Source organism: Hymenobacter terrigena (assembly GCF_054776515.1).
The window spans coordinates 576,717-632,697 of sequence record NZ_BAAHBU010000002.1 but is presented as its reverse complement, the minus strand read 5'-3'; the positions used below and the strand labels follow the sequence as shown (position 1 = coordinate 632,697).

The following is a 55,981-nucleotide window of genomic DNA, read 5'->3' as shown; positions in this document are numbered from 1 at the left end:
TGAAGCCCGTGGGGCCGTAAATCACGGTGTAGGTGCTGCCCGTGGCGGTAGAGGCGGCCCAACTCACGGTCGCGGTGTTGTTGGTGAGGGTGCCGGCCGTGAGGCCCGTGGGGGCCGGGCAGTTGGGCACGGGCGTGGCGCAGATGGTGAAGTTGCCGAGCGTGCCGCTGGTGCTATACTCGTTCACGCGCACGTAGTAGGTGGTGCTGGGCGTGAGGCCGGTCAGGTCCAGGTTGGGAGCGGCCGTGTTGCTGGCCGTGCCCGCGCAGCTGAGGTAGGTGAGCGGCCCGGCGCAGGCCGTGCCCGAGTAGCCGCGCACCACGCTGGCCGCGCCGCCCGTCACCGAGATGCGCACCGCCGTGCTGGTGGGCCCGGTGGCGGCCGTCGTGAACTTAAACCACACGTCGTGCGGGGCCGTAATCGAGCCGCAGCCCGCGCCCTGGCCGCCGGTGGCGTATACCGTGCTGGCCGTTTGGGTGGCGCCCAGGGTCGTGGTGGCCAGGGCCACACAGGTGTTGTTCACCGTCAGGGTGGTCGCGCCGCAGGGGTCATCGTTCACAATCTGGGTCGTGAACGAGCCCGGGCCGGCTAGGCCGGAGTTGGTGGTCGAAGAGCAGTTCTGCGTTACATAAAACTGGTACGTCGTGCCGGGCGTGAGGCCCGTAATGGCGTAGGGCGGGGCCGTGAGGCCCGTTACCGTGGTGTAGGAGTTGCCAGTAGAAGCAGGTTGAGTGGGGTCGAAGCCGGTGGGGCCGTAGAGCACGGTGTAGGTGCCGGTGCCGCCCGTCAGCCACGAGAGGCTGGCCGTCGTGGTCGTGGTAGTGCCCGTCAGGCTGGCCGGCGTGAGGCAGCCGGTGGCCGATTCGAGGATGATATTATCCAATCCAATGTCTGTTGAGCCGTAATCGGCGCGGGCGCGGAAGCGAATCACTGCCGTAGCCGACGTGCTGCTGATGGGCAGCACCTGCGTTGCAAACGTGGCGCTGAGCTTATAGCCATCCAGGCGGCTGAAAGTGGCGCCACCATCGTTCGAGAGCTGCACAATCAGCGAGTCGCTGCCCGAAGTATTCACAAAGTCGAAGCTCAGGCGCTTGGCCCCGGCGGGACTCAGATTCACGTACAAATCCAGCGTGCCGATGGTGCCCGAAGTAGCGTACGACGAGTGAAAGCGCGCCGAATGCAACCCCTGGCTGCTCACCGGCGTGTAAGCTCCGTAGGTGACGCTGGTCCAGGCGGCGGCGGCCCCGTCGTCCTCGCGCCGCCACGAGCCGTTGCCCGTGGCCGGGCTGTTGCGCCAGCTGGCCGAAGGCGCGTCGCGGGTGTTGCACACATCAATCCAGGTGGTTTCGAAGCTCTGCACCACCGGCAGGGTGGCGTAGGTAGGCGGCGAGGCCGTCACGGTCACGGCCGTGGAGGTGGCCGTCTGGGTCGTGCTGGTGCAGGTGAGGCGGGCGCGGTACTGCGTGGTCACCGTTTGGCCGGTGGCCGTGTAGGTGCTGCTGGTGGCCCCGGCAATGTCGGTCCACGTGGTGCCGCCGTTGGTAGAAGCCTGCCACTGGTAGGCGATGCCCGCATCGGCGCTGCTGCCCGTGAGGGACAGGGCCACGGGTGTCGAGGCGCACACGCTAGTCACGCTGGCCACAGCCGTGCCCGCCGTCGGGGCCGCCGTGCACAAGGCGTTAGCGCTAATGGCCATCACGTTGAGCACGCCGGTGGCCGATGTTTTGGCGAAGCCGATGCTCTGAATCTGTTTGGTGTAATTGGCAGCCGCCAGCGCCAGTCGGATTTGGTAGAGGCGCGGGTCGGTGGTGCTGTTTTCGATGGCGTTGTTGTCGTAGTTCACCCGACTGATGCCCTGAATGGCAAACCCGGAGCCCCCAAACCAGTCGGCCACAGTCTGCCCGGTGAATACCTGCGTGGTCTGGTCGGTGAAGGTCACCGTCACGGTCACCGTGCTGGCCCCGTTGCCCGACGAAGCCAGGAAGTAAATTTCGCCGGCCGACTGCGGCGTGGCCAGCGTGAGCGTCCCCGACCCCGTACTGGCAATGCGCAGCGAATTATTGGCCGAGTAAGACGCCAGTTGAAACGACAGCCCGGACGTAGCCACGCTGTTAATCAACCCCGTGGCGGGCAACGATGAGGTGGGCGTGGCCCCCGTCGGGCTCACGTAATTAGGCGCCAGAAAGGCAAAGCGAGAGTTCACCGCGCCACCGTCCATATCCGACGTCGTCGACGACATTACCGTGCCCGTGCCGTTGGCCACGATATCGGCCGTGAATCCGGTGACGGTAACCGGCGTGAAGCCGGCCTGCGCCTGATAACTCATTCCTACCCCCAGGGCACACAGCAGGGGCCTAAACAAACGCGTAAATCTTCTTTTCATATAAAAAAGGGTGATTGGGTGAATGAAGGTTGAAGAGTGGTGGGTGGGAATAGTAGTAAGAACGAACCGCCTGTCAGGCGTAGCAGCTGGCGTGTAAATCTATTGCCCAAGTGCCTGCCTATCAATATCTATTATGGTTTATTGAGGAAATTATTTTTCAACTGTTGTCCATGGGGAAACGCGCCGCCAGAACCGACAAAAAACACCGCCCCGGCATCCTGCATCAGGATACCGGGGCGGTGGGCACAATGGCTGCACTGACTTATAGCCCCTACGCCGGACGCACCGGCCGCTTCTCCAAAATCAGGCGGGTGCGGTACTCGTAGAGGCCCATTTCGAGGCCCACGGGGAAGATGTGGGGGTTGAGGAAGCGGCGCACGCTGGGGTCCAGGGCCTGCACTTCGCGCTGGGCGGTGGCGCGGCTTTCGGCCAGGGTGGGCAGGTCGAGCACGCGGCGGCCGCGCCGGAACACCGGCTCCAGCAGCTCGCGGTACTGCGTTTCGGGCCGGATGGGCAGGCGGCGGGTGCTGTCGGCGGGGTCAATCAGGATGAGGTGAATGGGCAGGTCCTCGGCCGTGTTGTAGAGCATGTCGGCGCGGGGCTTGCCGTGCTCATTCAGGTAGCGGCGCACCTGCAAAATGCCCGGAATGCTGGTTTTGGCCACTTGCTCCGAGAGCTTGATGGTGAAATCCCAGCCCGAATCGTCGGCCTTGCGCAGGGCCGCTAGCTTGTACACGCCCCCCAGCGCCGCCTGGTTATAAGCCGTCACGAGCTGCGTGCCTACGCCCCAGGTATCGATGCGTGCGCCCTGCTGCTTGAGGCTGGTGATGAGGTTTTCTTCCAGGTCGTTGCTGGCCACGATGCGCGTTTCCGTGAAGCCCGCCTCGTCCAGCACCGCCCGCGCCTCGCGGCTGAGGTAGGCCAAATCGCCGGAGTCAAGCCGGATGCCGGCCAGCTCATGCCCTTTAGCACGCATTTCGCGGGCCACGTGAATGGCCTGTCGCACACCTTCCAGCGTGTCATACGTATCCACGAGAAACACCGAGTCGTCGGGGAAAGCCTGCGCGTAGGCCGAAAAGGCCTTGATTTCATTGTCAAAGGCCATCACCCAGCTGTGGGCGTGGGTGCCGCGCACCGGAATGCCATAGCGCTGCCCGGCCAGCACGTTGCTGGTGGCATCGCCGCCGCCCAGGAAGGCGGCCCGGCTGGCCCCCAGGCCGCCATCGAAGCCCTGGGCGCGGCGCAGGCCAAATTCCAGAATCTGGTCGGTAGGGCCGGCCGCTTCGCGGATGCGGGCGGCTTTGGTGGCCACCAGCGTCTGGAAGTTGATGAGCGTGAGCAGAGCCGTTTCCAGCAGCTGGGCTTGCAGCAGCGGCCCGCGCACCCGCATAATGGGCTCGTTGCCGAACACCACCGTACCCTCGGGCATCGCATCAATGTCGCAGGTGAATTTCAATTCGCGCAGGTAGCGCAGAAATTCAGCTGGGAACATCGCCCCGCCTTGGCTGCCCCGCAGGCTGCCGAGGTAGGCCAGGTCATCGTCCGAAAATTGCAGGTTCTCCACCCAGTCCACGGCCAGGGCCAGCCCTGCCGCTACCGCGTACCCCCCCTGAAACGGGGCCTTGCGGAAATACAGGTGAAACACCGCCTCCCGGTCCTGCAAGCCCTGCTGCCAATAGCCATAGGCCATCGTGAGCTGGTATAAATCGGTGACGAGGGCAAGCGAGGGCGCGTAGAGGCCGGAGAGGGGAGCAGCATTCATAGAACGAAATAACAGCGAAACGACGCATTCGCTTACGGCGCGGCCGCCAAGGTAGTGCGCCCTGGCCGTCGCACGGGCATCGGTCATGGCGCACTACCTTGGTAGCAAAATGAGTAAAATGAGTGAAAAGAAGACAAAAAGCCTGCACCCCAACGTGTGGGCGCGGGCGATGGACGTGCGCTGGCGGCTGGCCCTGGCCGTGATAGCTGGCATGGGGGCGGCGCTGCTGGCCCCGCACTTGGTGGGCGTCCTGGCCCGCGTGGTGATGGGCTGGGTGGGTTTCGCCGCCACCGACCTGGCCCTGATAATCCTGGGCATGTGGCAGGCCGACACGGAAGATATCCGCCGCGTAGCCGCCTCCGAGGACCTGCCCCGCACCCAGGCTTTCGTGCTGGTAGTAGGCGCCGCCATGGCCAGCCTCGGCGCGGTGGTGGGCCTCATGGGCTCCCTCAAAGGCATTTCGGAAGACCTGCGGGACTTGCATGTCATCCTGAGCGTAGCCGCCGTAGTCCTGGCCTGGACGCTGGTGCACCTCGTGTTCACGCTGCGCTACGCCCACACCTACTACAATGCCGACGAAGACACCGGCCAGGATACCGGCGGCCTGGTTTTTCCCGACGACCAGGGCAACGACAAAGGTTCCAAGCTCACGCCTAACTACGTGGACTTCGCCTATTTTTCCTTCATTATCGGCATGACGGCCCAAACCGCCGACATTGGCATCGGCAACCGCGGGTTGCGCCGGGCAGCGCTAATGCACGGCCTCATCTCCTTCATTTTCAACACCGTCATCGTGGCCCTCACCATCGGCACCATCGGCGGCATGCTGAATTAAGAAATCAGCCCCCGGCTCACGGCCAGCTTGATGAGGGCAGCCGTGTTCTTGGCCTGCGTTTTGGCGATGATGTTCTGGCGGTGGGTTTCGATGGTGCGCTTGCTGGTGAAGAGCTTGTCGGCGATTTCGCCGTTGGTCATGCCTTCGGCAATGAGCTTGAGCACTTCGAGCTCGCGGGCGGTGAGGTCGGCCCCCGGGTGGCCTTCGGCCGCCGCATCCTCGGTTCCCGGGCGTTGGGCCACCGCTTTGTAGAGCATATTCAGGCCAATTTCGGTGCACAAAAACGGGTTGCCGGCCGCCACGGTGCGGATGGCGTGCGTGATTTCGCTGATGGCCGCGTTCTTGAGCACATAGCCCAGCGCCCCGGCTTCCAGCATGCGGGCCACGTAGTTTTCGTGGTCGAGCATGGTCAGCACCAGCACGCGCACTTCCGGGAAGCGTTGGCGCAATTCCGGCATCGTGGCAAAGCCGTCGAGCACGGGCATCTGCACGTCCATCAGCACCACGTCCACGGGCGTGGTTTCGAGCAGGGCCAGCACCTCGGCCCCGTTGCTGGCTTCGCCCACCACATCGAGGTCCGGCTCGGCGGAGAGAAGGGCGCGGATGCCATCACGCAGGATGGTGTGGTCATCGGCAAGAAGTAGTCTGGTCATAGCAGCAAGAGAGTTAGGATTCGGCAAAACGGCCCCCGCGCAACAAAGTTGGGAACTTGAGTTTGTACGTAAGAAAGGGCTCCGTATTTGTACTAAATCGTCAGGGTTAATTGGGGTTTTCGAAGGGATTTATACTGCTTTTGTTGCGCCGGTTATGGTTGAGCTTAGTAGAAATGGTAATTTCGGGTTGTTTATTCTCATTTTACTAATTCGTGCTCTGAGAATTCGATATCTTTATCTTTCAGCGGCCTGCTCTACCTTTTCTTCGTTCATGATTCGTTTGCTACTTACCGATGGCGATACGCTCACCCGCGAGGAACTGCGCATTGGGTTAGGTGCTGCCATAGGCCTGGAAATAGTGGGCGAAGCCGCTACTAGCGACGAATTGCTGGCCCAACTGCCGACCCTGAGCCCCACGGCTGTGCTGCTTGACCTGAGCCTGCCCGGCCCCGACGCCTTTGCGGTGCTGGCCGCCCTGCGCGAGCAGTACCCCCAATTGCGGATTCTCGTCCGCGGCGAACTCACCAACGAGCATTACGTGGCCCGGGCCTTCGATTTGGGGGCCAACGGTTACATCCTCAAAACCTCGCCGCTGCCGGAGCTTGTGCACAGCCTGGGCACCGTGGCGGCTGGGCGGCCATTCTTGTGTTCGGCCCTTGGCCTGGCTTTGCTAGACCGGCTTTACCTGGCCCGGCCCGTTGATGGCACCGCTGCCCGCCTGAGCCTGGGCCTCAGCAAGCGCGAAATGGAAGTGCTGAGTTTAGTAGCTGAGGGCCTCACCAATGCCGAAATCGCCCTACGCCTGTTCACCAGCAAGCGCACCGTCGAAACCCATCGGCAGAACATCATGGAGAAAACCCAGACCCGCAACACCGCCGCCCTCATCAAGCTGGCCGCCCGCCAGGGCCTGCTGCCGGAATAATAATGGGGCAGGAGGGAAGGCAGTTGCTCCTCTTGCCCTCCTGCCCCCACACCCTCATACCCTAACCCTGCTGCGCGGCAATGATGAATTCGGCCAGTTCACGGAAGCAGCCGTAGCCCCCGGCGGTCTGGCAATGAAAATCGGCCACGGCGCGGGCAAAAGTGGTGGCATCGCCGGGGCAGGCCGAAAAACCAACCAGACCCAGAATCTCCACATCGTTGGTGTCGTCACCGATGAAGGCCACTTCCTCGGCCGTCAGGCCGGTGCGGGCCAGAATTTCGTGCAAGCAGGCGGGCTTGTCCTTGATGCCCAGGTGCAGCTCCTCGATGCGCAGCTTGGCGGCTCGGGTGCGTACCGATGGCGACGTTTCGCCCGTCATAATGCCTGTCAGGATGCCGTGGTTGCGCAGGCGCTCCACGCCCATGCCGTCGCGGATGCTGAAGCGCTTCATTTCCTCGCCCCGCTCGGAATAGTACACCCCGCCATCGGTCAGCACGCCATCACAATCAGTGAGCACCAGGCGAATACGACGAGCCCGGGCAGTGAGGTCTGGTAATTTCATAAAGGCAAGGAAAAAAACGAATAAAGCAAGAGAGGTAAAAAGCCAAAACCGGCCCAGTTAGGCCAATAGGGCCGCAAGTTCGGCACAGAAAGGCGAAGTGGAAATTGTACCAAAAGTATAATTATACCGTACCGCGTACCTTAGCAACAGGAATTTACTTTGCTTGTATGCTATGAAGAATAAATTGACTATAAGCGCTGCCGTAGCTATTCTGTTTCCGCTGGCCGCTTTTGCGCAGTCGCCCCACGATGCGGTGGTAGCAGCCGAAGCGGCCTTTGCGGCCCAGGCCACGCAAACCAGCACGGAGGCCGCGTTTCTGGCCAACAGTTCCCCCACGGCCCTGGTGACCGAAAACGGCAAGCTGGTCAATGCCCAGGAGGTGTGGCGCGCGCGCCCCTCGCGCCCCGGCAATAAGCTGACCTGGTACCCGGTGCTGGCCGACGCGGCCCAGTCGGGCGACATGGGCTACACCACCGGTCCCTGGACCATGCTGCAAAACAACCGCCCGGTGTCGGCCGGCGAGTACGTGACCGTCTGGCGCAAGCAGCTGGATGGCCGCTGGAAATTTGCCGTGGACATGGGCATCGAGCGCATCGGGACCGCGCCAGCGCAGCCCGCCACCGTGCCCCGGCCCCGCCTGATGGCCGCCGCCTCCACCCCCAGCACCGCGCCGTCCAACATCGTGCTCGATATTGACAGCAAGTTTGCCGCTGCCGAGCTTATGAAGCCCGGGGCCACCTACCAGCAGTACCTGAGCGCCGAAGCCCGCCTCTACCGCTCGGGCCTGTCGATGATGCAGGGCGCCGCGGCCTCGGCCAACATGAAAAATATCGACGGGGGCTACCTCTTCATCGCCAATACCGGCTACCTGGCCGCCGCCGGCGATTTGGGCTACGTGGTGGGTTCGCTCCACCGCCCGGCCAGCACCAACCACCCCGAGGAAAACGGCACTTTCCTGCGCATCTGGCGCCGCGAAGCCGATACTGGCTGGCGCATCGTATTGGAAATGTTCAATTTAACGCCTGGCGCGACCGAGTCGGCCGCCGCTACCCCCAAGGCCCCTGCTCCGGCGATGCCGGCGGGCACTACCGGCCAGCTGCCGGCCAAGCGCGGCCAATAGCCCTGGCCACCCGCAACGGCTCTGGCCCAATTTTTTCCCTGAAAGCCCCCAGCGCGTCTTGGCGAGTTGGGGGCTTTTTTAGCTAAAGCCCCGGCCCCTACGCCGGTTATCTTTGAATTGAGTGTAAGGCCAATGCCCCCGCTGCGTCTGGCCAGGTGAGGGAGTACTGGCCGCGTCCGTGTCCGGTATCCTTCACGTTTGCTTTTTCCGATTCTTATGAAAGCATTAACAGGGTTGTTGGCCGTTCCATTGCTGAGCAGTTGGGTGGCGCTGGCGCCGCCGACGGTTCCATCCTCCGGTGCCAACCGGGTGCCGGTCATCGTGGAGCTCTTCACTTCCGAGGGCTGCTCCAGCTGCCCGGCCGCCGATGCGGTGCTGCGCGAGTTGGAAAAAGCCCAATCCGTACCTGGCGCCGAAGTCATCGTGCTGGGTGAGCACGTCGACTACTGGAATCGGCTGGGTTGGAAAGATGCTTTTTCGGCCCCGGCCTACACCGAGCGGCAGCGGCAATACGCCGCCGGTTTCGGCACGGGCTCCTACACGCCCCAGGCCGTAGTGAACGGCCGCTACGAGCTGGTGGGCAGCCGCCGCGCCGATTTGGCTGCCGCCGTGGCCAAAGCCGCCAAAATTCCGCAGGCCGCCGTGGCAGTGGCGCTGGTCGGCAGTACGGCGCAAGTGCGCGTGAGCAGCCTACCCGCCGGCACGCCCGCCACCGAAGTGCTGCTGGCCATCACCGAAAGCGGCTTGGCCTCGCAGATTGGCCGGGGCGAAAACTCGGGCTTGCTGCTGCACCACGCGGCCGTGGTGCGCCAGCTGCTGCCGCTGGGCCGGGTGGGGCCCGAGGGCACCTTCGCGGCCAGCCCGGCCCTGAAGCTGGCGGCCGACTGGAAGCGCCCCAACCTGCGGGCCGTGGTGCTGGTGCAGGAGGTGACCTCGCGGCGCATTGTGGGCGCGGCCACGGCGGCGTTCGGCAACTAATTCGGCGTTGTGCCCGGCAAAAGCGAAACTGCGCATCCGGCAAGGCGTACTATTGCAGCGCGACCTTTGCCCAACCAGCCGTCGCCCCGCATGACCCCAACCACTCCTGTTCCGGCCCAGTGGCCGGCCCGCTTCGGCGACGAGCTTTACCGGTTTGCCCTGAGCCGCGTTGCTGATGCGGAAACGGCCGAGGAACTGGTGCAGGAAACCTTCCTCAGCGCCTTGGATGGCCTGGCCACGTTCCGGGCCGAGGCGTCGGAACGGACCTGGCTGTTCGTGATTCTGCGGCGTAAAATCATCGACCACTACCGGCGGCAGGCCCGCGCCACCCATGTCGGGCTGGATGAAATCGGGGACGGCGGCCCCACCGAATCCGACTTCTTCGTGCCCGAAAACGGCCATTGGGCCGGCCCGCAGGCCCCCGTGAGCTGGCTCCGGGCCGATGCCGCGCTGGAGCAGCAGGAGCTGAACGAAATCCTGCAGCGCTGCCAGGACCGGCTGCCGCCGCAGCAAGGGGCCGTGTTTGCGCTGCGCTTCGTGGAGGAATTATCGGCCGAGGAAATTTGTCAGGAGCTGGGCCTTAGCTCGGCCAATTATTGGGTTATCGTGCATCGGGCCAAGCTCCAGCTGCGCCGCTGCCTCGAAAAACACGGCTTGGGCAAGAATTAACTATCCGCTATGCTACGACTCATTAACTGCCAACACGCCACCATGCTTCTGGAGCAGCAGGCCGACCATGCCCTAGCCCGCGAACAGCGCTTGAACCTGTGGCTGCATCTGCGCTACTGCCCCTACTGCAACCGCTACGCCAAGCAAACCGTGCTGATTGCGGAGTGGGCGCGGGCCTCGGCTGCCGCGCGTGCACAGGCCGGCCCGGTGCTGTCAGAAGCGGCCAAGGAGCGGATGCGTGAGCGGCTGGCCGCGGCTGAATAGTCGGTCGTTGCGAGTGGAGCGCAGCGCGGTAATCATCAGCAATCCGTTTTACAACAGAAAGCCCCGGTACTGCGAAGTATCGGGGCTTTCTGTTGTAAAACGGATTGCTGCGTTGCGCGGCGTTCCACTCGCAATGACCATTTACGCGCCGGTCGGTGCCAAGCGTACTACCAGGCCATCGGTGCGGGGGGTGAGGCGAATCTGGCAGCTCAGGCGGGAGCCTTCGTGCACCACGGGCAGGGTTTCGAGCATATCAAGCTCGGCATCTTCGGGCTCGGGCAGGGCGGGGCCGGCCAGTACCTCCACGTGGCAGGTGGCGCACAAGGCCATGCCGCCGCAGGTAGCCTGGATGTCGTAGCCGTCGGCTTTCAACAGCTCCATCAGGCTCAGGCCCATGTCGGTGGGAGCAATGAGTTCGCGGCGGTGGCCGGGTGTTTCTTCGACGTAAATGCGGATGTCTTCTTCCAATGGGTGAATGAGTGATGGGTGAATGAGTGAATGGGTGAATGAATAAATGACGGTTTCACTCATTTATTCATTCACCCATTCACTCACGCATTTACATGCTTGGTGCCCCGTTGACAGTGGTGTACTTCAGGGTGTATTTCTTGTCGGGGAAAATGTATTTGAACGCTCCCTGGCACATCAGCGCGGCCTCGTGGAAGCCACAGAGGATGAGCTTGAGCTTGCCGGGGTAGGTGTTGATATCGCCGATGGCGAACACGCCGGGCAACGAGGTGCTGTAGTCGAGCGTGTCAACTTTCACGGCGTCGTTCTCAATTTCCAGCCCCCACTCGCCGATGGGGCCGAGCTTGGGCGTGAGGCCGAACAGCGGAATGAAGCAGTCGAGCGGGACCTTCTCGGCCTTGCCGTCGTTGCCGGTGATGGTCACTTCCTTCAGCTCGCCGTTGCCGTGCAGGTGCGTTACGTTGGAGCTGAGCACGAGCTTGATTTTGCCGGATTCGTGCAGCTTCTGCACTTTCTCGGCCGAATCGGCCGCGCCGCGGAAGGTGGTGCCGCGGTGCACGAGCGTCACATCGGAAGCCACATTGGCGAGGAAGTTGGTCCAGTCGAGGGCCGAGTCGCCGCCGCCGGCGATGACGATTTTCTTGTCGCGGAAGTGCTCAGGGTCGCGCACCATGTAGTGTACGCCTTTGCCGCCTTCGAAGTGCTCCAGATTCTCCACGGCCGGCTTGCGGGGTTCAAAGGAACCCAGGCCGCCGGCAATGGCCACGGCCTTGCAGTGGATTTCGGTGCCGTCGGTGGTGAACAACTGGAAGGAGCCGTCGTCGAGCTTCGCAAACCGCTCCACCCGCTCGCCCAGCGTGAAGGTGGGGTGGAAGGGTTCAATCTGCTTCATCAGATTGTCGACCAGGTCGCCGGCCAGGATTTCGGGGAAACCGGGAATGTCGTAAATCGGCTTCTTAGGGTAAATCTCGGAGAGCTGCCCGCCGGGCTGCGGCAGGGCATCAACAACGTGGCAGCGGAGCTTGAGCAAGCCCGCTTCAAAAACTGCAAACAGACCGACCGGGCCGGCGCCGATAATGCAGATATCGGTGGAAATGGTGTTGGACATAAAAGTATGAAGTGCCTTTAACCGGGCGTCGGCTTTGAAGCGGCCACAACGTAGGAGGCCGTTGGCGCAAAGGTACGGTTCGGGGTCGGGGCGGCCAATTGACCGCCCGTTTTATAACACCCCCGACCATCAAAACGTTGGCCCGAAAGCTGTTGAACCTAGGCCTCGGTGGCCAGCTCGTCCAGGAACTTGTCGGCCTCCCAGAGGTCGGTGAAGATGCACCGGGGCAGTTCGGGGGTGGCTTCTTCAAACGAGTGAGAATTGCCCGGGGCGTGCACGGTGGCAATCATGCGCAGGCCCCGGCCGGCGAGCATTTGCTGCACCTGTCCGAAGAGTTCGGCCAGTGGTCCCGACACCTCGTCCAGCTCGGTCATGTCGCTCAGAATGGTGAAGCCCGGGCGCATGGCCTCGAGCGCCTGCTGCCAGTCGTGGAGGTATTCGGGCAGTTCCGCCGCCTGAGTTAGCTCGGCGAAGTGCTTGTAGAAGATGCGGTTGCGGCTCGGCTCGGCGGTAATCTGGTATTCGGGGCGAAAGGCAATGAGGCGCATGAACGGCACTGAGAAAATGAGGAACTGATGGTCTGATGACCATTCATGCCAACCGCCAGCAGTGGTCGATAGAGCAGGGAAAGCAACTACGAAAAACTGCAAATTTTGGCCGGCCGCAAAAATACACGTACCACCGGCGGATTGCCTACGTTTAACGGTCTGGGTTTCGGCCGGCGGGTAGTTCGTTGCGTAATGCCTATACTTCGCCCCAAAACCTAGCCTAGCGTTTCTTCTATGCCGATTTCCGTTTTTGTGGGCGTGCCCGCGCCGCGCCTTTTTCGTTGTTTCCGGCTCGCTGGAGTGCTTTTCGGAACAATTTCATTGCTGGCGGCCTGCGGTTCAGAGCCGACCGAAACCACCGCCAGCAAGCCCGCCAAAGGCACTAAAACCACTGCCGAAGCGCCCGCCGCTCCCGAAGCGGCGCCGCTGCACGTCAGCGTTTTTCTGGAATATTCGGGTGGGATGAAAGGCTTCGTACCGCGCGGCGGGGCCGATAAGCCGGCCACCGAATTCCAAAAGCGCATCGGCGCGCTCATCACCGAGACGCAGGTGAACGGGGCCGTAGCCGAGCGCAAATATTACCTCTGCGAAAACGCCGCGCCCCGGCCCGTGAAGTTTGAAGAGCTGCGCGACGTGGTGCAGGGCGAAGTGAGCCGGGCCGCCCTCGGCACCGAGCTGCCCCAGATGCTGGAAGGCATCTTGAACCGGCCTAAGGCAGGGGAGGAGGTCAGCGTGGTGATTTCGGACTTCATCTACGGCCCGGCCCGCAAGTCTGATTTTTCGCAACTGCCGAACCTGATTCGCACGTCCATCGCGCCTGTGAGCCAGCAACAGCTGGCCGTGGCGGTGTTCGGCGAAACCTCGCATTTCTACGGCAGCTACTTCCCGGCCGTGAAAACGCCGATGCCGAAGCGCACCTTGAACGGTGAGAAAATACCCTACTACGTGTGGATTATCGGCCCGCCCGCGCAGGTGGCGCGCTACGCGGCCGAGGTGTTTCGGAACGCGCCGGCCCAGCAGGCCTTCTTCGGGTTGAAAACCAAGACCCCGGCCTTCGCCCCGTTGCTCACCAAGCTCACCGACCCGAAATTAAAGCCGAGCGGGGGCACGGTATACGCCGAAAACAACGGCCTGACCCTGAACCCTTCCGACGACCCGGTAGACTTTTCGGTGGGCCTCGATTTAAAGGAATTGCCGGGCGCGTGGCAAACTCCGGCATTTCTGGCCCAACATCTGCTCGTGCGTCTGCCCAACGGCCAGGCCAGCCTGCTGCCCAACTCGGTACGTGTGCTTACCGATGAGGAGCAGAGCGGCCAGCCGGTGCTGGCGCCTTACACCCACGTGGTGCGCCTGCGGGTGAGCAAGCTGGCGGCGCCCACGGCCACGCTCACCGTGAGTTTGCCTGCTCCGGAAACGCCGGACTGGGTTTCGGCCTGGTCTACTACCAACGACAATACGCCCGCCCCGCGCACGTTTGGCCTCGACCAAATCCTGGCCGGCGTCCGCCAATCGTATCCAACCACCCTGCCAGCCGTATTTACAGTCCAGCTTCCGCTCAAAAACGACAAATAACCTCGCCCTTTTCTCAACCTATGCAAACCTTCTTCACCAGCCTGTACTCGGCCCTGATTTCCATTTTCCAAAGCCAGCGCCCGGCCGATTACGGCTTGTATAAAACGGATTTATTCTCACTTGTGGGCTGGAGCACGCTGGGCGTGAGCTTGTTGCTGGTGCTGGCCTTCTACTACGTGTTCAACTCGGCCATGCGCACCGGCATGTTCCGCAGCACGCACTGGACCCTCACGCTGGCACTAGCCGCTGGCCTGGGCGTGTTCCTGGCCAATAGCCTCAGCAAAAGCCACGGTGCGGAGGTGAGCAGCTACCTGGGCTACTTCATGGTCGTGAATATGATTGTGGCGGCGCTGTGGTTCCTGCTGTTTTCGGTGCTGCTGAAGCGATGGAGCACGTATGCGCGTACTACGCCGTTTGTAGGACCTTTTTAGTGATTAGTGATGAACGGTTAATGATTAATGGCAGGCGTCAGCTTGACCCTGCTTGCGACTCTTTTGCTGTTCATAATTAATCATTAAACACTAACCATTAATCATTAACAATGAAGTTATTCATCTTTGCCGTGGGCGGCACCGGGGCCCGCGTGCTGCGCTCCCTCACCATGCTGCTGGCAGCCGGAGTTCGGATTCCGAACTGCGACCAGGTGGTGCCCGTCCTCATCGACCCCGACACTCAGAATGGCGACGTGACGCGCACCGTGGCCCTGCTCAAGCGCTACGCCCGCATCCACGAAGCCCTGTACGGCGACGGCCAGAAGGAAAAAACCGGTTTCTTCAGCCAGCCTATGAACACGCTGGCCCACCTCAATACCAGCGGCGGCGGTGAGGAGCTGCGCGACTCGTTCGTGTACGACTTCGGCGGCATCAGCCAGCCCTTCCGCGACTACCTGAAGTACAACGACCTCTCGGTGGAAACGCAAGGTTTGGTCGATTTGCTCTTCACGCAGGACAGCCTGGCCGCCAACCTCGACGTGGGCTTCCGTGGTTCGCCCAACGTGGGCTCGGTGGTGCTGAACGCCGTGGTGCAATCTAAGGAAATGCGCTACCTCGCCCAGAGTTTGCAGGACGGCGACCGCGCCTTTTTCATCAGCTCGATTTTTGGCGGCACGGGCGCGGCCGGCTTCCCGCTGCTGGTGAAAAACCTGCGCGACGCCAACTCGCCGCTGGCGCACCCCGAAATCCGTCGCCGCCTCAAAGCCGGCGCGCTGGTGATGCTGCCCTACTTCAAGCTGCAGGACCCTTCGGCGGATGAAAAGTCAGCAGGACAGGATTTTATCGACTCGAATACGTTCGTCACGAAGACCAAAACGGCCCTTTCGTACTACGCCGACAACCTTCAGGGCTTGGAAGCCCTGTACTACCTCGGCGACCAGCCCGGCCAGCCGCTGGCCAACCACCCCGGCCGCGCCGAGCAGCGTAACCAAGCCCACTTGCTGGAACTGCTGGGTGCCTTGGCCGTGCCCCACTTCATGGAAGTGCCGGACAACCAGCTCGACGGCAACCAGCCCCTCTACCACGAGTACGGCCTGAAAGCCGACACCACCGACATCGACTTTGGCCAGTTGCCCACGGAAATGCGCCAGGAAGTGGCCCGTCCGCTCATTCAGCTGCACTACTTCGCCCGTTACTTCCTCAAGCACACCCCCGACGACGCCAAGGCGCCCTACTACGAAGCCGGCGACCTCACCGCCCAATTGCGCAACAACCGCGCCCTGCGCGAGCTGACCGACTTCTTCGGCGATTACAACGAGTGGCTGCGCGAGCTGGGCGTGAACCAGCGCCGCTACACCGCCATTCGCGCTGACGAGGCTGATTTCAACAAAATGGTGGCCGATAAAACGGTGGAAACCGGCATTTTCAGCAAAGGCATCACGCCCGGCTTTTTCCGCGACGAGCTAACCAAAGCCGTGGGCAAAGACACCCTGAAAAACCCGACGGAAAACGAGGCCCTGCGCTGGGTGGTGAAGGCCTTTGAGGAGGCAACGGGCGAGATTCTGAATAAGAAGCTGCAATACTCCTAAATCGGCTGTCATTGCGAACGGAACGCAGTGGAGCGCGGCAATCCGTCCTCTCGATGCAGATAGCCCTGAGATGTGACAAAGCCCTTTCTGGTAAAGGCTGAAGAAACAAAAGCTGCTAAGTAACTCAGGTTTCAAAGCGAAAAAAGCGTCAGTAAAAATCTAATTCATCACATTATTCAGTGACGCGCTGAGAACAGGACGGATTGCCATGGGCTGCGCCCTCGCAATGACAGCCGATTCAGCGACTCGCGCCTCCTGACCGAAAACAACCTTCATGGCTAAAATCCTGCGATTACACGACACCGGCTCCAGCACCCACGAAGGCTGGGGACCGACTGGCAAAATTGGCCCCCACGAAGTGGAGCGCCTACTGGACCCGCAAGGCGGCCGCGCCGCCAAGGTGGCGGTTTCGATTCCTTCGCCCTTCGCCCGCATGCACCTGGTCGAAACTGCCTTGCGCTTCGTGACGCAGGGCGGCGTGAGCCAGGATTCAGTGTACCACCAACTGGTGAGCCACTTCTGGGACGTGTGGGAAATGGTGTTCAACTTCCACCAGCGCAAGCTGGCCAGCCAGCGTCTGCAAATCCGGGCCTGGCGTAAGGACGAGGAACTGGCCAAGCTGCGCCAGAACCCCGCCACCCGCCCGCTGGCCGACGTGCTGGCTTTGTACCTCGATGGCCGCTTTGCGAAGCTGACCGAGATGCACCTCATCTATTTCCCCGGCGCGAATGGCGTGCCGCAGCTCATCGGTGGCACCTCGCCGCTCACGTTGTTTTTCCCGGCCCCGAATGTGAAGCCGCTGCCGGTGCAGCGCCCGCAGGGCGGTGGTTATTACTTCGATAACCAATATGTGCCGCTGGCCAACCGCGAAGCCGCGTTCCGCGACTACGTGTACCAGGAGTTTGTGGGCGACCCGGCCCTGACGGCCCTTGCGCCGCTGGTGCGCGACACCCTCGACCGCGGCCTGCTGCAGAAGTGGGCTATGGATGGCACCGCCAGCCTCGCTAATTACCCGGTGCTGACCGACGCTTCGAACAACCAGATTGACGTGGCCGGTGTGCTACTGCGCGTGCGCCCCGATGAAGGCACCGTGCGCGGCTCCGACCTGTTCATCCGGCCGACGCGGGCGGGCGTGGGCGGCCCGCTGCCCATCGTGCTGCGCCCGGGCCTGAAGGCTGTGGGCAAAAAGTATTACAACGAAACCCTGTTTGCCGACAGCGGGGCCACCGTGCCCGCCGCCGATGCCCGTCCGCTGAAGGAACGCACGCTGCCCGGCCCGGAACTGCCCTACCCGTACTTGACGGTGAACGACTTGCTGGAAGAAACCCTGCTGGCCGTGCCGTATGAGGTGGACGAGGCCCGGTTCTTCTGCGGCAACCTGAAAATTGCGCCCGGTTTCCGGCCCAGCAGCTGGCCGCTGCTGCCCATTAAGCCGCTGTATTTCGACTACTTCACGCAGCAGGATTTGGCTGAGCATTTGACGCTGGAGCTGGAATCGGCTTGCATCCGGGTGAAGCTGCGGGTGCCGGTGAGCGGCGGCGACTACGTGGATTACGAGCGCGCTTACTACGACAACCCGCAAGGGGAGGGCGTGGGGCGGTTGCGTGTGACCAACGTGGCGCTGTCGGTGTTTCCCTTTGTGAAAGTGGCCGACGCGCCGCAGTACAACGACTTTTACAAAGTCATGCTAGTGGATGCCAACAACATCGACCCGAGCATGGTGACCAAGAAAGTCGACCTGAAGTTCTGGGCCAACGGCCACCAGCTCAGCGAAACCGGCACCGACCAGAGCGCCACCCGCTACGAGCGCACCCCCAAAACCAGCCAGGACGAAGGCAGCACCTACTACGAGGTGCGCGGCACGCATTTCGACTACCTCGAAGTGCTGAACCCGGCTCCGGCCGAGGGCCGCGCGCTCATCATTCCGCGCTGGCCCGAAGTGCGGCAGGGCACCAAGGAATACCGCTTCGCCATCGACTTTGGCACCACGAACACCCACGTGGCCATGCAGGACAGCCCCGGCCAGGAGCCCAAGCCGTTCAGCTTCGGCCTGACCGATACGCCGGTGGCCCTGCTGAAAAAGAGCACCGCCGAGCCTGACCGCACCGCTTACGAGCGCCTGTATCGCGGCATCGACGATGACCCGGCCAACTTCGTGCAAATCAAGCGTTGGCAGCAGTACCAAGAGCGCGAATTCGTGCCGCCCATCATCGGGGCCGACAGCTCGCCGTACGCTTTCCCGGCCCGCACTGCCACTTATGAGGCGGCCAACTACGCCACCCAGGAGCTAAGCGTGCTCGGCAACATCAACGTGGCCTTCGGCATCATCACCGAGGAGCAGCGCCGGCCGAACTATCACACCAATCTGAAGTGGGATAATTCGCTGAACATCGCCAATACCAACCGCGTGCGGGCGTTTTTCAAGGAAATTCTGCTGCTGTGCCGCGCCAAAGTAGCCCTGAACGGTGGCAACCTCGCGGCCACGCAAATCACTTGGTTTGCCCCGCTGAGCTTCTCGACCTACCAGCGCAACCTGTACCAGCGTGAGTGGGATACGCTGTTTCACAGTGTCTTCCATACCACCAACTCCATGCCTTGCATGGTAGAATCGACCGCGCCGTACTACTACCTCACGCGCCGCAACATTGTGACGCTGGGGCCGGGCGAAAATGCTGCTTTCATCGACATCGGCGGCGGCACCACCGACGTGCTGCTCTACGCCGACCGCAAGCCGGTGCTGAGCACTTCGTTCCGCTTCGCCGGCAACGACCTGTGGGGCGATGGCGGGGCCGAAGTGCGCGGCTCGAAGGACAACGGCCTCGTGCGTTTTGGAGTGGCTGGGGTGCAAAGCGCGGTGCTGTCGCCCGCCGCCCGTCGGGCCCGCGAATACGTGCTGGTGGCCGAAGGAACCGACAATTTCGGCTCCGAGGACGTGGCCAGCTTCCTGTTCAACTACGACCAGCTGCTGGGCTTCAGCGAACGGTTGCTGCGGGCCGAACACCTGCGGGTGCTGTTCTACCTGCACTTCGGCGCGCTGATTTACCACGTGGCGCAGGTGACGGTGGCCAACGGCCAGCAGCTGCCGCGCTACCTGTGCTTTACGGGGCGCGGCAGCCTCTACGTGCGCCTGCTGGCCGCCGGCTCCAACCTGCAGCCGGTGGAGAAGCTGGCCCGCCTCATCATGGAAAAAGCCACTGGCCAGACCGTGCCGGCTGATTTCCGCATCAAGCTGGCCGACGACCCCAAGCAAACCACCGCCAACGGCGGCGTGCTCGCCACCGGCCAGATTCCGCAGGACCCGCCCATGGTACGCCCTGTGGGCGTGCTGCCCGACCCGGAAAACCCGCAGGCCGATAAAGGAGAACACCACCTCGAAGCCACGGCCGTGACCGACGAAATCAAGCAAGCCGTATTGGCCAACGCCCGCGCCTGCCTCAAGCTGCTACTCGAAGACCCCGAGCTGAAGCGCGTGCAGGCCGACCTGGGCGTGAAAAACGACCAGGGTCTGGTGATGAATACGCTGGAGCGCAGCCTCGGCGACTCCTTCAACCTTTACCGGCAGCAGTACGCCGACGTGCTCCGCGACGGCGATACCGTGCCCGAAACGCTGTTCTTCCTGCCGTTCAAAAACGCCCTGTATGAGCTATCCAAGGTGCTTCATGACGCGCAGCCGCTCAACTAGCCGCGTTGGCTCCGTGAGCCTGCTCCAGCCGGCCGGCTGCCCTTGCACGGGCAGCCGGCCGTTGCTGCTTCTCCTGTTGCTGGGGGTGCTGAGTGGTAGTCCGGCAGCGTGGGCGCAGCCGCCCGCCAATACGCCTGCGTCCCGTTTGGCAACAGATTCGGCCTCGGTGACTGCTGCCGCACCGGCTGCTCAGCCAGCTTCGCACTGGTCCACGGTGTGGGCGGTGCTGGGTGGGGTAGCCATTGGTGCGCTGGGCGTGTGGTTTTTCGTGCGGAAATCACCGGCGGCTGACACTCCGGTTACCAAGGATGTTCCTTCTCCCGCACCCATTGCCGTGCCGGAACCAGTGCGAAAAAAGCCGGCTGAGAACGTGCGAAAATCGCCGCCTGCCGAGCCGCCCGCTACCGAAAGTACGGGCAAAGGGGTTTCGTTTCAGTCGATGCGCGAAGTGCAGGGCACTACTCCCAAGCCGCCGGCCAAGCCATCTGGCAAGGATAAAAGGAACCAGCCCAACTTCAACTCCCGCAAATCGTCGGCCGCTAATTCTTCCCAATCCTGGCCGCCGATTGCCCCCCGTCCCTCCGCTATGAATCCAACTTCGCCCACCCCGCCGCCCACTGGCGACAACCACCCCCTGGAGCCTGGCCAAACCATTGAATGGGCCGCGCCTACGTCCACGCCGCCCGCCATTCAGGAATTGATTGATGGTAGCGCCACCGATGCCGCCGCTAACCCGGCCGCTGGCGCCGCCGAAACCGCGCCCGAACCTGCTGCGCCCACGGCGTCCAACGGCCCGCTGCATTACTACGCCCCGGCCCCCGATGTGCCCAGCATTGAGCACCGCAAGCTCAGCCCCAACCCGCTGCCGCAGATGCCGGTGCTTATCACCCTGCCGCACACCGAGGCTACCACGGCGCAATTTTCCTTCAGCCCGCAGGCCGACCAGTCGCGCATCATCGGCAACGGGGTGCGGGAGTTGAAGGAATTTTTTCAGTTTGAGCTGCCGCCCACGGAGCAGTTCACCACCATCAAAAACCTGAAACCCGGCAAGCTGGAAAAGCGCGACGAGGCCTGGCACGTGGTGCAAAAAGCGGAAATCGCGCTGAGCTAGTTGTAGAGACGCATCTTTGCGTCTCTACAGTTTGTAGCCCCATTTTATGCTCCTGATTGAAATCCTCCTCATCCTGGCGCTGGTGGCCTGGCAGGCGCTGGTGTTTATGCGCAACCGCCAGCTCACGGCTCGGGTGCAGGCCATGTACCCGCCGGCCGGCGCGGTGGGCGTGCAGCCCATCCCCTTCACGGCGGCCGAGCCGGACAAGAATTTCGCCATTCAGTACGATGCGCTCATCACCCGCGACGCTTCGCCGGAGTTTGGCCAAATCATCACCGATACCAACGAATACCTGCTGAATAACCGCGGTGCAGCGGCCGATTTTGGCATTCTGAAAGACATTTCCGAGCGCCACGCCGAGGCGCTCGATGAGGAGATTCAGGCCCAGATTGCGACACCGTTGTATCTGGGGCTGCTGGGCACGTTTACGGGGGCTATTCTAGGATTAGTTTCACTGGTGGGCAATCCCTTTGCTGAGGCCGTAGCAGACCCGGCCAAGGACACTTCGTTCAGCAACGGCGACGTGCAGCACTTCCTTGGCGGGGTGCTTATTGCCATGATTGGCAGCCTGTTCGGCCTGGCATTTACGCTGGCCGGCAACCAGCTGCTGAAGCAGGCCCGCGCCGTGCGCGACCGCAACAAAAATGCCTACTACACCTTCCTGCAAAAGGCGTTGCTGCCCAAGCTGAACTCTGACATGCAGGCCGGCATGAGTAACCTGAAATCGGTGCTCGATACCTTCAACGCCGAGTTTTTCAGCCAGATTCAGAACGACTTCTTCAGCAAGATTCACGAGTTCACGCCGCTCATTGCCAGCATCACGGAGAACGTGAGCATTCAGAAGCGTTTTCTGGAGCAGCTGGAGAAAATCGGCTATTCGGAGTTGGCCAACGCCACCATCAAGGTGTTCGACAGGGTGGACGAAAGTGCCCAGACGTTTGAGAAATTCCTCGGCTATCAGCAGGCGCTGAACACCACCGTGACGCACAGCAACGAGGCCGCCCAGACCATTGGCTCGCTCCTCAACCGTCTTACGGCGCTGGAGCAGGGCCTGGCCAGCGTGCCGCAATACCTCCAGCAGCACGACGACGCGCTGCGCCAGCAGGTGGCTTTCTTCAGCCAGCACGGCAAGCTGCTGGCCGACCTGGGCGCGCAAATCCGCCAGGGCGTGAGCGAGGGCGTGCACCGCATGGATGCCGAGCTCGACGGCCGCCTGCAGGAGCTGCAAAAGGAAGCCAGCGCCGCCCACGAGCAGTGGCAGCAGCATTTCCGCCGCCTGAACCAGGACAACATTTACCAAAAAATTACCGAGTACCTCAATCCCTTCACCCAGCTCCCGGCCCAGCAAAAGGACCTCAACGTGCTGCAGGAGCGCCAGGCCTCACTGGCTGCGCAAGCCATGCAGCGCATGGAAGCCCGCCTGCTGGCCGATGCGCAGCTGCAACGGCAACTGTTGCAGCAGGTGGACCGGACCAACAAAGTGCTGGAGGAAATCACCAAACCGAACTGGTTTCAGCGCACAATTCTAGGCAAGAAGTAAAACGGTCATTCCGAGCGCAGCGAGGAATCCGGGTGCTATTTAGCAGTTGATTCAGATTCCTCGCTGCGCTCGGAATGACAGCTTGGATACGCTGCACAAACCCCTTAATTATCCCCTATGAAAGAGAGCAAGGACTTCTTCTGGCCCAGCTACGTGGACCTCATGACGGCCTTGTTCCTGACCATGCTCGTGCTGTTCGTGCTCAGCTACAAGCTCTTCAAAGACAAGCAGCGCGACAACGACAAGCTCATCTACGACCTGAAAGTACAGGTGCAGGAAAAGCGCAAGCTCGACGAAATCAAGGCCGCGCTCAAACGCCTCGAAAGCAATTATTTCGAGTACAACCCCACCTACAAGCGTTACGAGCTGAAATTTCCCGTCACTTTCGCGCCCAAGAGCGACGTGCTGCCCTACGAGGCCCAGGCCCCGCTGGTGAAAGCCGGCCGCTTCCTGCTGAGCCAGATGCAGTCGATAAAAAACGACGACAAGGTGCAGTATCTCATCGTGGTAGAGGGCCGGGCGGCCAAAGACCTGCGCTACCCTGCCAACGACCCGCACAACCTCGACGGCCCCGCCGTGCGCCAGCTCAGCTACAGCCGGGCGCTGAGCGTGATTCGGCTCTGGGAGGAGGCGGGCTTACGTTTCCCCAGCAATCTGGAAGTGGTGGCGGCCGGCAGCGGCTTCCGCGGCGCCGGCCGCTACACTGGCAGCCAGGAGGCGCTAAACAAGCGGTTTATTATCCAGATTCAGCCCAAAATTGGCTCGATTGGGAAGTAGAGCGGGGCTTGCCCCCGCCCGTCGTTAAACAGAACAGGGGTGTGCAAACGGCGGGGGCAAGCCTTCCAGGTACGACCCCGCACCCTACTTCAATATCCCCTCAATCCCGGCCAGTTCCTCTGCGCTGAACGTCAGGTTCTCCAGGCAGCGCAGCGAATCATCGAGTTGCTCGGGCTTGCTGGCCCCGATGAGGACGGATGTTACCCGGTCATCCTTCAGGAGCCAAGAAAGAGCCATTTGGGCGAGGCTTTGGTTGCGGGTTTGAGCGAGGTCGTTGAGGCGGCGCACCTGCTCCAGGCGCTCGGGGGTGAGGCTGCTTTCGGTGAGAAAACCCACGCCTTTGGCCACCCGGGAATCATCGGGGATGCCGTGCAGGTATTTGTTGGTGAGCAGGCCCTGGGCCAGGGGCGAGAAGGGGATGCAGCCCACGCCTTCGGTGCCCAGCAAGTCGAGCAGGCCGTCTTCGACCCAGCGCTCAAACATCGAATACTTGGGCTGGTGGATGAGGCAGGGCGTGCCCAGGTGGCGCAGCAGGGCCAAGGCTTCGGCCGCCTCGGTGGGTTTGTAGTTGCTCAGGCCCACGTACAGCGCTTTGCCCTGGCGCACGATGAGGTCGAGGGCAGCCATGGTTTCGGCCAGGGGCGTGTCGGGGTCGGGGCGGTGGTGGTAGAAAATGTCGACGTACTCCAGGCCCATGCGCTTCAGGCTTTGGTCGAGGCTGGAAACGAGGTATTTTTTCGAGCCCCACTCGCCGTAGGGGCCTTCCCACATGTGGTAGCCGGCCTTGGTCGAGATGATGAGTTCATCGCGGTAAGGCCGGAAATCTTCGCGCAGAATGCGGCCAAAATTCTCCTCGGCCGAGCCGGGCGGCGGTCCGTAGTTGTTGGCCAAATCGAAGTGCGTGATGCCGCGGTCAAACGCCCGGTGCAGGATAGCGCGGGAGTTGGCCAGCAGGTCCACATCGCCGAAATTATGCCACAGTCCCAGCGAGAGGGCCGGCAGTTTCAGGCCGCTGCGGCCGCAGCGGCGGTAGGTCATTTCCTGGTAGCGGGTGGGGCTTGGCTGGTAGGGCATGGTGGTTGGGGGCGTCTGTCATTGTGAGTGGAGCGCAGCGGAACGCGGCAATCCGTCCTGTTCAATGTGATAAACCCTGAGATGTGGTGAACCTTCCGACAATAATAAGCCCTGACGCCGTTGCTGGCGTCAGGGCTTATCACATTATCCGGTGTCGAGCTGAGAACAGGACGGATTGTTTCGTCCGCGCAATGACAATACCGAACTAGTAGCGGCGGTTGATGGCGTTCAAATCCTCAAATGCCGATTTCAGGCGGGCCGAGAACGACTCTTCGCCTTTGCGCAGCCACACGCGCGGGTCGTAGTACTTCTTGTTGGGCGAGTCGGCCCCGCTGGGGTTGCCAATCTGGCCCTGCAGGAAGCCTTCGTTTTTCACGTAGTAGTCCTTGATGCCTTCCCACAGCGCCCACTGCAGGTCGGTGTCGATGTTCATTTTGATGGCCCCGTAGCTGATGGCCTCGCGGATTTCCTCCTGGCTCGAGCCCGAGCCGCCGTGGAACACGAAGTCGATGGGCAGGGCCTCGGCGATGTTGTGCTTCTGGCGCAGGAACTCCTGCGAGTTGTGCAGAATCTTGGGCTGCAGCTTCACGTTGCCGGGCTTGTACACGCCGTGCACGTTGCCAAAGGCGGCTGCGATGGTGAAGCGCGGGCTCACCTCGCTCAGCTGCTCATAAGCGTAGGCCACTTCCTCGGGCTGGGTGTAGAGTTTGGAGCTGTCCACGTCGGAGTTGTCCACACCGTCTTCCTCGCCACCGGTCACGCCGAGCTCAATCTCCAGCGTCATGCCGATTTTGGCCATGCGCTCGAGGTAGCGCTTGCAGATTTCGATGTTCTCCTCAATCGGCTCTTCCGACAAATCGAGCATGTGCGAGCTGTAGAGCGGCTGGCCGTACTGCTGGAAGTGTTTCTCGCCGGCCGTGAGCAGGCCGTCAATCCAGGGCAGGAGCTTTTTGGCGGCGTGGTCGGTGTGCAGAATCACGGGCACATCGTAGAGCTCGGCCATCAAATGCACGTGCTGCGCCCCCGAGATGCCGCCCGCGATGCTGGCCTGCTGCTTGTCGTTGGGCACCGACTTGCCCGCGAAGAACTGCGCGCCACCGTTCGAGAACTGGATGATAACCGGCGAGTTCACCGCTTTGGCGGTTTCGAGCACGGCGTTCACGGTGTTGGTGCCGGTCACGTTCACGGCGGGCAGGGCGAAGCCCTGGGCTTTGGCGTGCTGGAAGAGGGCCTGCACTTCGTCGCTGTGCAGCACACCGGCGCGCAGGCCGGTAAGGGTTTGGTCAGCCATAAGAGAAAAGCTATGCGGCGGGGCCGCGGTGGGATGTGAAGCAGGTGGACAAGCGGGACGCCTCCGGCGGCGGCCCGACGGCAAAGTACGGGCGGCGCTGCCTAACCTGAAAGGTTTCGGCTAAACGAATGCGGTGCCGGGCCCTGGACCTAAAAGAAAGAGGCTGACCGTTGCAGCGGTCAGCCTCAGGCAGCACAATTCATCCCACTCACTTCCAATTGTTTAGATAATGGTCATTAGTTTCGATTGCTGGTATATTCCGAACCGGTTGCTGACATGTAATCTGTAAATATAGTCGCCAGGCGGCAATCCCAAGCCGGTAAGATTCAGTTTTATGCTCTGGGGGCCGGCGCTACGGCCCTTGCGCACCACGCCGGCCATTTTGCGGCCCAGCTGGTCGAATAAATCGAGGTGGACATCGGCCACCGTGGGCAGGGTGAAGGGAACGGTGGTTTCGCCGTTGTGCGGATTGGGATAGTTCTGCCCCAGCACAAAATAGCCGTCTGCGCCGCGCTGTGCACCGGTGCCCTCACCGGGCCGGGAGAAACCGGGCTTAACATCGGACGAAATGACGCCGCTATTGGGGGCAGTCGCAACGTCGTAGGGTGTGACGTTGCCAGGGGCATCGGTCATAGTGAGGCAGGTAATGCGTGAGAAATAGGCTGAGAAGGGTAGTGTAGGTGGAGAAGTCAGAAACAACATGCCAAAGATGGAACTTGGGTCTGTGAATAAGACGCTTAATCGACGGCTTAGTTTAAAAAGTCGATGAACATCAGCTCATTCACTCCCAATGGTTTTGCTGCGGACCAGGATAGTCTGCTGGCAGTCCGGAACTGCCAGGTGGGGCGATAGTCGGCGTAGGGACGCGGCTGGGCGATTGGGTTTGAACCCCCTGCGGCGGCCCGCCACCTTTGACGCCGCAAACCGACCCGTGCCGGCTGCCTTGCTCCACCTAATCCGACCCCTGCTTATGCATACGCCGCGCCGCCTCCGCCTAGCCGAAGCCTAGCCCACCGCCGCACAGCACATCAGCCTGCCAGCTACCGCGCGGCAGGTTTTTATTGTCCCATTTTCATTCAGCCCCTTTTGCTTGTTGCCATGCAGCGCTTTGAAGACGAATCTGATACCCAACTCCGCTCGGTGCTGAAAGCCGATGAATACGCCAAGCTGCAGGCCCAGCGGGCGGCCCAGCGCCGGGCGCGCCGCCCTGGCCGCCGGCCCGCTCACTAACCCTGGCCTCAACGGGCCGGGGGCCAGTGGCTGCCGGCCCATCATTCTTATCCCAACTATCCTTAGTCCACCATGAAAAAGCAGGTTTACCGCATTCTGCGGAGGATTTTTCGGCGGCACCTCATTGCGCCTTCCAGCTTGGTGCCGCGCCGCCGGCTGAGTGCCGTGTTTGCCAGCGAGATGGAGCGCAACGAGCTGTATTGCGAAGTGGAGCGGGCCTGTTACGTGCAGCTTGACGATGCCGAGCTGCGGCGGGCCGAGACGTTTCAGGCGCTGGTGGCCTACGTGGTGCGCTGCCTGCCGGCGGCGCAGGGGCCACGCTACGGGTGGCGCAGGCCAGCGGTGGCGGCAGCATCGCCGGGGCGGATGAGCAGGGCCTTGGTGTAGAGGGCGCGGGCTTCGGCTTTTTTGCCGAGGTTGAGGTAGGCCCAGGCCAGCGAGATGGTGGAGTCGTAATCGAATGGGTAGAGGTTGACGACGTGCTCGAAGTAGCGCGCGGCCTGGCCGTAGGCCTTGCGGTTGAGATAGATGACGCCGGTCCAGTAGTTGGCCTGGGTGTTTTGGGGGTCTACTTTGAGGATGGCCTCGTAGGTGCTCAGCATCTTCTCCACCTGGCCCAGCGCGTTCAGGGGCTTGATGAGGCCGAGCTTGGGCTCGATGGCGTAGGGGCGCTGCTCCACGGCTTTCTGGTAATGGGCGGCGGCAGCGGGGTAGTTTTTGGCCAGGAAGTAGAGCCAGCCCAGGCGCAGATTCTGCTCATAAGTGCCCACGTAGATGGCCTTGATGGGCGCGATGGCCTCGGCGTAGTCGGCCTTGGCCTCGGCGGCGTAGCTGGTGGCGAAGGCGGTCGCCTGGTCCGGGGCCTGGGCGGCGGCCGGCACAGCATACGCGAGGGCAGCGGTGGCGAAGGTCAGCTTTACCAGGTCCATGCGAGGGCAGTACTAAGAGATTGCAAGTTATACAGGCGGTTGTCGATGGCATCGCGACGGCGCTCCAGGCCGTAGCTCAGGCGCAGGGAGAGCCGCTCGGGTAGCAAAATAAGCAGGCCGGCCCCGGCGCGGGCCTGCAAGGGGTCGAGCAGGTTGTACACGTAGAGGCCGTCGAGCTCGGCCAGCACCGGCACCTGGCCCAGGCCGCCGTACACGTCGAGCCACACGCGGCGGTGCAGCCGCCCGCCCGCCCCCAGCAGCGCGTGCGGAAAGCTGCGGCCATTGGAGCGCACCACGCTGGCCTGCCCGAAGCCGTACAGGCGCAGGTTGCCGAGCGGGTACACGGTCAGGCGCAGGTCGGTTTGGGCGCGGGCGGTGTCGGTGAGCGTGCCGAGGTACTGCCCGGCCTGCACGGCCCAGTAGGGGCGGGCGTAGGCCAACGCCGCGTAGCCGAGGTGGCTGGCGGGCGCTTCGAGGCGGCCGAAGTCGCTGCGCAGGTAGTGGTAGCCGAGCAGGGCGCGCCAGCGCGGGCCGAGCTGGCCGGCCAGCAGGGCGTGGTACTGGTGCTGACGCACGGGGTAGCCTTCGCCATGCCCGCGCCGCTGGTGGTCGGGCAGCTCAATGTTCTGCCCGAAGTAGCTGAAGTTCTGGCTCAGGCTGAAGCGGGGGCTGAGGCGGGTACCCAGGCCCAGGCGCAGGAAGCCGGCCGGCCCCCGGTGCTCGTTGCGCACCGACTGCCCGCTGGCTTCCACCTCCACCCGGCTCAGGAGTTGGAAGCCGTTGAGGTGCAGTGGCCGGCGAAGCGAGTCGGGCAGGCCGCGGGCCACCAGGGCCGCAGGGCCGGGCTGGTTCAGGCCGAGGTAGGCGAGGGCCAACCCGTAGCGGGCGGTGGTGTCGACGGCGTTTTCGCGCAATGCCCGGCCGTAGTGCCTGATGGCCAGCGCCGGCCGGTCGCGGGCCAGGGCGGCCTGGCCCAGCCGGCGGCGCAGGCCAGGGTAATCGAGTCCGAGGTGCAGGGCGGCGCGGCCCACCGAATCGAGCGCGGCCCAACGGTACTGCCGGGCCAGGGCTTCCACGAGGCTATCGGTGGCCTGATAATCGGGTATGGAAGCTTCTTGGGCGCGGGCGGCGGTGGCCCCAGCCAGCAGCAGGAGCAGCAGGATGGTTAATTTCCTCATGCGCCGGCCACTGTGCAGGTGAGGTTGAGGCTGCCGGTGGCCCGGCGCACGCGCAACTCGGCCAGCCGGCCTTCGGCAAAGAACAGCTCGGCGGCCTGCACCTCGCGGGTGCGGCCGAAGCCCGATACCACCACGCGGCTGCGCAGCCGTACCGGCCCGCCGGGCCATTGGCCGGCCGTGGCGGGCAGCTCTTCGGCCCAAAAAGTAGGGCGGAGGAAGCGGTAGAACGGGGCCAGCACATCCTGCGCCCAGGTGAGGACGGGGTTGCGCACCACGGTCAGCGGAAAGTCGTCGTGCACCGTCTGCCCCGGCAGGCTGGCCAGCGGCACCCGGTAAGCGGCTAGGTAGAGCAGGTATAGCCACGAGCTTTCATCGCCATAAAAGGCCGTGCAATAGAACACCGACTCGTCGCCGGCGAAGTATAGCACGGCCCCCGTGCGCTGGCAGCGCAGGTAAGCCAGGTTGTAGGCATCGGTGAACACCTCCCAGCGCTGGGCCGGGGTGGCGGGCGCGGCGGCATCGCGTACGTCCAGGGCGTAGCCGGGGGGCAGGCGCAGGGCTTGGCTCAGGGTGCGGTTGAAGGCGGGCGGGCTCACGATTTCGCTGGCTTCGGGCACGGCGAAATGGCGGAGCTGTGGCGTCTTGGTGTCGCCCGACAGAGCGTCAGATTTACCCGAAACGCTAACCGGTGAACCCCAAGCCTGAAACGGTTGCTCCTTCAGCTTCTTGAGGGTCAGAGTTAAAGCATCGGCGGTAGCAGGTGAACTCACCCCCTGCATCGCCACGAAATACGCCAACGGGTACGCCAGCGTGCGCGAGCCCACATAGGGCGTGGCCTGCACCTGGAAGTGCAGGTGTGGCTCGGGCGAGCGGCCCGAGCTGCCACAGGTGCCGATGATGTCGCCGCGCCGCACGTGGTCGCCCACTTTCACGGGCACCGAATGGGCGCGCAGGTGCGAAAGCTGCGTAAACAGGCCCGGCGCGTGGCGAATGACTACGGTATTGCCCCAGTTCTCGCGGGTGTTCACCTCGCCGATGACGTTGTCTTCGATGTGTTGAATAACTTCTTCCACCACACCGTCGGCGGGGGCCAGCACGGGCTTGTTGTAGGCATAGTAGTCGCTCAGGCTAAGGCCGGAGCCGTGGTAGGTGCGGCCGTCGGCATCGGTGATGGCGAAGTCCAGGGCCTGGCCCCAGTCGCCGAGGTGGGTGGGGCCGCCGTCGAGGTAGCCTTGCGTGCAGGTCCACGCGCCCCGAAAAGGCAGGGTGAGGGCCACCGCGCCCTGGTGGGCCAGCCGCACCCGCGCCGTGGCGTAGGTGTAGAGGTTGCGCTCGGGCGAATAGCGCTGGATGGGCGTGAGCACGAGGCCCGCGCCCGGCCGCTCGCGCAGCAGCAGCACGTACAGAAACAGCAGCGCCGTGGCGCAGTAGGGCAGCGAAAGAGCCGGCAGCCCCAGCCTATCGAGCACGACGGTGAAGCCGGCCAGCGCCACCACCGTCACGGGCACGCTCAGCAAGGCCCAGCCGTAGCCGGCCGCCGAGGGGATGACGAACACGCCGCCCACCGCCACGGCCGCCACCACATAGTTGGCTCCCAGGTTGTAGTCCAGCGGTCCGCTGCCCGCCGGCCCGGTCAGCAGCAACAACCCATACGCCCCCAAAAAACCTAGCACCGACAGCGAAAACGCAATGCGCGAGTGCCACAGCAGCCCGGCCGCCACCAGCAGCCCGGCCAGCGCGCTGTCCTGAAACAGCACCGCGCTCAGGGCCCGCAGGTAGGTGGCCAGCAATGGCGGCCAGGGCCAGGCCGCCACCCATTGGGCGGCCACTACCAGCCGGGGGCCGCCCAGGGCGTAAGCCTCGTTCAGCCAGTAGGTGCCGCCCTCGGCCGGCGGCAGGTGCAGCAGCGGCCCGGCCCCGAGCAGCAAAATCCACACCGTGCCCACAAAAGGCAACGACAGAAATGGCAGACCCCGCCCGCCCAGCCAGCCGCCCAGGGCCACGCTCAGCAGCAGGGCCAGGCCTGCGCCCACCACCACCAGCCCCGCCAGCCCCCAGCCCGGCGCGAAAAACGAGGCCAGCGCCAGCCCGGTGAGCAGGGCGTTGAAGCTGTACGCGCCGCTGTCGGTCCATGCCATATTGTAGCCCCCCAGCCGCGCCCCGGCCACCGCCAGGCAGGTGCTGGCCAGCCCCGCCGCCCCCACCGCCGGGTGCCCAAACGACACCGCCAGCAGTAGGGCCGCAAAGCCCCGGTGCTGCGAAAAGAACAGCATGGCGTAGCTGTGCAGCACGGCGCGGAAGAAGGAGGAGGGAGTAGGAACTGTCATTGCGAGTGAAGCGCAGCGGAACGCGGCAATCCGTCCTGTAAGCGCGACCAGCCTGATAAACTCAGCCTGGTTCAGAAAATGGGAAGGAGTGTTTAGGTTGGGTAATGAGGTGTGGTGTATGAAGCTTTCTGAGTTAAGGACGTTGGTCGCATTGGGAGGACGGATTGCCGCGTTCCGCTGCGCTCCACTCGCAATGACGACGAAAACTACCGTAGGTGCGCCGGCACCCGCTCCAGCTGTTGCAGGTACTCCAGCGTTTCGGCGGCTCTTACCAAGTGTACGGCGCCGGCCTCGTCAATCAGCACCACGTTGGGGCGCAGGTTGATGAATTGCTGCCACTGACTCATGTTGTACGCGCCCACTTTGTGCACCACCACGGTATCGCCGGGGGCGAGCAGGGGCAGGGCGATGCTGTCGCGCAGCTGGTCGATGTTCATGCACAAGGGGCCGTAGAGCACGGTGGGCTCGGTTTGATTGGAGAATTCGCGGGTGGGGCTGATGTGGTGGTCATACCAGAATGAAGTAAAGAGCAGGTTCACGCCGAAGTCGAGGATGGTGGCGCGGCGGCCATCGGCCAGGCGCTTATTCGCCAGCACCGAGCCGATGAGCGAGCCCGCGTCGTCCACCAGGGCCCGGCCGGCTTCCAGCACCAGCAGCGGCAGCTCATCGGCCGGGAAGCCCGCGCCCAGCAGCGCCCCGGTAATAGCTTCGGCGTACTCATCGAGCGGCGGCACCGTATCGGCGGCGGGCAGGTAGGCGCCTTTTAGGGTGTTGGTAGAAGGGAGGCCGCCGCCCAGGTCGAGGTATTGCACGGTCGTGTGCAGCTCCCGCTGGCAGCGCCGGGCCAAGGCGGCCAGCTTGGTGGCCGCCGTGCCGTAGGCCTTGGGCTGCAGCACATAAGTGCCGATGTGGCAATGCAAGCCCACCAGCGCCAGCCGCCCCGAGGCCACCACCCGGCCCAGCGCCTGCCAGGCCTCGCCATTCTCCAGGTTGAAGCCGAACCGGTCCCACTGCGGGTAAATGCCCGCGTCGAGGTTCACACGCAGGGCCACGCGGGGCCGGGTGGCGCGGCGGGCCGCCACCTCGAGCAGCAGGTGCAACTCGTCGGCATTGTCGAGGTGAATCACGGCGTCAACGTCGCAGGCGCGCTCCAGGTCGGCCCGCCGCTTGCCGGGGCCGTTGAAGAGGATGTGCGGGCCGGGCACGCCGTTGAGCAGGGCCTTTTCCAGCTCCATGCCGCTCACCACTTCTGCCCACGCGCCCTCCTGGTGGAAGGTGCGGCACACGGCATTCAAATAGTTCGTCTTGTATGACCACGCCAATTGCACGGCCGGGTAGCGCGTGCCGAAAGCCCGCACGGCCGCCTGGTAGCTGCGCCGCAGCTGCCGCTCGCTCAGCACAAACAAGGGCGAGCCGAACCGGGCCACCAGCTCCGCCACGGGCACCCCGTCGAGGGCCGTGGTGGGCGCGGCCCCGGCCCGCGGCCCGAATTTGTGCAGCGCGCCAGCCGTGAGCTTGCGGATAGTGGGCCGTTCGTAAGGTTGTTTCATGGGTTGGTAAGAAAACGCGGAGGCAAGGGCGGGAAAGAGCAAAACAACGTCTGCCATCCTGAGCGCAGTGAAGGACCTTATCACCGCTGAACGCTCGGCCGTAATAGCAAATGGCATGGACGTGATAAGGTCCTTCGCTGCGCTCAGGATGACAGGTTTTGTTCCCTGCTAAGCGTCGGCTCAAAGTTCACCCAGCGCGGCCACTTGCTGGAAGTCGGTGTGGTCGGTAATCAGGTCCCAGGCGTAGCGCACGAACATCTTGCCCACCGCGTACTCCTCCATCATCATCACGGGCAGGCCCAGGGCCAGGCGGAGCAGGGCAGCGGGCTGGTTCTGGCCGGCGGCGGCCGTGAGGTATATCCAGGCCGGAAAGCGGGGGTTGATTTCGAGAATCACCAGCTCATCGGCCGACGTCCGAATCAACTCCAGCTCGAAGCCGCCGCGCCAGCGCGTGGCCTCGGCAAAGCGGCGGGCCAGGGCCAGCAGCGCCTCATCTTCCAGCGTAATGCCCGCCCAGGCCTTGCCCCGGTCCGTGATGGTGAGCTTGCGCATGGGCACTGCGCTCAGGGTGCGGCCGTGCCCGTCGCCCAGCCCAGCAATGTTGATTTCCTGCCCCGCCACAAATTCCTGCGCAATGAGTGGCACGCCCCACAGCCCGCTCAGCCGCCCAAACGCCTGCTCGGCCTGCGCCAGCGAGTGCACCACGGCGGCGTCGTAGTAGCGGCCCTTCAGCACCAGCGGCCAGCCCAGGGTTTCGGCGGCAGCGGGCAGCTCGAAGGCGCTGTGCAGGGGCCGGCTGGCGGGCGTGCGCAGCCCGTGCGCCGCCCCGAAGGCGGCCAGGTTCAGCTTGTCGCGGGCATCGAGCTGGGCCAGCGTCGGCAAGAACGTGTGGATGCCCAGCGCCCGCAGCTCGGGTTCCAGCTTGATGAAGTTGAACAGCTCGGCGTCGAAGTTGGGGATGAGCACGGCCACGTCCTCCCGCTCGCGGATGTGGGCCAGCCGCGCCAGGAGCGCCGCCGTGCCGGCCGATGGGTAGGGGAGCTGATAGGTCTTGTCCACCAGCTCGCGCAGGTAGATGCCCGGCTCCAGGGCCTCGTAGCTCAGCCCGATGATGCGCAGGTCGAAGTCCGTGGTTTCGCGCAGGGCGCGGATGACGGCCACACCCGGCCCGGGGCTGTCGGTGGCGTTGAGGCCGGTCACGGCCACGGTCAGGCGCGGTCGTACCTGGTAAGGCCGGGAGTTGGAAGGGGGCACGGATTATTGGTCTAGCAGGTTGAAGTCGCGCAACTGGGCCAGCAGGTCGTCCCAGTCCTTTTCCAGCTGGCCGGGGGCCACGTTGTAGCGCTCCAGAATGTCGGCCTTGATGGCAGCCACGTCCATCCCCGCCTTGGCGCAGGCCAGGATGTCGGCCGCCAGCGGGTTGGCCGCGAAAGAGTCGCCGGTGGCGGGATTGAAGATGAATCCGGCCTCGCTGGTGGCAATGTTGGGCTTGAGCTTCATGAGAAGGGAAAGGTAGGCAGAACAGGTTGGAGCTGGTTTCTAGAAGAACGTCATGCAGAGCGCAGCGAAGCATGACGGGCAATGAAGCATTGCCACCCCCCCTACGGAATTACCTCCACCCAGCCCTTGAACTTGCGGCCGTCGGTGTACGTGGCGAGGTAATAATACAGCCCGCCCACGCCCTGGCCGCCCCACTGAAATCCGCGCTCCGAGGAGGCAAACACCTGCTGCCCCCAGCGCGAGAAGATTTTGATGCCCGCAAACTTATTGTCGCAGAAGTCCACCGGCAGGTCGGGCATGCGCAGGAAGTCGTTCAAGCCGTCGCCGTTCGGTGTGATGACGTTGGCTGGGCGGAAGGCTGTCTCATTGGCTACCGGCACCACTTCGAAACGGATGGCCCGCTCCTGCGGCAGCGGCACGCAGGGGCCGGTCTCGGTCAGTTTAAAATGAACAACCAAGCCGTCATTGTTGCCAATGGCCGCCACGGTCGCGCAAGTGGGCTCCCAGATGAAGGTGCCGTTGGCCTGCCCCGCGCCGTTCTGCGCCGCAAACTGCATGCCCATGGCGGCCAGGCCAAAGCCCTCGCCGGTGGCGGTAAGGGCCAGGGCGTTGCGGTCGGCGTCGGTGCCGGTCAGGGTGGCGGTGTAGCGCTGGCCCAGCGTCACGCGCACCACCGTGGGCGTGGCGTCCACGGTCGGGACCGGGGCGGGCGGGAAGCTGCTGGTGAGCACCGGGGCCGCGTTGGTGCCCTGCGTGGCGGTGAAGGCCACCCGGACGGTATCGTGCTTGGGCAGGCTGCAGCCGTTATCAGCCACAATGAGGTCGAGCAGATACACCTTGCCTTTGGTATCGGCGCAGTCGGGAAAACAGAGGGTGGCGGTAAGCGTATCGGGCGCGCCGGCCGCGCGCACCGTGCCGCTGGTACTGGTGGTGAAGGTGGGCGCGGGCACCGTAAAATTGACCGGCCGGGTGCTCATGGTAAGCACCGAATTCGGGTCGGGGTCGGTGTAGCGAATGGTGAGGCAGCGGTTGCCGCCGGGCAGCAGGCGCAGCGTGTCGCGGCCGGGACGGTACAGCGCGGCGCTGTTGGCCGCGTGCACCTGCAGCTTGGGCGCTACGTTGGTAGGGCAGTTCAGCACATAAAGCTGGAAGTCGCGCCGCGTCTCGCCGATTTTCACCCCCTTACGGTACTCTGAGCAGCGTACCCCGAACACGAACAAGCCCAGGCTGCTGGCCCGCACCGTGAGGCGGCCGGTGTGCGCATCGATGCCCAGGGCCGGCGAGCCCGGAATCTGGTTGGTGGTGCTCAGGCCCGGGTTCCAGGTGATGGGCGCGTAGGGCGCGGCGCTGGGCGTGGGCGCGGTGTTATTGGCCGCCGCCGAGGCGTGGCCATTCAGCGGCGTCACCATGTCGTAGATGAGCGAGTCGCCATCGGGGTCCACGCCGCCAAAATCGTAGTAAAACAACTCGCCCCGGCACGCATAGTCGCCCAGGGGCGGGAAAATGCGCGGCGTGGAGTCAAGGAAAGCCGCGCCATTGCGAACGACGGCCGGAAATTCGAGGTAAAAGGTCTGGGCAGCGCCGCCGGGGTTCACAATGTTGCCGATGGTGATGTTGCGGCAGCAGCGCTCCACGGCCACGTAGTAGCCGCCGGGGTTGGCGTAGGTAGCGGCGTCCAAGACGATGTCTTTGGTGTACACCAGCTTGCGGGTGCTCAGCGAGCCCACGGCGCAGGCCGGGTTGGTGTATTGCACAAAGGTGTTGGAGGTGAGCGGCAGCGTCAGGTTCACCACGCGCTGGTTGGTGGCTTTCACAAAAATGCTGGCCAACAGGCTCTGGTCGAGGGCCTGCGGGTCGCCGTTGATGGCATCAAAATACAGGTTGAGGCTGAGCGTATAGGTGCTACCGGACTTGTATTGCAAATCCAGCTCGCCGCCCACAATGTGCGTGGCCGATGCCGCCAGCGGCAGCAGCAACAGCAGCAGAAGACCAAGCGAGCGGAGGGTATTCATGGTGATAGTGAAGATAATAAATCTGGCGGTGGCAACCTAAGAACCTCACCCCTCGGCAGCAGCCGGAAGATGAGGTTCCGTTGCGCCGGATTAGTTAGCGCCCGTGCCGGTACCGGTGCCGGTTCCCGTACCAGTGGTGGTCGTGGTAGTAGGCGTGGTCGTGGTGGTGGTTTTCTTGGTGCAGCCGCCGTTGGGGCGCACGTTGTCTTTCTCGCAGCCCGAGAAGCTGCTCATGGAGCACAGCAGCGCCGCGGCGCTGGCAAAACGAAGTACGGAGGTTAAGCGCATGGTTACTAAGAAAATGGTGGTTGAAAAAATGAATTGAAAAAGAAAAATGGGGAACGAGCTTAGTGGATGTTGCCGCCCACGGCCAGGCCGCTGGGCACGGCGGTGGGCACGGTACGGTCGTAGCTGGCGGCCGTGAGCGACTGCAGAAAGGCGATGATGTTCTGCGGGTTGGCGACTTTGCCCGGAAACAGCGGGTCGCGCTGCTGCACGCTCACGTGCGGGTTGGCCGAAGGGGCCTGGCCCCGGCCGGGGTCGTAGAAATTGAGCACGGCCTGCAGGTTGGGCAGCGTGCCGCTGTGCATGTAAGGGGCGGTGAGGGCCACGTTGCGCAGGCTGGGCGTGCGGAAGGCGTAGCTGCCATTGGCGCCTGCGTCGGAGGCGGGGTTCTTGGTGTTGTCGGCCACGCCGAGCACGTGCAGCTGGTAGTCGCTGAGCATCGGCCCGCTGTGGCATTTGGCGCAGCCGCTGGTCACGAAATCGTTCAGGCCCTGCACCTGCTGGGCCGTAAGGGCCGATTTGTCGCCGCGCATGTACTGGTCGAAGGGTGCATCGGTGGCCACCAGCGTGCGCTCGAAGCAGGCAATGGCCTTGCCGATATTGGCCGCCGTGATGGGCGTGGCCTCGGCAAACGCGGCGCTGAACAGTGGCCCATACGCCGCGATGCCGCGCAGCCGCGCCACCACCGAATCGAGGGCCACGCCCTCGGCATATTGGTGGCCGCGCATCTCTTCCAGCGTGGCCACCGGCATCAGCGACTGCGTTTCGAGCGACTGCGCCCGCAAATCCCAGAACATGGCGGCCGTGGCGGGCTGGCAGCTGCCATCAGCAGCCATGCTGTTGAATGCGGCGTTGAGGACGGTGGGCGTGTTGCGCTTGTTGAAGGGAAAATCGTTGGGGGCGCGGAAGTGGCGGGCGGTGCCCAGGCCCTGGCCGTTGCTGCCAATGGCCAGGTCGATGGCGTCGGCGTAGCCGCTGGCGGGGTGGTGGCAGCTGGCGCAGCTCACGTCTTTGCCGCCCGACAGCACGGGGTCCCAGAACAGGGCGCGGCCCAGCGCTATTTTGGCCGCGCTGCTCGGGTTGTTAGCCGGGGCGGTTGCCACCTGCGGCAGCGCCGTGAGGGTGGCCAGGTCGGCGGCGTTGGGCGTGGCGGGCTGTTTCTGGCAGGCCACTACCACCAGCAGCACGGCGGCGCCCACCATCGAAGCAACCCGGGGAAGTAGAGACGAGGCCATGGAAAAAGCGGGGGAGGGGCGGGGTTGAAACAGCGGCCCGGCCAGTCCGGGAATGGCGGGGTTGGTTCAAATTTGCAGGCCCTCTATAGGCCGGCCCAACTGCAATCGGCGAGTTACTGCCCGGCGTCGCCCATTCGCCCGTTTAACCCCCCAAACGGCGAGGCCGAAAACTGACCATTCGGCCCCGCCGGCACCAGCGGCCGAAAGCGCCGATTGGGCGATACCACGCCCCCGCTGGCCGATGTGAGGCCCAGGCACCCCAAGCCGCGGTTGTAGCTTGCGGAGCAATTCCTTGTCACCACTTCTATGGCGTTACCGCTACTCCGTTCGGCTTCCACGCTGCTGCTGCACGCCTTGGTCTGGGGCTTGGTGGCGGTGCTGTTGGTGGCCCAGCAGCCCGATTACCCCGGCACCAAACCCACCGAGTTCTGGCTGACGCAGGCCGTGGTGTTCGGGCTGCTGGTGGGCGTGTTTTACCTGAATGTGCTGTGGGCCGCGCCGCGCCTGCTGTACGGCGGCAAAGCCTGGGCCTATGTGGCCCTGAATGCGGTAGTGGTGCTGGCGGTGCTGGCCATTCATCAGCAGGTGGAGCAGCGGCTAGGCGTGCCCGAGCTGGTGGCCACCGCCCGCGAAGCCGTCCTCAACCCGCCCAACCCGTGGTCGGGGCCGCGCCCGCACCCGCAGCTGGGGCCCGACGAAGGCCGCCCATTATTCAACACCGGCGTGCTGCTGATTACGCTGCTGGTGCTGGGCATTGCCACCAGCCTCGCGGCCATGCAAAAGGGCCAGCGCGACGCCGAAAGCCGCCTGGAGCTGGAGCGCCGCCAGGTCGCTACTGAGCTCAGCCTGCTTAAAGCCCAGATTAACCCGCACTTCTTCTTCAACACCCTCAACAACATCTACGCCCTCACGCTGCTCGACGCCGACCAGGCCCGCGCCGCCCTGCACCGCCTCTCGCGCATGATGCGCTACGTGCTGTACGAGTCGCCGGCCGGCCATACGCGTTTGAGCCAGGAAATCAGCTTCCTGCGCGATTATATTGAACTGATGCACCTGCGCCTGACCAACAAAGTGCAGGTCAAATTTGAGATGCCCGACCCGCTCAGCCCCGACCCCTTCATCGCGCCCATGCTGTTTCAGCCGTTTGTGGAGAATGCGTTTAAGCACGGCGTGAGCGCCACCGCGCCCAGCTGCATTACCATCCAGCTGCGCCAGCCCACGGCCACCACCGTCGAGCTGTGCGTGCGCAACACCGTATTTCCCGACCGGCCCGCCGATGACGACGAGCCCGGTGGCATTGGCCTGGCCAACACCCAGCGCCGCCTCGATTTGCTGTACCCGCAGGCCCACACCGTGCGCGTGCAGCCCCGCAACCCCGCTAACGAGTACGAAGTATGTCTCCATCTGAACCTGTAGCGCCCGCCCCTTTGGTAATCAACTGCATGGCCGTCGACGACGAGCCGCTGGCCCTCGGGCTGGTCTGTTCTTTTATCGAGCAAACGCCGTTTCTGCGCCTCGCTGGCCGGCACGAAAGCGCGGTGGCCGCCCTGCGCGCCCTGCACGAGCAGCCCGAAATCCAGCTGCTGTTTCTCGACATCAAGATGCCCGACCTCAGCGGCCTGGAGCTGGCCCGGGTGCTGCAAAATGGCCCCCGCGTCATCTTCACCACCGCCTTCAACCAATATGCCCTCGAAGGCTTCCGCGTCGATGCGCTCGACTACCTGCTCAAGCCCTTCAACTACGAGGAATTCCTGCGTGCCGCCCTTAAGGCCCGGGCCTTTTTTGAGCTGAAACAAGCCGGCAAGGTGCCGGCGCCGGCTGCTCCGGTGGCTGCGGCGGCCACCGCGCCGCCCGAAGAAGATTACATCTACCTGAAGGTGGAGTACCAGCTGGTGCGCGTGCCCCTGGCCGATATCGTGTATGTAGAGGGGCTGAAGGACTACGTGAAGGTGCACCTGGCCAGCCAGACGCGGCCGCTGCTCTCGCTCACCAGCCTGCGCGGCATGGAGGAAAAGCTGCCCGCCAGCAAGTTTCTGCGCATCCACCGCAGCTACATTGTGGGGCTGGGCCACATCCAGTCGGTGGGGCGCAGCACGGTACAGATTGCCGGCGAAACCCTGCCCGTGAGCGACGGCTACCGCGAGGCCTTCGACCAATTTTTCAGCCGCTGGAAATAAACTTTGGCGTGGCCCGATAATCCGATTAACCTTCACGCTGCGTTAATATTTGCCGTCCTATCTTGCCTGAGTTATGAGCGAGAATCTGACCGACTTCTTCGATACCGACGGCCGTCCTGCACCCGCCGATGCCGCCGCCGAAACCGCTGAGCGCAAGCTCAAAGTGTGGGCCGTGCTTAATGCGGTGAACCAGGGCCTGATGGCCGCCGATGAAGCCTGCGCCGCCTACGGCATCAGCCCCACCGAGCTGGAAGAGCACCGCGCCGGCTGGCTCGATTTCGAAGCCGGCAGCCGCTGATGGCCCGTTTGGGCTGGAATTAACTTTTGCCGTCCTTTGTCTGAATACCCGGCCGCGAATTTTCGCGCAGCCGGGTATTTTTGTTTCAACTGCTACCTTTAGCCGTCCATAGCACCTCTTCATGCCTGAAAATTATCCTACCGCTGTCCACGTTTTGCCCCAGCTGCTCAAAGCGCCCACCGGCATCGAAGGGCTCGACGAAATCACCGAAGGCGGCCTGCCGCTGGGCCGGCCCACGCTGATTTGCGGCAGCGCCGGCTGCGGCAAAACCCTGATGGGCATCGAATTTCTGGTGCGCGGCATTCTGAACTACAACGAGCCGGGCGTGCTCATGGCCTTTGAGGAAACCGGCCCGGAGCTGGCCGCCAACGTGGCCTCGCTGGGCTTCGACCTGAAGGGCTTGCAGGAACGCCAAATGCTGCGCCTCGACCACGTGCACATTGACCGCTCCGAGATAGAGGAAACCGGCGAGTACGATTTGGAGGGCCTGTTCATTCGCCTGGGCCACGCCATCGACAGCATCGGGGCCAAGCGCGTGGTGCTCGACACCATTGAGGCCCTGTTTTCGGGCTTCCCGAACCAGGCCGTGCTGCGGTCGGAAATCCGCCGGCTGTTTCACTGGCTCAAGGAAAAGGGCGTCACCACCATCATCACCGCCGAGCGCGGCGACGGCACCCTCACCCGGCAAGGGCTGGAAGAATACGTGTCGGACTGCGTGATTCTGCTCGACAACCGCGTGATTGACCAGATTACCACCCGCCGGCTGCGCGTGGTGAAGTACCGCGGCAGCACCCACGGCACCAACGAATACCCTTACCTCATTACCGAAGACGGCATTTCGGTGCTGCCCGTGACCTCGCTGCGGCTCGACCACGCCGTGTCGGACCACATTGTGTCGTCCGGCATTCCGGCCCTCGACGACATGTTTGGCCTGCACGGCTACTACGAGGGCAGCAGCGTCCTCATCACCGGCACGGCCGGCACCGCCAAAACCACCCTGGCCGCCGGCTTTGCCGATAAAATTTGCCGGGACGGGGGGCGCTGCATCTTTTTTGCCTTTGAAGAATCGCCGGCGCAGCTGCTGCGCAACATGGCGTCGGTCAACATCAACCTGAAGGAGCACGTAGCGGCCGGCCGGCTGCTCATCGAGGCCACCCGGCCCACCCTCAACGGCCTGGAGCAACACCTCGTGACGCTGCACCGCTTGGTGAAGGAGTTCAAGCCCACGGCCGTGGTCATCGACCCCATCACCAACCTCATCACCGTGGGCAACGTGAACGAGGTGCGCAGCATGCTCACCCGCCTCATCGATTTTCTGAAGGTCAACGGCATCACGGCCCTGTTCACGGCGCTGGTAACCGGGCGCGGCCTGCAGCAGGAAATGACCGAAGAAGGCGTGTCGTCGTTGGTCGATACCTGGATTTCGGTGCGCGACCTGGAAGGAGTGGGCGAGCGCAACCGCGGCCTGAGCATCCTCAAGTCGCGCGGCATGGCGCACTCCAACCAGGTGCGCGAATTCATCGTGACCCCGCACGGCATTGAGCTGCTCGACGTGGTGCTCGGGCCCACCGGCATCGTGACCGGGGCCAGCCGCCTCACCCAGCAAATGCAGGAACACGCCGAAGCGCTGGCCGCCCAGCAGGAAGCCGACCGCCGCGACCGCGAGCTGGAACGCCGCCGCCGCATGCTGGAAGCCAACATTGCCAACCTGCGCACCGAGTTCGAATCGGTGGAGGAGGAGCTGCGCCTAATCAGCTCCAACGAGCAAAACCGCCAGCAAACCCGGCTCAACGGCCACCAGCGCATCGCGGCGGCCAATCCCTCGGCCTCTAGCGCCCCCAGCGCCGAAAGCGGCCAGTAACCCAAACCCCCGGAATGCCGTAGCATTCTATCCCACCACCCGTTTTATGCCAGAAGTAGCCGCCGTTGAATTAGAAGAAGAAGGCCTCCAGGAAACGTGGGAACTGCGCTTGTACGTGGCCGGCCAAACGCCCAAGTCGGTGACGGCCCTGGCCAACCTGAAGAAGTATTGTGAGCAGCACCTCAAAGGCCGGTACAAGTTGGAAGTGGTTGACCTGCTGGTGAATCCGCAGCTGGCCGAGGGTGACCAGATTCTGGCCATTCCCACGCTGGTGCGCAAGGTGCCCGAGCCCATCCGCAAAATTATTGGCGACCTCTCGAATGAAGAGCGGGTGCTGGTGGGGCTCGACGTGCGCCCCGCCACGAGCAAATAACCGCGCCCATGGAACCCTTTACGGACCCCCTGGCCCCACCGGAGCCCGCCGGCCCCGAATACGTGCTGCACCTGTACATAACAGGGGCCACGCCGAACTCGACGCGCGCCGTGCGCAACATCAAAGACATCTGCGAGCTGCACCTGAAAGGGCGCTACGAGCTGCTGATTGTGGATGTTTTCCAGCAGCCCGACCTGGCCGAGCGCGAAGACCTCATTGGGGTGCCCACGCTCATCAAGCGCAGCCCCGGCCTGGTGCGCCGCCTGGTGGGCGACCTCTCGGACCGCGAGCGAGTGCTGAAAGCGTTGGGCATTAATCCATCGGCTGACGAGGCCGGGCGCGATGAGTAAGCCGCTGCCCACAGCTACCGAACTGGCCCGGGCCAACGAGGAGCTGCGCGAGCAGCTGGAAGAAGCCCACGACCTGATTCACGCCATCCGGACCGGCGCCGTGGACGCGCTGGCCGTGCAGGGGGCCGAGGGGCCGCGCATCTTTACCCTGCAAGGGGCCGACCAGAGCTACCGCATCCTCATCGAGCAGATGAACGAAGGCGCCCTGCTGCTGGCCGAAGATGCCACCGTGCTCTACTGTAACGCCAGCCTGGCCGACCTGCTGCACTGCCCGCTGGGCGAAATAATGGGCCGCAGCTTCGACGAGTTTGTCCCCTCAGGCTTCAGGCAAACGTGGGCCGCGCTGATGGACCGGGGCTGGGCCGGCAAAAGCCGCGGCGAACTGCCGCTGCGAACCCAGACCGGGGCGCTGCTGCCCTTCTCGGTGTCGATGAATGTGCTGGAATTCAACGAAACGCTGGCCCTGGCCGTCATCATTACCGACCTGTCGGCACAGCGCGAAATCACGGCCATTCGGGCGCAGGTGGCCGAGCAGAACGCCCTGCTCGACCGCAAGAACGAGGAATTGAAGCGCGAAGAGGCCGCCCGCCTCGCCGGCGAGCGCGCCGCCGCCGAAGCCAGCCGCGTGCTGGAAGGCATCCCCCAGATTGCCTGGACGGCCAACCCCCAGGGGTTAAACACCTATCTCAACCGCCGCTGGTTCGATTACATTGGCCGGGAAAATGCCAAGGGCCCCGACCAGGGCTGGGCGGCCCACCTGCACCCTGCCGACCGTCCCGCCTCCGGGCAGCGATGGCAAGAGTGCCTGCTATCCGGCGAGCCCTACGAGGTGGAGTACCGCTTCCGCAACCGCGCCGGCGACTACCGCTGGATGCTGGGCCGCGCCCTGCCCTCGCGCAACGCGCAGGGCGAGATTATCCAGTGGATTGGCACCTGCACCGACATTCACGAGCAGAAGCTGGCCCTGGAGCGCATCGACCAGGCCCAGCAGCAATTGCGCGACAATAACGAACTGCTCACCCGCGTCAACGCCGACCTCGACAACTTCATCTACACGGCCTCGCACGACCTCAAAGCGCCCATCAGCAACATCGAAGGCCTGCTCGATGCCCTGCTGCTGGAGCTGCCGGCCCCCACGGCGCAAAGCGAAGAAGTGCAGCCCCTGCTCGACCTGATGCTGGACTCGGTGAACCGTTTCAAGCGCACCATCGAGCACCTCACCGAAGTGTCGCGGCTGCAAAAGGAGCATCGCAGCTACGTGACCCCGGTCGACCTGGTGGCCATCATCCACGACGTGCGCCTCGATTTGGAACCGGTTATTCAGAGCACGGAGGCCCGGCTGGAAATCGACGTGCAGGCCGCCACGGTGCTGTTTTCCGAAAAAAACCTGCGCTCGGTGGTCTTCAACCTGCTCAGCAACGCCCTGAAGTACCGCGCCCCCACGCGGCCGCCGCACGTGCGCCTGCGCACCTGGGCCGAAGCGGGCCACGTGGTGCTCGAAGTGCGCGACAACGGCCTGGGCTTTGATACCGCGTATGCCGACCGGCTGTTTGGCATGTTTCAGCGCTTCCACGACCACGTGGAGGGCTCGGGCATTGGCCTGTACATGGTGAAAAAAATGGTGGAAAATGCCGGCGGCCGCATCACCGTGGCCTCGACGCTGGGCGCGGGCAGCGTGTTTACGGTGTACTTTGCCAATGAATAAATTGCGCCGCCCGGACCCGGCTTTGCCGGCATCGGGTCGGATTGAATGCCTATGCAAAAACTCGCCTGCGTCCTGCTCGTCGATGACGACGCCACCGCCAACTACCTCAACCAGCTGCTGCTGAAGCGGCTGGGCGTGGCCGAGCAGGTGCTGGTGGCGCTCAACGGCAAGGAGGCCCTGGACCTGCTGCACGTGCATTGCCAGACGCCTTTTGCCGACTGCCCGGTGCTGATTCTGCTGGACGTGAAAATGCCCGTGATGGACGGTTTTGCCTTCCTCGAAGCCTTCGAGCAGCTACCCGCCGTTCAGCGCGAGGCCATCACCATCGTGATGCTGACCACTTCGCTGCACCCCCGCGACGTGGAACGGGTGCAACAGCTCAACATCGGCGGCTTTTTCAACAAGCCCCTGAACCGGGGAAAGGTCAACGACATTTTAAAAAAGCACTTCGGCCGCCAACTACCGGAAGAGTAAGCGGTGCTGCCACCTACGGATAGCCCCACGGCCGCGCCGCGCTACGGAATCAACAAAATCTTGCCCGCGCTTTGGCGGCTTTCGAGGTAGCGGTGGGCAGCGGCCCCGTCGGCCAGCGCAAACTGCCCGGCGATGTGCACCCGCAACGCTCCGGCCGCCACCAGACCGAATAGCTCCGCGGCCCGGCGCTGCCGCTCCCCGCCCGAGTCGAGATAATTCCACAAATCGCCACCGGTCAGCGTCTTCGATGAGTCCATGAGCTGGCGCGGGTCGACCGGGGCGGGGTTGCCGCCGGCCATGCCGTAGAACACCACCGTGCCCCTGGTTTTCACCGCCTCCAGGCTTTGGGCCAGGGTGCTGCCCACGCTGTCGTACACGGCATCGGGGCCCTGGCCGTGGGTGTGGGCGCGCAGCTGGGCCGCCCAGTCGTCGGAATATAAAAAAACGGCCTCTGCCCCCAGCTCGTGGGCCACTTTGGCTTTTTCGGGCGAGGAGGTGAGGCCCAGCACCCGGCCGCCACGCTGGCGAATAAGCTGGGTGAGGAGCTGCCCCACGCCACCGGCCACGGCGTGCACCGCCACCACATCGCCGGGCTGCACGGGGTAGCTGTCGTGGCTGAGGTAGTGGGCCGTGAGCCCTTGGAGCAGCAGCGCCGCTCCCAACTCGAACGATACGCCGGCCGGCAGCGCCAGCAGTTTCTCGGCCGGGGCCAGCACCAGCTCGGCATTGGCAAAGGGCACGTCGGCAAAGGCTACCCGGTCGCCCGGGCCAAAGTCCAACACCTCGGCCCCCACGGCTTCTACCACGCCGGCCGCTTCGTAGCCGGCCAGGTAGGGCGGCCGGCCCAGCAGGTGGTAGTGCCCCTGGCGGCGGTACACGTCGGCATAGTTCAGGCCGATGGCGCGGGTGCGCACCAGCACTTCGCCGGGGCCGGGCGCAGCCGGGGCCGGCACCTCGGCGTAATACAGAACCTCGGGGCCGCCAAAGGTGTCAAAACAAAGGGCTTTCATAACGCGAAAAACAGCATGGGAGGGTAAAATTAACCACTGTTTTTTGCCGGACTGCGTGCGCGTTCGTTCTGAAAACCTGGTTCCTTCTGGTGGTGCCGCCTACTGCCGCTCCAGGGCGGCGCGGTCCCAGTTCGATAAGTCGGCCGCGGCGGCGTAGGTGCTTTGCAGGAAGTCGAGCACGGTCTGGCGCGGGTTTGGGGCGGTGCGGGCGGCTTCGTAGGGCAGGAGAAATTCGCCCATTTCGGAGTTGAAATATGCTTCGGCGGGCTGAATGGCGGCCTCGGCCAAGCCCGGCACGCCGGGGTACACGTAGCTGTAGAAGGCGGCGGCCTGGCCGTTGCCGCCGGGCCACCAGCCCGCCGCGCTTTGCTCGGCCGAGTACGATTCGCGGGTTACCCAGTCGGCCAGATGCGGGATGCCGCCGGGGTGCGGCGGCGCGGGCCGCCCCGAAAAGCGCGTGACGGCCAAATCGAAGCTGCCCCAGAAAAAATGCACCGGGCTGCACTTGCCCGTAAAGCCCCCCCGAAACTCGTTAAGCACGGCATCGGCCCGCAACAGCACCTGCCAGAACTGCTGCACGGCCGCCGCGTCGTAGGAGCAGTGGTGCTCATCCTGGGTAAAGGGCGTGGCTTCCTCCAATTCCACCGGCACGGGCCATATTTTGACGTGAATGCCGGCTTCGCGCAGCAAGGCGCGGTAGTGGTGGTAGAAATCGGCCACGGAACGGGGCTGTAGCGCCAGTTCCCAACTGCGGCCGTCGCTGGTGTGCAGGCGCAGGCAGTGGTGGTTGAAGTCGAACACGACCTCGCAGGAGCCCCCGGTGTAGGGCATCGCGCCGGTAGAAAGGCCGCGCGGCGTCACATACAGCGGCACCTGCCACCAGTGGTTCACCATGGGGCTGAGCGCCAGGCGGGTCTTGCCCACCATCTGGGTCCAGAGGTGCAGGGTTTGGCGGGTGTCGTCCCAGTTGGTGGGCAGGGCGGGCCAGTGGTCAGCAGTGAGTTGGGGCATGATGAAGCAGGCCGGAGCGGGAGTTAGCTTTCCTAAGTTAACAGAAAAACTGCGAGCACCTGCTTCCCAAAGATGGCCCTGCTGCCGGCCCGGGCTACGAGCCGAGCAAATCGTGCTTGGCGGCAAACGCAACCAGGCCCGCCACGCTGGACGAGCCGGTTTTCTCCAGCAGCCGTTGCCAGTGGCCTTCTACGGTGCGGCGGCTGAGGCACAGCTGCTCGGCGATTTCGCTGGCCCGGCGGCCTTCGCAAATCAGGCACAGCACTTCCTTTTCGCGCGGGGTGAATTCCAGCAGCTCCGGCAGTTTGGTGACGGGCTGGCGGGTGGGTTTCTGCACGCCCCGCATCAGCGCCCGCGAAATGCGGGGCGTGAAGTGGTAGCCCGTGGTGAGCACCTCCTCGATGGCGTGCACCAGCTCTTCCTGGGTGGCGTCCTTGGGTAGGTAGCTGCGGGCTCCCAGCTTCATCATCTGGGTGATGTATTTATCGGCCGAAAACATCGAGAGCACAATGATTTTCAGTCCCGGAAACTCTGCCAGCAGGAGCTGGGCTACCTCCGGCCCGTCCATTTGGGGCATCTGCAAATCAAGCAGCACCACATCGGGCAGCTGCTGCCGGCACAAGTCTACCAGCACGCTGGCCTCGGCAGTTTCCGTAATGCTGGCCACAAAGGGCAGCGGTTCGAGGATGTAGCGCAACCCCTGGCGGAACATGGGGTGGTCGTCGAGGAGGGCAATGTGGGCCGGGGCGATGGGGGAGACCATAGAATGGGGGTGACCATTAGAATGACGAAGGAAAGAAAAATAACCTTAACTCGACAGTAGCGGTAGCTCCACCACCATGCGGGTGCCCTCCCCAGGAGTGCTGTGGCGGCGCAGGCTGGCGCGCAGCATCTGCACCCGCACCTCAATGCTGCGCAGGCCCGCCCCACTGTTTTTGCGGCCCGGGCCGCTCACGCTGGCCGCAAACCCACAGCCGTCGTCCTCCACGGCCAGCGTCAGCAGCTGAGGCGTTTGGTGCAGTTGCACCAACAGGTAGGTGGCACCCTTGGCGTGTTTGAGGGCGTTGTGCAGCAGCTCCTGGCAAATGCGGTACAGGGCCAGCTCCTGGGCCAGGGCCAGGGGTTGGCCGTAGTCCATATCCAGTTCGATGGCCAGCTTGCCGGTTTCGTTGCACACGTCCACCAGGTGCTGAACGGCCTCGGCCAGGCCGTAGCGCGAGAGCACGGCCGGGTACAGGCTGTGCGACACGCTGCGCACGTCCTGCACGGCCGCCGTCATGAGTTCTTCGATGAGGCCCAGCAGCTCGGGCGGTGGGACCTGGTTGGGTAGGCTGGTGAGCCGGTTAATCAGGAGCTTGGCCGTGGCCACGGTCGAGCCAATGCCATCGTGCAGGTCTTGCCCGATGCGTTCACGCTCCCCTTCCTGCGCCTCAATAATGGCCACCAGCAGCTGCTGCTGATGAATGGCCTCGGCGGTGCGCATGTGGAGCTGCTGCTGGAGCAGGCGCTTCTGGTACGTCACCAAAAAAACCAGCAGCGTGCCGGCCGCCAGCAGCATCACCGCGATGCCGCTAAATAGGAGTTGTCCAAACGTTACTTCCGCTGGGGGAGCCATAAGGCCAGGCTGTAGCAGCTATAAAGCATAATGAACAAAAACGAATGTATCATCCAGACGTTGGCGTTCAGCTGGTGGGAATAGTTCAGCAGGTAGTTGCTGAAAATAGCAATCTGCAGATAGCCCAGGTAATATATCAATAATCCCGTCGATACCCAGAACATGGGCTCGCGCCGCAGCTGCATCACGCGCAGCTCGCGCAGCAGCTTGCGGAAATAAAGCCCCACCAGCAGCAGCACCAGTGCTCCTTGAACCACCTGCTGGCCGGGCCGAAACTGGGCCAGCGCGCCCGGGGCCATGCTATCGAACAAGGCATACGCCGCAAAGCCGCCTACCAGCCAGGGCACGGCCCGGGTGAAGGTAGGCGACTCAAGCGTGTGCCGATAAACCAGGGCCAGCAGGGTGAACTCGCCAACCATGTACACCGGCATCAAAAACATATTGTTGCGGTGCTGAATCATGAACGTAAAAGCCAACACGTTCATCGGCAGGATGAAACCGATAAGCGCGGTGAGGTAACGTAGATTCAGCGGCAGCTGGCGAAAGCGAATCAGGCCGATGATTCCCGCCACCAATACCGGCAACATCGTCAACCGCATCACCAGTTGCTGCAACGAAAGATGGAAAAGGTCAGTCATAGGGTACTTGCCTTCCTCCGTCAGAACCGGCAATGAATGAGTTGCTTTGTTGTCATTCTTCAGGTGCCGGGAGGGCACGGAAAGGCCATGTCAAAAGCGCGCGATGCGACTCCCAGACCACGGGCGGCCTGCCCACCGACGGGAGCCTGAAGCACCAGCCCGAACGTTTTCGTCAAATCGGCCTCCGAGGTAGCGGTAGGGGCGTGGTACTCGTGTAGGCCCAGGGCCAGGCTGATGTTCTGGCCCGGAGCGGACTCGGCGCCAAAGAGCGCCGACACAAAATCCTTTATCTCAAAGTTGTAGCCTTCGAGCGTGACCGGCTCGTGCGTGGTGGCGTCGTAGGAGGTAAACATGTTCGCCATGATTTGTTCCGCATCGTGCCAGTTTGCCTGCCAGTCAGCGGCCAGGTCCAGCGGAATTGGCTCACCCAATACTGCCTTCGAGTTGTTGGCCGTGAAGTAGGGGTCGGGCAGGTAGTAAGCCGACAGCGGGTAGCCGGTGGCATCGGTGGCAAACAGGACGAGGTTGAACCGCTCTCCTTGCGTGCTGGGCATGAGCAAAAACCGCGCTCTAATCTGGCGAACCCCGACGGCCGAAACCAGCCATTTTATGCGCTCGAGCGGAAAGCTCAGGGCCATCAGGCGGGTACCGTCCGGCCCGAGGAAGGCTTGCGTCAGATTGGCCCCGGACGGCCCGGCAAATTCCTTCCATACCGCCGCGTACTGGTTGTAGTCGTCCTGGCTGAGGAGACAAGATGTTTCAGTGGCATTGCGTGCCAGCGAGTTATCATTCATTGGGGTAGGTGAGTAAGGTTGGTGAAATGATGCATTTTCGGCGGTGAAGCTTTGGAAGATAACGCTTTAAGCTAAACTCATGGTCGAGGTTTCTGGCGGCGGCTTACTTCGCCGGCGAGGCGACCGGGCTAAACTGGTCGCGCGGTGGCACAAAGAACCGCAACAAGCCCGGTGCGTATCCCCGTAGAACTACGGTGTTTCAAAACCGGGTATTTCTACGCTGACTACAGCCCAGTTTCATCCGGTTTTCCCTTGCTCGAGTGCCGGGCTAGGCCGGTAGGAAATCTGCGAAGTGCGCCAAATCCACTTCCCTGGCCACGGCCTGGCCCACTTCCTGCAGCTGCGGAATGTATTCGACGGAGTCCATCTGCTGCACGGTTTCGGGCTTGATGTGGGGCAGCCCCAGCGCGTCGAGGCCGGCGCGGGAAAGGTCGGCGTTGTAGCGCAGGTAGGTGAAAAACTTCTTCTCGATGGAACCCGGGCCAATGTCGCCCTTCAAATCCAGCACCTCGCTATCGATTTCGCCCCCGTGCAGGCAGCGCCCAAACACGCGGCACAGCATGTCCTGCTCATTAGATGCCGCAAACATCAGGGCCGACGGGATGGAGCTGGCGTTGTAGAGCAGGTTCATCTGGCCGGGGGCGAGGTCGGCGTTGGAGCCGGCCGCCGCGCCCGTGCCCACCGACACGAGCAAGAGCTGGTCTTCGCCGGTGGGCCACTCCAGCTTGTAGGGCTTCACGGTGGCCATGAGGAAAAGCTGGAAGGCCGGGTTGTTGTACATGGTCACGCCGCCGTCCACGAACACGAAATCGTCGGTGCCCACAGTCACTACTTCGGGAGGAAAGTAGGTGGGGGCGGCCGTGCTGGCCCGCACCAACTGCCAGAGCGGCAGCTTCAGGTTGCAGCTGTGGTGGCTGATGTCGTTGTACTTGGCCCTGGGGTTGTTGGAGAGCGGCCAGGGCGAGTCGGTGGTGGCGTTGCGCAGAATTAGCAGCAGGTAGGTTTTCAGGGCTTGGCTGCCGAGCGTGGCTTCCGGCTCGCCGCTGCGCTCCCGGATAACTTCCTGGAGCTTTTGGGCCAGCTGTTCGTCCTTGTACTTATTGCGGAAGCGCTTCAGGATGTTGGCCTTGTCGAACATGGCCGGGCCGCTGGCCAGGTAAAACGCCCGGATATCGGTCACGCGCATGCCCAGGCTGAGGCAGGTGGCAATGATGGCCCCGGTGCTGGTGCCCGCAATGTAGTCGAAGTAATCGGCCAGCACGAAGCCCGGGCCGGCGCCGAGGCGCTGCTCCAGGCTGCGCTCCAGCTCGGCCAGAATTTCCAGGGTGATGGTGCCGCGAATGCCGCCGCCGTCCAGCGCCAGCAGCTTGCGCGGACCGGCCTTCGCGTTGATGTCTTGAATTGCCATGAAAACGGTAGTGGAAGTGTGGAAGAGGGGAGAAGGGGTTGGAAATGGCTGTGCCCGGCTCTCGGACAAAAATCGAACTGTCGAGCTTGATTCGGCTGTGAAGTAACAGGTTTTAATTGGACAATGGAGGAGGTAATCAAAAAATAAACCGGCCGAATGAGGCGTAGCTCCTCATCGTGCGGCCAACTCAGTTCACCGAGCCGTTGTAGTCGGCGGGGGTGGTCAGCTCCACTTCGTCGTACTCGCGCCAGCCGTCGCCGGGGGTGGTGGTTTTCAGGTGGGCCCAGCCCATGAGGATGTAATTGTAGTCCAGGTCTTCGAGGCCCACGGCCTGAAATTCGGGCATCTGGCTTTTGGCCACGTAGCATTTGTCGGCCAGGCTGTAGCCGATGCATTTGGCGTACAAGTCGTTGGCGGCGTTGCGCTCGTCGGTGGTCAAATTCACCAAGCGCCGGGCAAAAGGCACCAGCAATTCGGCCTGCGTATCGATGGCGTAGGGCCGCCAGTAAAACACGGAAAGCAGATTGCCGGAAACCAGCCGCGGCCGCTCCTTCGATTTATTCCCCACGTAAGCGCCCACCGTGGCCAGGGTATAGTCGTGTAAGAACTTGTCCAGCAGGCCCTGGGCGCGCTGGTTGTTGGTAAGCATCGCCTGTTCGCTGGCCCTGATTTTGGTAATGGTGGTCATGGGCTCGCCCAGCGCATCGGCCAGCGCGAAGGCGGCGGCTATCTGGCCCTCGTGCGCCAGGGCAGTCGCCAGGTCGGAGAAAGCGACTTGTAGCGGGATTCGGCTAAAGCGGGGCTGGCCGCGAAGCCGTTTGGTGAGTGGCAGAAGTGTATCTATCAGGCCGCGGCGGGTTAGTTCGCGGTGGTTTTGCAAGGGTGCGGAGACGCGGAGCAGCAGGGCGTTGCGCTGCTGTCGGCGGGTGTTGTCGGGGAGCAAGCCGGGCTGGGCGATGGCCCGAATCCAGGCCAGGTTGGGGCGGTATTGGGCGGAGCGGGACAGGGCTTCGGAAAACAGGGAATTGGTGCGGGCGTTGGAGTAGCGGTCCGGCAGGGCGGCTTCCACGAAGGCCACGCTGTCGAGGAGCTGCACCACGGCGCGGTCGGGCTGCGGGCTGCGGGCTTCGTGCTGCAGCTCGTACCGAAAGAAGGCGTCGAACGAGCAGGTGTAGTAGGTTTCGAAAGCCAGCGTTTTGGGGCGGGTGGGCAGCTGCAGATACTGTTGCGGGCTTTGCGCGCCGGTGCTGGCCTCCGTGGTACCGCTGACCTGGTGCGAGAGCTGGGGCGGGGCCAGGTTCCACTCAAAGGAGTTAATCTGATGAACGTTTTTCCGCTTCTGATGCCCGTCCGCGTCGGTCAGCGACGAGTGGGCTTTCGTGCTCGCGAGGAGTCGTTCGAGTTGCCCAAGCGCGCGACTGAATTGCTCAAACGACTCTTGAGCCGCCGCCGGCTGGTGCTTGATTTCGGCCAGATACCCGCCCTGCATCTTGCTCAGAAAAGCACTCAGAAACAGCTCGTCGCGGGTGTTGTAGAACGATTCCGGCACGCCGTCGGCCAGGTCGTGCTCCTCGCTTTCGATGAAAATGGATTCCTGGTGGGCAATGGCCGGAATGGCCCCGCGCAGGGCCGCCCAGGCCTTGTCGCGGCTCGCGGCGGGCACGGAGAAGCTCACGCGGTCAGAATTCAGGTAGCCCGGGTCGACGCCGCCCAGGCGGACGGCATCGGCCCGGTTCAGGTTGGTAATGGTGGCTTTCTGGCTCACGTCGAACACCTGCTCCACCGGGGCTATGCTGAGCAGGCTGTACGTGGTGGCCGCAAATAACTCGTTGAACGTGAAGCCCCCCACCTGGGCACAAGCGTTCAGCAACTGGTGCGTATTGGCGGGGGTGAGCAGCTCGTATTTCACCAGGTAGGGCACCAGGGCAATGCCGCCGTTGGCATCGGTGAGGGTGAGGGGCTGGCGGCGCATGGTGTCGAGGCATTGGGCCAGCTGCGGCAGCTGGCGCAGGGCGGCAAAGGCCATAGCGGCCGTGAGGTAGCCCCCGCTGTGCGGGGTGCTGCTCTCGCGCGAATACAGCGTGCCCGTGGGCGGAAACAGCCGGTTGAACTGCTGAACCGTGCTGGCATCGAAAGGACTTAAGCCCTGGAGGAAAGCAAGCTCGGCGAGGCTGTCGGTACCCTGGCCCAGCAGCACGCGCAGACAAAAGCCGAAAGCCACCGGGCTGGGCGCGGGCCGCACCGTGGTTGGGGTTTCAATTTCCCGCCGCACGTAGGCCCGCAGGTTGTGCAGCAGCTGTTGTTTGACTGCTGCGAGGTGCTGGCGCACCGGTAGCGGCATGCGGCCCGGGCGGTGCTGGGCCGCGTGCTGCTCGTCCCAGGCCAGGTAGTGGGTGAGGGCCATGACGGTACGGGCCGTGAGCACGGCCACCCGCCGTTGCGGCTCGCTGAAGGTAGCCGCGCCGCTGGCCGGGCGATTGATGCTACCGGCCCGGGCCAGGCGGCGCTCCAGGTCGTGCAGCACGGGCCGGATGTAGGGGTTTTCGCGCTCCACCGAATCGTATTCCACGTTGCTGAGGCCGCCGTACATGCTCAGCTCAATGTCCAGGGCCAGGGTGTCATTGGCCAGGGAATCAAGCATGTGGGGGAAGGCGTAGTCGCGGGCTGTCCGGCCGCTGAGCCAGGGGCGGTACAGGTTGTTTTTCAGCCGGTCGGCGTTGATGAAAAACGCGGCCATGTCCCGCACCGCGATGAACGGCGGCTTCTGAAACTCCCGGTCGCGGTCGAAATAGCCATTCACAATGGAATAGGCCACGTAGTCGCTTTGCTGGCGGCGGTGCCGCACGCCCAGCCATACCAGGGCCACCAACAGTAGCGGCAGCAGCACAGCCGCCGCCAGCCGCCACGCCCCGTAGTGGGCCACCAGCAGCGGAAACCGCAGGCGGCGGCGGCTGGCCTTCAGGTAGCGCGTCAGGATGCCGTTCTGGGCGGCCGCCTGCTCTTCGCGCAGCCTTGCATCGGCGGTGGGGCTGGTTTCGAGGTAGTAGGCCAGCCAGTTGGCCGCGCCTTTTTTACCGGCGTGCCACTGGGCAAAAAAAGTGTAGAGGCCAATGGGCAGCAGGAAGCCCGGGCTTTCGTCGTTGGCCTGCCAGCGGCCCACCTGCTGCATAAAATTCTCCGCGATGCGCACGTCGGCGGCTTCCTGGCGCGCCCAGCGGGCCAGGTGCTGCCAGTTCCGAATCAGGCTCTCGTGCGTGATGTCGAGCACGGCATCGGGCGGGAGCACGGCGCGGTCGTCGTCATCCTCCCCCAGAAACGGCGACAGAAACGTGGTGCCCGCCGCCCGGAAGGGCCGCAAAATGCGGCACACCACCGGCCAGGGCAGGTTTTTATCGTCGATAATGGCCGTGATTTGGGCGCCCGTCAGGCGGTTGCGCACCACGCGCTTGCCGTCGGTGCGGGTGAGCACCCGGAACGTCTGCTCGATGACCCGCTCGGCGGTGCCCGGCGGCAGGGGCGGGCTGAAGTCGCGGTTGTACAGCTCGTTGGCCTCGGCGTAGAGCTGGTTGGCGTGGGCATCGAGCACGTTGAGCAGCGAGGGATTGGCCAACAGAAAATCGCGCTGCTGGGCCGGCAGCGTGGCTTGCCACTGCGCAAAACGGATTTGGTCGGCGGCCGGCAGCTCGTCGCTGAGCCCGCCCACCATGGCGTAGTGGAGCAGGTCCATTTCCTCGCGGCCTTCAGCGGCGGCCAGCCAGATGCGGCGCAGCGCATGCTGCAGCACCGGCAGCTGGTCCTGGCCGTGGCCGATGTCGTAGAGCAGGCGCTGCACCAGCCGCTCGCTGATGCGGTTGCCGCTGAGCAGCGCCGGCTCCCGAATCACCTCCACAAACTCGTGGCGCACCAGCCGCGGCACGAAGTACTGGCTGGTCCCAATCTGCTCACTCAGGCCCCGAAACTCGGCGCACTGGCCCACAAAATCGGAGCGCATCGTGCACACAATGTAGATGGGCAGGCCCTCGGCCCGGGCCAGGCGGGTGGTTTCCAGCAGCAGGTTCACCACGGTTTGGGCGGCGGTGTTGGGCGTGTCGCCGTCGTAGTTTTCGGGGTTGGTGAAGAACTCCTCGAACTGGTCGACGACTATGAGCAGGTTGGCGGCATCGCGCTGGTGGCGGCGCTCCTCGGCCGGCGTGAGGTCCGGCGGGGGCGGGGCAGGGCACAGGGCGGAGGTTTTGTAAAGCTGCACCAAAGCCGAAAACCCCTGTTCCAATTCGGTTTCGATGGCCCGGTGGCTGGGCAGGCGCAGCGCCGTGGCCAGGGCCTGCGAAAGGTTGCGCAGGGGGCTGCGCTCGGGCTGAAAGGTGGCCACCGTCCAGCTGCTGTAGCGTGCCCGCAAAAAACCGGCCCGCACCTCGGGCAGCAGCCCGGCAAATACCAGCGACGACTTGCCATCGCCCGAGGCACCGGTTATCATCACAAACCGCTGCTCGGCCAGCAAATTCAGGCACTTGGCCACGTGGCTTTCGCGGCCCCGGAAGTAGATGGCCTCGTCTTCGGTGAAGGTGCGCAGCCCGGTGTAGGGGCAAATGGGGGCGTCGAGCCCGAACAGGGACGACGCGGCGACGGTCGAAGCGTCCATTTAGGCCGGCAGGTTGAGTTGCTGGAACACGCGCCGCACCTCC

51 protein-coding genes (2 of these 51 only partly in view) are annotated in these 55,981 nt (G+C 63.6%); 23 read left to right on the top strand and 28 right to left on the bottom strand.

The genetic code is table 11. The annotated features are described in order from the left end of the window. On the bottom strand, positions 1–2,383 hold the 5' portion of the coding sequence (locus tag ACYU7Q_RS09560; RefSeq protein WP_460609226.1) for a fibronectin type III domain-containing protein. The gene continues 842 nt to the left of window position 1, outside the view; 2,383 of the gene's 3,225 nt are visible here — the first part of the coding sequence; it begins with the start codon at positions 2,381–2,383; its stop codon lies off the left edge, out of view. Positions 2,384–2,654: 271 nt separating this feature from the next. Continuing rightward, on the bottom strand, positions 2,655–4,145 hold the full coding sequence (locus ACYU7Q_RS09555; RefSeq protein WP_460609225.1) for a nicotinate phosphoribosyltransferase: 1,491 nt from the start codon (positions 4,143–4,145) through the stop codon (positions 2,655–2,657). A gap of 109 nt (positions 4,146–4,254) precedes the next feature. Here ACYU7Q_RS09555 and ACYU7Q_RS09550 point away from each other — a divergent pair, with 109 nt between their 5' ends. Next, positions 4,255–4,980: a DUF1345 domain-containing protein gene (locus tag ACYU7Q_RS09550; protein WP_460609224.1), complete on the top strand. Its 726-nt coding sequence runs from the start codon at positions 4,255–4,257 to the stop codon at positions 4,978–4,980. Here the strand turns inward: ACYU7Q_RS09550 and ACYU7Q_RS09545 are convergent. Continuing rightward, positions 4,977–5,633 (bottom strand): response regulator transcription factor, encoded by a 657-nt coding sequence (locus ACYU7Q_RS09545; protein ID WP_460609223.1) that lies wholly within the window; start codon positions 5,631–5,633, stop codon positions 4,977–4,979. The two genes, ACYU7Q_RS09550 and ACYU7Q_RS09545, sit on opposite strands and share 4 nt — an antisense overlap. 271 nt (positions 5,634–5,904) lie before the next feature. Between ACYU7Q_RS09545 and ACYU7Q_RS09540 the strand changes: the two genes are divergently transcribed. Further along, positions 5,905–6,555, top strand: coding sequence for a response regulator transcription factor (locus tag ACYU7Q_RS09540; protein WP_460609222.1), 651 nt, complete (start codon positions 5,905–5,907; stop codon positions 6,553–6,555). Positions 6,556–6,616: 61 nt separating this feature from the next. On the opposite strand, the gene ACYU7Q_RS09535 is transcribed toward ACYU7Q_RS09540, so the two are convergent. Next, positions 6,617–7,117: a KdsC family phosphatase gene (locus ACYU7Q_RS09535; protein ID WP_460609221.1), complete on the bottom strand. Its 501-nt coding sequence runs from the start codon at positions 7,115–7,117 to the stop codon at positions 6,617–6,619. Between the two features lie 172 nt (positions 7,118–7,289). On the opposite strand from ACYU7Q_RS09535, the gene ACYU7Q_RS09530 reads away from it, so the two are divergent. The 4 genes from ACYU7Q_RS09530 to ACYU7Q_RS09515 all read left to right on the top strand — a co-directional run bounded on the left by ACYU7Q_RS09530 (position 7,290) and on the right by ACYU7Q_RS09515 (position 10,148). Beyond that, positions 7,290–8,237, top strand: coding sequence for a Cif family virulence factor (locus tag ACYU7Q_RS09530; RefSeq protein WP_460609220.1), 948 nt, complete (start codon positions 7,290–7,292; stop codon positions 8,235–8,237). A gap of 216 nt (positions 8,238–8,453) precedes the next feature. After that, on the top strand, positions 8,454–9,215 hold the full coding sequence (locus tag ACYU7Q_RS09525) for a DUF1223 domain-containing protein (protein WP_460609219.1): 762 nt from the start codon (positions 8,454–8,456) through the stop codon (positions 9,213–9,215). A 90-nt stretch (positions 9,216–9,305) separates the two neighbouring features. Continuing rightward, positions 9,306–9,884 carry a sigma-70 family RNA polymerase sigma factor gene (locus tag ACYU7Q_RS09520; RefSeq protein ID WP_460609218.1) on the top strand — a complete coding sequence of 193 codons (579 nt, stop codon included), beginning with the start codon at positions 9,306–9,308 and terminating at the stop codon, positions 9,882–9,884. A 9-nt stretch (positions 9,885–9,893) separates the two neighbouring features. Next, complete coding sequence (locus tag ACYU7Q_RS09515) at positions 9,894–10,148, top strand: anti-sigma factor family protein (RefSeq protein ID WP_460609217.1); 255 nt, start codon at positions 9,894–9,896, stop codon at positions 10,146–10,148. Between the two features lie 141 nt (positions 10,149–10,289). Here the strand turns inward: ACYU7Q_RS09515 and ACYU7Q_RS09510 are convergent, their stop codons facing one another. From ACYU7Q_RS09510 to ACYU7Q_RS09500, 3 genes are all read right to left on the bottom strand, one after another. Further along, positions 10,290–10,616 carry a 2Fe-2S iron-sulfur cluster-binding protein gene (locus ACYU7Q_RS09510; protein WP_460609216.1) on the bottom strand — a complete coding sequence of 109 codons (327 nt, stop codon included), beginning with the start codon at positions 10,614–10,616 and terminating at the stop codon, positions 10,290–10,292. Between the two features lie 91 nt (positions 10,617–10,707). Beyond that, the gene (locus ACYU7Q_RS09505) at positions 10,708–11,724 is read right to left on the bottom strand and encodes an NAD(P)/FAD-dependent oxidoreductase (RefSeq protein WP_460609215.1); all 1,017 of its coding nucleotides are present in this window, start codon (positions 11,722–11,724) and stop codon (positions 10,708–10,710) included. Between the two features lie 158 nt (positions 11,725–11,882). Continuing rightward, entirely contained in the window at positions 11,883–12,272 is a 390-nt protein-coding gene (locus ACYU7Q_RS09500) for a hypothetical protein (protein WP_460609214.1), read from the bottom strand. 234 nt (positions 12,273–12,506) lie between these two features. Between ACYU7Q_RS09500 and ACYU7Q_RS09495 the strand changes: the two genes are divergently transcribed. From ACYU7Q_RS09495 to ACYU7Q_RS09465, 7 genes are all read left to right on the top strand, one after another. Next, a complete protein-coding gene (locus ACYU7Q_RS09495) occupies positions 12,507–13,844 on the top strand; it encodes a hypothetical protein (RefSeq protein WP_460609213.1) in 1,338 nt (445 codons plus the stop codon). Between the two features lie 20 nt (positions 13,845–13,864). Then, positions 13,865–14,275 carry a hypothetical protein gene (locus ACYU7Q_RS09490; RefSeq protein WP_460609212.1) on the top strand — a complete coding sequence of 137 codons (411 nt, stop codon included), beginning with the start codon at positions 13,865–13,867 and terminating at the stop codon, positions 14,273–14,275. A 110-nt stretch (positions 14,276–14,385) separates the two neighbouring features. Beyond that, positions 14,386–15,864 carry a hypothetical protein gene (locus tag ACYU7Q_RS09485; RefSeq protein ID WP_460609211.1) on the top strand — a complete coding sequence of 493 codons (1,479 nt, stop codon included), beginning with the start codon at positions 14,386–14,388 and terminating at the stop codon, positions 15,862–15,864. Between the two features lie 274 nt (positions 15,865–16,138). Then, a complete protein-coding gene (locus tag ACYU7Q_RS09480) occupies positions 16,139–19,546 on the top strand; it encodes a hypothetical protein (RefSeq protein ID WP_460609210.1) in 3,408 nt (1,135 codons plus the stop codon). A gap of 61 nt (positions 19,547–19,607) precedes the next feature. Further along, the gene (locus ACYU7Q_RS09475) at positions 19,608–20,657 is read left to right on the top strand and encodes a hypothetical protein (RefSeq protein ID WP_460609209.1); all 1,050 of its coding nucleotides are present in this window, start codon (positions 19,608–19,610) and stop codon (positions 20,655–20,657) included. Positions 20,658–20,703: 46 nt separating this feature from the next. After that, positions 20,704–22,197, top strand: a complete 1,494-nt coding sequence (locus tag ACYU7Q_RS09470) for a hypothetical protein (RefSeq protein WP_460609208.1) — start codon at positions 20,704–20,706, stop codon at positions 22,195–22,197. 117 nt (positions 22,198–22,314) lie between these two features. Continuing rightward, positions 22,315–22,974 carry a hypothetical protein gene (locus ACYU7Q_RS09465; protein WP_460609207.1) on the top strand — a complete coding sequence of 220 codons (660 nt, stop codon included), beginning with the start codon at positions 22,315–22,317 and terminating at the stop codon, positions 22,972–22,974. Between the two features lie 84 nt (positions 22,975–23,058). Here ACYU7Q_RS09465 and mgrA read toward each other — a convergent pair whose 3' ends face one another. The 3 genes from mgrA to ACYU7Q_RS09450 all read right to left on the bottom strand — a co-directional run bounded on the left by mgrA (position 23,059) and on the right by ACYU7Q_RS09450 (position 25,972). Beyond that, on the bottom strand, positions 23,059–24,048 hold the full coding sequence (mgrA, locus tag ACYU7Q_RS09460; RefSeq protein ID WP_460609206.1) for an aldo-keto reductase family protein: 990 nt from the start codon (positions 24,046–24,048) through the stop codon (positions 23,059–23,061). A 205-nt stretch (positions 24,049–24,253) separates the two neighbouring features. Further along, on the bottom strand, positions 24,254–25,339 hold the full coding sequence (gene fbaA / locus ACYU7Q_RS09455; protein WP_460609205.1) for a class II fructose-bisphosphate aldolase: 1,086 nt from the start codon (positions 25,337–25,339) through the stop codon (positions 24,254–24,256). Positions 25,340–25,561: 222 nt separating this feature from the next. Then, entirely contained in the window at positions 25,562–25,972 is a 411-nt protein-coding gene (locus ACYU7Q_RS09450; protein ID WP_460609204.1) for a T9SS type A sorting domain-containing protein, read from the bottom strand. A gap of 465 nt (positions 25,973–26,437) precedes the next feature. Here ACYU7Q_RS09450 and ACYU7Q_RS09445 point away from each other — a divergent pair, with 465 nt between their 5' ends. Together ACYU7Q_RS09445 and ACYU7Q_RS09440 are read left to right on the top strand one after the other, a co-directional pair. Further along, positions 26,438–26,569 (top strand): hypothetical protein, encoded by a 132-nt coding sequence (locus ACYU7Q_RS09445; RefSeq protein WP_460609203.1) that lies wholly within the window; start codon positions 26,438–26,440, stop codon positions 26,567–26,569. A 72-nt stretch (positions 26,570–26,641) separates the two neighbouring features. Continuing rightward, complete coding sequence (locus tag ACYU7Q_RS09440; protein ID WP_460609202.1) at positions 26,642–26,956, top strand: hypothetical protein; 315 nt, start codon at positions 26,642–26,644, stop codon at positions 26,954–26,956. On the opposite strand, the gene ACYU7Q_RS09435 is transcribed toward ACYU7Q_RS09440, so the two are convergent. From ACYU7Q_RS09435 to ACYU7Q_RS09395, 9 genes are all read right to left on the bottom strand, one after another. Then, complete coding sequence (locus ACYU7Q_RS09435) at positions 26,890–27,498, bottom strand: tetratricopeptide repeat protein (RefSeq protein WP_460609201.1); 609 nt, start codon at positions 27,496–27,498, stop codon at positions 26,890–26,892. The two genes, ACYU7Q_RS09440 and ACYU7Q_RS09435, sit on opposite strands and share 67 nt — an antisense overlap. After that, a complete protein-coding gene (locus ACYU7Q_RS09430; protein ID WP_460609200.1) occupies positions 27,486–28,676 on the bottom strand; it encodes a tetratricopeptide repeat protein in 1,191 nt (396 codons plus the stop codon). Before ACYU7Q_RS09430 ends, ACYU7Q_RS09435 begins: the two co-directional genes overlap by 13 nt. Next, entirely contained in the window at positions 28,673–31,003 is a 2,331-nt protein-coding gene (locus ACYU7Q_RS09425; protein WP_460609199.1) for an urea transporter, read from the bottom strand. Before ACYU7Q_RS09425 ends, ACYU7Q_RS09430 begins: the two co-directional genes overlap by 4 nt. A 206-nt stretch (positions 31,004–31,209) precedes the next feature. Then, positions 31,210–32,553, bottom strand: coding sequence for a type III PLP-dependent enzyme domain-containing protein (locus tag ACYU7Q_RS09420; RefSeq protein ID WP_460609198.1), 1,344 nt, complete (start codon positions 32,551–32,553; stop codon positions 31,210–31,212). A 180-nt stretch (positions 32,554–32,733) separates the two neighbouring features. Beyond that, a complete protein-coding gene (locus ACYU7Q_RS09415; RefSeq protein WP_460609197.1) occupies positions 32,734–33,807 on the bottom strand; it encodes an ATP-grasp domain-containing protein in 1,074 nt (357 codons plus the stop codon). Positions 33,808–33,810: 3 nt separating this feature from the next. Then, positions 33,811–34,053, bottom strand: coding sequence for a PqqD family protein (locus tag ACYU7Q_RS09410; RefSeq protein WP_460609196.1), 243 nt, complete (start codon positions 34,051–34,053; stop codon positions 33,811–33,813). A 101-nt stretch (positions 34,054–34,154) separates the two neighbouring features. Beyond that, a complete protein-coding gene (locus ACYU7Q_RS09405; protein ID WP_460609195.1) occupies positions 34,155–36,065 on the bottom strand; it encodes a T9SS type B sorting domain-containing protein in 1,911 nt (636 codons plus the stop codon). Between the two features lie 90 nt (positions 36,066–36,155). After that, on the bottom strand, positions 36,156–36,353 hold the full coding sequence (locus ACYU7Q_RS09400) for a hypothetical protein (protein ID WP_460609194.1): 198 nt from the start codon (positions 36,351–36,353) through the stop codon (positions 36,156–36,158). 59 nt (positions 36,354–36,412) lie between these two features. Beyond that, on the bottom strand, positions 36,413–37,585 hold the full coding sequence (locus ACYU7Q_RS09395; protein ID WP_460609193.1) for a cytochrome-c peroxidase: 1,173 nt from the start codon (positions 37,583–37,585) through the stop codon (positions 36,413–36,415). Positions 37,586–37,891: 306 nt separating this feature from the next. Between ACYU7Q_RS09395 and ACYU7Q_RS09390 the strand changes: the two genes are divergently transcribed. The 8 genes from ACYU7Q_RS09390 (at position 37,892) to ACYU7Q_RS09355 (ending at position 44,823) form a co-directional block, all read left to right on the top strand. Next, positions 37,892–39,001 (top strand): sensor histidine kinase, encoded by a 1,110-nt coding sequence (locus ACYU7Q_RS09390; protein WP_460609192.1) that lies wholly within the window; start codon positions 37,892–37,894, stop codon positions 38,999–39,001. Next, a complete protein-coding gene (locus ACYU7Q_RS09385; protein WP_460609191.1) occupies positions 38,980–39,762 on the top strand; it encodes a LytR/AlgR family response regulator transcription factor in 783 nt (260 codons plus the stop codon). The genes ACYU7Q_RS09390 and ACYU7Q_RS09385 overlap by 22 nt, the downstream gene beginning before the upstream one ends. A 73-nt stretch (positions 39,763–39,835) precedes the next feature. Continuing rightward, positions 39,836–40,060, top strand: coding sequence for a DUF1153 domain-containing protein (locus ACYU7Q_RS09380; RefSeq protein ID WP_460609190.1), 225 nt, complete (start codon positions 39,836–39,838; stop codon positions 40,058–40,060). Between the two features lie 154 nt (positions 40,061–40,214). Next, the gene (gene kaiC / locus ACYU7Q_RS09375; RefSeq protein ID WP_460609189.1) at positions 40,215–41,921 is read left to right on the top strand and encodes a KaiC family protein; all 1,707 of its coding nucleotides are present in this window, start codon (positions 40,215–40,217) and stop codon (positions 41,919–41,921) included. 46 nt (positions 41,922–41,967) lie between these two features. Continuing rightward, positions 41,968–42,294: a thioredoxin domain-containing protein gene (kaiB, locus tag ACYU7Q_RS09370; protein WP_460609188.1), complete on the top strand. Its 327-nt coding sequence runs from the start codon at positions 41,968–41,970 to the stop codon at positions 42,292–42,294. An 8-nt stretch (positions 42,295–42,302) separates the two neighbouring features. Continuing rightward, positions 42,303–42,644, top strand: coding sequence for a circadian clock KaiB family protein (locus ACYU7Q_RS09365; protein ID WP_460609187.1), 342 nt, complete (start codon positions 42,303–42,305; stop codon positions 42,642–42,644). Beyond that, on the top strand, positions 42,637–44,349 hold the full coding sequence (locus ACYU7Q_RS09360) for an ATP-binding protein (protein WP_460609186.1): 1,713 nt from the start codon (positions 42,637–42,639) through the stop codon (positions 44,347–44,349). The genes ACYU7Q_RS09365 and ACYU7Q_RS09360 overlap by 8 nt, the downstream gene beginning before the upstream one ends. A 51-nt stretch (positions 44,350–44,400) precedes the next feature. Then, on the top strand, positions 44,401–44,823 hold the full coding sequence (locus tag ACYU7Q_RS09355) for a response regulator (protein WP_460609185.1): 423 nt from the start codon (positions 44,401–44,403) through the stop codon (positions 44,821–44,823). Between the two features lie 41 nt (positions 44,824–44,864). On the opposite strand, the gene ACYU7Q_RS09350 is transcribed toward ACYU7Q_RS09355, so the two are convergent. The 9 genes from ACYU7Q_RS09350 to ACYU7Q_RS09310 form a co-directional block, all read right to left on the bottom strand. Beyond that, the gene (locus tag ACYU7Q_RS09350) at positions 44,865–45,833 is read right to left on the bottom strand and encodes a quinone oxidoreductase family protein (RefSeq protein WP_460609184.1); all 969 of its coding nucleotides are present in this window, start codon (positions 45,831–45,833) and stop codon (positions 44,865–44,867) included. Positions 45,834–45,932: 99 nt separating this feature from the next. After that, entirely contained in the window at positions 45,933–46,844 is a 912-nt protein-coding gene (locus tag ACYU7Q_RS09345) for a DUF5996 family protein (RefSeq protein WP_460609183.1), read from the bottom strand. A gap of 94 nt (positions 46,845–46,938) precedes the next feature. Further along, positions 46,939–47,607: a response regulator transcription factor gene (locus ACYU7Q_RS09340; RefSeq protein ID WP_460609182.1), complete on the bottom strand. Its 669-nt coding sequence runs from the start codon at positions 47,605–47,607 to the stop codon at positions 46,939–46,941. 45 nt (positions 47,608–47,652) lie between these two features. Further along, positions 47,653–48,459 carry a sensor histidine kinase gene (locus ACYU7Q_RS09335; RefSeq protein WP_460609181.1) on the bottom strand — a complete coding sequence of 269 codons (807 nt, stop codon included), beginning with the start codon at positions 48,457–48,459 and terminating at the stop codon, positions 47,653–47,655. Next, a complete protein-coding gene (locus tag ACYU7Q_RS09330; protein WP_460609180.1) occupies positions 48,438–49,097 on the bottom strand; it encodes a hypothetical protein in 660 nt (219 codons plus the stop codon). The genes ACYU7Q_RS09335 and ACYU7Q_RS09330 overlap by 22 nt, the downstream gene beginning before the upstream one ends. A gap of 59 nt (positions 49,098–49,156) precedes the next feature. Continuing rightward, positions 49,157–49,891 carry a hypothetical protein gene (locus ACYU7Q_RS09325; RefSeq protein WP_460609179.1) on the bottom strand — a complete coding sequence of 245 codons (735 nt, stop codon included), beginning with the start codon at positions 49,889–49,891 and terminating at the stop codon, positions 49,157–49,159. A 268-nt stretch (positions 49,892–50,159) separates the two neighbouring features. Next, the gene (locus ACYU7Q_RS09320) at positions 50,160–51,299 is read right to left on the bottom strand and encodes a patatin-like phospholipase domain-containing protein (RefSeq protein ID WP_460609178.1); all 1,140 of its coding nucleotides are present in this window, start codon (positions 51,297–51,299) and stop codon (positions 50,160–50,162) included. Positions 51,300–51,486: 187 nt separating this feature from the next. Beyond that, positions 51,487–55,938: an ATP-binding protein gene (locus ACYU7Q_RS09315; RefSeq protein ID WP_460609177.1), complete on the bottom strand. Its 4,452-nt coding sequence runs from the start codon at positions 55,936–55,938 to the stop codon at positions 51,487–51,489. Further along, positions 55,939–55,981, bottom strand: partial view of a hypothetical protein gene (locus ACYU7Q_RS09310; protein WP_460609176.1) — the end only. Its footprint extends 1,523 nt past the window's final position; the window shows 43 of its 1,566 coding nt (coding positions 1,524–1,566); its start codon lies beyond the right edge, outside the window; it ends in the stop codon at positions 55,939–55,941. It abuts the gene before it with no gap.

What these genes read in the sequence shown, in the direction of transcription:
- ACYU7Q_RS09380 (WP_460609190.1), top strand. Translation starts at nt 39,836, where the DNA reads ATGAGCGAGAATCTGACCGACTTCTTCGATACCGACGGCCGTCCTGCA.
- ACYU7Q_RS09520 (WP_460609218.1), top strand. Translation starts at nt 9,306, where the DNA reads ATGACCCCAACCACTCCTGTTCCGGCCCAGTGGCCGGCCCGCTTCGGC.
- ACYU7Q_RS09450 (WP_460609204.1), bottom strand. Translation starts at nt 25,972, where the DNA reads ATGACCGATGCCCCTGGCAACGTCACACCCTACGACGTTGCGACTGCC.
- ACYU7Q_RS09365 (WP_460609187.1), top strand. Translation starts at nt 42,303, where the DNA reads ATGGAACCCTTTACGGACCCCCTGGCCCCACCGGAGCCCGCCGGCCCC.
- ACYU7Q_RS09405 (WP_460609195.1), bottom strand. Translation starts at nt 36,065, where the DNA reads ATGAATACCCTCCGCTCGCTTGGTCTTCTGCTGCTGTTGCTGCTGCCG.
- ACYU7Q_RS09530 (WP_460609220.1), top strand. Translation starts at nt 7,290, where the DNA reads ATGAAGAATAAATTGACTATAAGCGCTGCCGTAGCTATTCTGTTTCCG.
- ACYU7Q_RS09410 (WP_460609196.1), bottom strand. Translation starts at nt 34,053, where the DNA reads ATGAAGCTCAAGCCCAACATTGCCACCAGCGAGGCCGGATTCATCTTC.
- kaiB (WP_460609188.1), top strand. Translation starts at nt 41,968, where the DNA reads ATGCCAGAAGTAGCCGCCGTTGAATTAGAAGAAGAAGGCCTCCAGGAA.
- ACYU7Q_RS09515 (WP_460609217.1), top strand. Translation starts at nt 9,894, where the DNA reads ATGCTACGACTCATTAACTGCCAACACGCCACCATGCTTCTGGAGCAG.
- ACYU7Q_RS09340 (WP_460609182.1), bottom strand. Translation starts at nt 47,607, where the DNA reads ATGGTCTCCCCCATCGCCCCGGCCCACATTGCCCTCCTCGACGACCAC.
- ACYU7Q_RS09470 (WP_460609208.1), top strand. Translation starts at nt 20,704, where the DNA reads ATGCTCCTGATTGAAATCCTCCTCATCCTGGCGCTGGTGGCCTGGCAG.
- ACYU7Q_RS09345 (WP_460609183.1), bottom strand. Translation starts at nt 46,844, where the DNA reads ATGCCCCAACTCACTGCTGACCACTGGCCCGCCCTGCCCACCAACTGG.
- ACYU7Q_RS09435 (WP_460609201.1), bottom strand. Translation starts at nt 27,498, where the DNA reads ATGGACCTGGTAAAGCTGACCTTCGCCACCGCTGCCCTCGCGTATGCT.
- ACYU7Q_RS09555 (WP_460609225.1), bottom strand. Translation starts at nt 4,145, where the DNA reads ATGAATGCTGCTCCCCTCTCCGGCCTCTACGCGCCCTCGCTTGCCCTC.
- ACYU7Q_RS09360 (WP_460609186.1), top strand. Translation starts at nt 42,637, where the DNA reads ATGAGTAAGCCGCTGCCCACAGCTACCGAACTGGCCCGGGCCAACGAG.
- fbaA (WP_460609205.1), bottom strand. Translation starts at nt 25,339, where the DNA reads ATGGCTGACCAAACCCTTACCGGCCTGCGCGCCGGTGTGCTGCACAGC.
- ACYU7Q_RS09420 (WP_460609198.1), bottom strand. Translation starts at nt 32,553, where the DNA reads ATGAAACAACCTTACGAACGGCCCACTATCCGCAAGCTCACGGCTGGC.
- ACYU7Q_RS09335 (WP_460609181.1), bottom strand. Translation starts at nt 48,459, where the DNA reads ATGGCTCCCCCAGCGGAAGTAACGTTTGGACAACTCCTATTTAGCGGC.
- ACYU7Q_RS09480 (WP_460609210.1), top strand. Translation starts at nt 16,139, where the DNA reads ATGGCTAAAATCCTGCGATTACACGACACCGGCTCCAGCACCCACGAA.
- ACYU7Q_RS09355 (WP_460609185.1), top strand. Translation starts at nt 44,401, where the DNA reads ATGCAAAAACTCGCCTGCGTCCTGCTCGTCGATGACGACGCCACCGCC.
- ACYU7Q_RS09400 (WP_460609194.1), bottom strand. Translation starts at nt 36,353, where the DNA reads ATGCGCTTAACCTCCGTACTTCGTTTTGCCAGCGCCGCGGCGCTGCTG.
- ACYU7Q_RS09440 (WP_460609202.1), top strand. Translation starts at nt 26,642, where the DNA reads ATGAAAAAGCAGGTTTACCGCATTCTGCGGAGGATTTTTCGGCGGCAC.
- ACYU7Q_RS09505 (WP_460609215.1), bottom strand. Translation starts at nt 11,724, where the DNA reads ATGTCCAACACCATTTCCACCGATATCTGCATTATCGGCGCCGGCCCG.
- ACYU7Q_RS09430 (WP_460609200.1), bottom strand. Translation starts at nt 28,676, where the DNA reads ATGAGGAAATTAACCATCCTGCTGCTCCTGCTGCTGGCTGGGGCCACC.
- ACYU7Q_RS09325 (WP_460609179.1), bottom strand. Translation starts at nt 49,891, where the DNA reads ATGAATGATAACTCGCTGGCACGCAATGCCACTGAAACATCTTGTCTC.
- ACYU7Q_RS09525 (WP_460609219.1), top strand. Translation starts at nt 8,454, where the DNA reads ATGAAAGCATTAACAGGGTTGTTGGCCGTTCCATTGCTGAGCAGTTGG.
- mgrA (WP_460609206.1), bottom strand. Translation starts at nt 24,048, where the DNA reads ATGCCCTACCAGCCAAGCCCCACCCGCTACCAGGAAATGACCTACCGC.
- ACYU7Q_RS09350 (WP_460609184.1), bottom strand. Translation starts at nt 45,833, where the DNA reads ATGAAAGCCCTTTGTTTTGACACCTTTGGCGGCCCCGAGGTTCTGTAT.
- ACYU7Q_RS09495 (WP_460609213.1), top strand. Translation starts at nt 12,507, where the DNA reads ATGCCGATTTCCGTTTTTGTGGGCGTGCCCGCGCCGCGCCTTTTTCGT.
- ACYU7Q_RS09540 (WP_460609222.1), top strand. Translation starts at nt 5,905, where the DNA reads ATGATTCGTTTGCTACTTACCGATGGCGATACGCTCACCCGCGAGGAA.
- ACYU7Q_RS09535 (WP_460609221.1), bottom strand. Translation starts at nt 7,117, where the DNA reads ATGAAATTACCAGACCTCACTGCCCGGGCTCGTCGTATTCGCCTGGTG.
- ACYU7Q_RS09465 (WP_460609207.1), top strand. Translation starts at nt 22,315, where the DNA reads ATGAAAGAGAGCAAGGACTTCTTCTGGCCCAGCTACGTGGACCTCATG.
- ACYU7Q_RS09315 (WP_460609177.1), bottom strand. Translation starts at nt 55,938, where the DNA reads ATGGACGCTTCGACCGTCGCCGCGTCGTCCCTGTTCGGGCTCGACGCC.
- ACYU7Q_RS09390 (WP_460609192.1), top strand. Translation starts at nt 37,892, where the DNA reads ATGGCGTTACCGCTACTCCGTTCGGCTTCCACGCTGCTGCTGCACGCC.
- ACYU7Q_RS09425 (WP_460609199.1), bottom strand. Translation starts at nt 31,003, where the DNA reads ATGACAGTTCCTACTCCCTCCTCCTTCTTCCGCGCCGTGCTGCACAGC.
- ACYU7Q_RS09395 (WP_460609193.1), bottom strand. Translation starts at nt 37,585, where the DNA reads ATGGCCTCGTCTCTACTTCCCCGGGTTGCTTCGATGGTGGGCGCCGCC.
- ACYU7Q_RS09490 (WP_460609212.1), top strand. Translation starts at nt 13,865, where the DNA reads ATGCAAACCTTCTTCACCAGCCTGTACTCGGCCCTGATTTCCATTTTC.
- ACYU7Q_RS09330 (WP_460609180.1), bottom strand. Translation starts at nt 49,097, where the DNA reads ATGACTGACCTTTTCCATCTTTCGTTGCAGCAACTGGTGATGCGGTTG.
- ACYU7Q_RS09445 (WP_460609203.1), top strand. Translation starts at nt 26,438, where the DNA reads ATGCAGCGCTTTGAAGACGAATCTGATACCCAACTCCGCTCGGTGCTG.
- ACYU7Q_RS09550 (WP_460609224.1), top strand. Translation starts at nt 4,255, where the DNA reads ATGAGTAAAATGAGTGAAAAGAAGACAAAAAGCCTGCACCCCAACGTG.
- ACYU7Q_RS09500 (WP_460609214.1), bottom strand. Translation starts at nt 12,272, where the DNA reads ATGCGCCTCATTGCCTTTCGCCCCGAATACCAGATTACCGCCGAGCCG.
- ACYU7Q_RS09385 (WP_460609191.1), top strand. Translation starts at nt 38,980, where the DNA reads ATGTCTCCATCTGAACCTGTAGCGCCCGCCCCTTTGGTAATCAACTGC.
- ACYU7Q_RS09545 (WP_460609223.1), bottom strand. Translation starts at nt 5,633, where the DNA reads ATGACCAGACTACTTCTTGCCGATGACCACACCATCCTGCGTGATGGC.
- ACYU7Q_RS09320 (WP_460609178.1), bottom strand. Translation starts at nt 51,299, where the DNA reads ATGGCAATTCAAGACATCAACGCGAAGGCCGGTCCGCGCAAGCTGCTG.
- ACYU7Q_RS09485 (WP_460609211.1), top strand. Translation starts at nt 14,386, where the DNA reads ATGAAGTTATTCATCTTTGCCGTGGGCGGCACCGGGGCCCGCGTGCTG.